Consider the following 56,557-nt stretch of genomic DNA (forward strand, 5'->3'; position numbering starts at 1 on the left):
GCGCTGGCGCTGGTCGCCCTCAACGTGGTGCTGCTCGTACTCGTCTTCACCGGAGCGTAACGGTCGGCCAACGTGTCGGCGCCTCCCGTTGCTCGAGTTCGCCGACCGCAATAAAACGGCCGCCACCCGCCCAATTGGCGAGGTGACGGCCGCAACAGGCGGATGCCCTACGCGGCGACCCGACGACGCCGAACGACGAGCGCGGCTCCGGCTACCAGCAGCAGCAGCGCGGCGACGCCGAGCGGCGCACCAGCGAAGCCAGTCGAAGCCAGGGAAGCCGCGGCAGCAGCCGTAACCGCGGAGGCAGCAGCCGCTTCAACGGATGACAGATAGGTCACAATGCCCCCGGCGCCAACAGTGAAGTACACGACGCTGCTGAGAGCGCTGCCGTCGGCAGCCGTTCCGCTGAACGTGACGGTGTGCGCGCCGGCTTCCATCCCGGCGGGCATGACGCCCGTGCCGGTGACAGTACCGTCGAGGCTGGCGGATCCAAACGCGATCGTGACCGGGGTCGAACGCACGACCACCGTGTAGGCGGACTCTGCCAGCAACCCCACTGCCGAGACGGTGACCGTGGAGCCGGCCACGACATCGCCGATAGCCAGGTCGAGGTCAAGGGTCAGCGCGGCGGCAACAGGGGTGTCGGTCGGGGTGTCGGTCGGGGTGTCGGTCGGGGTGTCGGTCGGGGCATCGACCACTGCCGTCCATTTCGCATACGCGGTCACATCGACGGTCACTGGCGTACCGAAGTCGAACGGAACCTGGAGAACTTCTGCATCGCTGTACCAGCCGCTGAACAACCAGCCCGATTCCGACGGATCATCTGGACGAACTGCTGAATCCCCAGCACTCACCGACTGGGCGTTCACGGCGGTGCCGTGCCCGTTCAGCTCAAACGTCACGGTCGGGTCAAGCACTTCGGCCACGTAGAGCGCGGTGTTGTGGCCCTTCCAAGTCGGGTGGGTGAACCCGCCGTCTCCGACGATTTCGAAGCCCCACTCAGCCAGGTAGCTAACGACCAACGCGTTGGATTCGCCCAGCGACGCGCTGCTTCCGGGAGCTGCCCAAGACGTCGGCGCGCGGCCGGCAAACGTCACCGACGCCAGCGACGTGTTGTTATAGAAGACACCCTGCCCCAGGCTCGTAACCGTCGAAGGAATGACGACTGACGGGATATTGGCGTGGGCAAAGACCCAGTTGCCGAGCGTCTCCAGCCCCTCATTCAGGGTCACCTCGGTCAGGAATAGGTTGTGGTCGAATGCATCGTTGCCAATTTCGGTCACGGACCCCGGAATGCTAACGGAAGTGAATTCGTTATAGGAAAAAGCACCGGTGCCGATAGTGGCGAGAGCCCCCTCCTCCTGAAAGGTGACGCCGGTCATATTGTTGCCGGAGAAAGCGTAGTTTCCGATACTGGTCACCGACGCCGGAATGGCAACAGACGCACCCAAGATTGTGCCGTAAAACGCGCTTTCACCAATGGTGCGCAGCCCCTCGGGCAGGGTTACCGAGGTCAACGAGGCATATTGGAAGGCTGCCGCACCAATGGTGAGCAGCCCCTCGGGGAGGGTCACCGAGGTCAACGAGGCGAATTGAAAGGCGTTCGCGCCAATGGCAGTGAGGGTATAGGGCGCGTACGCACCCGGGAAACTCTCGGGAAACGCGAGCGTCGTTGCGGAGCCTTCGTAGTACGTCGCTGTTGCACTCATCGTTGTATCGTCGAATGCGTAAACGACGTCATCTATGGTCAGGTCGGTCATCGCTGCCTGCGCGGGAACCGCGACCAGTACCGAGCCCAGAATCAGCGCTGCCGCAACGGATGCCGCCACCACCCGCGACGAATTACCTCGCGGAACCGAAAAAAACCTGCGCACTGCGACCTCCATTAGCTAACCCATCCCCTGTCACTCCGGCAGAGCCCGTCGTGCACAGCAATTTCTCGGCGAGACGCCGAATTCTGATCGTATGGTGTGCATTGCCCCTTCACCCCCCTCTGTGTCAATTTGTGCAGAAAACCAGTGCCGAAATCCCAGTGCAGAGATCCCAGTGCCGAGATCGCCCGGATTCCAGCCCACAACGTGCCCACCGGCAGCTTCGGTAGCTCTCGCGTGTTGGCCGACGGCACCGACTCGCCTGGCACTGGCTTCCCCGTCAGCCAACTTGCTACCCTGAAGAGAAATGACCTACACGACCGGCGCCGCCGAGGACTACCTCAAGACCATCTACTCCCACACCGAGTGGCAGAGCGACCTGATCACCCCGTCGGCGCTGGCCGTGCGACTGGGAGTGGCGCCGTCATCCGTTACCGAAATGGTGAAGAAGCTCGCCGCGAGCGGGCTGATCACCCACGTTCCCTACGGGCCGCTGGCGCTGACGGATGCCGGCCGGCTACGAGCAACGGCGGTCGTGCGCCGGCATCGCCTGATCGAAACCTGGCTGGTCGGCGAAATGGGCTACGACTGGGACCAGGTACACGACGAAGCCGAAATTCTCGAGCACTCCATCTCGGATCGCCTGCTCGAAGCGATCAACGCCCGGCTCGGGTTTCCAGCGCACGATCCGCACGGCGATCCCATTCCGGCCGCCGACGGCTCCGTCGTGCGGGAGCCGTCGGCGCTGCTGGCCGAGGCCGCGGTCGGGCACGCCGGAGTCGTGCTGCGCATCAGCGACCGCGACCCCGCAGTGCTGCGCGAACTCGCAGCTGACCTGATCGGACCAGGCACCGCATTCACCCTCGCGGCGCCACTGACCATCGTGTTAGCGGATGGCCAGAGCCGGCTGATCACGCCAGCTGCTGCCGCGTCCATCTGGGTCACCGCCTGAGGCACTAGCCAGCTTTCGGCAGTTTCGGCCGTCGTGCCGGCACGGGCGATTTCGGGTGGGGCCGCAGCATCCGCTTTATTGCCTGAGATGTAACCGAGGCGAAACCTCGCGCAGCTAGGCTGAGAGTCGACATGAAGGAGCGCCCGATGGCACGACGCGACGAAATCGAATGCTGGCTCACCGACATGGACGGTGTGCTCGTGCACGAGAATGAGGCCCTCCCCGGAGCCTCCGAACTGCTGCAGCAGTGGACGGATTCTGGCACCCCGTTTCTGGTGCTCACCAATAACTCCATTTTCACGCCGCGTGACCTGAGCGCCCGGCTGCGTTCGAGCGGGCTGAACGTGCCGGAGGACCGCATCTGGACCTCGGCGCTCGCGACGGCAGACTTTCTTCAATCGCAGATGCCTGGTGGCACGGCGTTCGTGATCGGCGAGGCCGGAATCACCACTGCCCTGCACGAGGCCGGCTTTATAATGACCGAAACCGCTCCCGACTATGTCGTGGTTGGTGAGACGCGCAACTATTCGTTCGAGGCCATCACCAAGGCGATTCGGCTAATTCTGGGCGGCGCACGGTTCATCGCGACGAATCCGGATGCCACCGGACCGAGCAAAGACGGCCCGATGCCAGCGACCGGGGCAATTGCGGCGCTGATCACCAAGGCCACCGGCATGGAACCCTATGTCGTCGGTAAGCCCAACCCCATGATGTTCCGTTCCGCGATGAACAAGATCGGCGCGCACTCCGAGAACACCGGCATGATCGGCGACCGGATGGACACCGACATTGTCGCCGGCATCGAGGCTGGTCTGCACACGATTCTCGTGATGACCGGCATAAGCGACGAGGCCGAGATCAACCGGTACCCGTTCCGGCCAGACGAGATCGTGGCTGGTGTGCACGAGCTGCTCGTGACCGAACTGATCGAGAGCGACGAGCTCTAGGCCGCTCAGACTCCGGGTCCGGCTCCCATGATGCTCATGCTGATCGGCTCAGCCGAGGCCCGGCTGGCGAAGCAGTAGAAGTTGCGTGGCTCGTCGGTCCACTGGTCTTCGGTGATCGGATAGCTGCCCTGCATCTGCAGGTTCGGGTAGGCGCCGGCGGCGTTCAGGTCCAGAATTCCGGGGCTCGTGCACAGTAGGTTGATCTGCGCGGCCAGTGCGGCTTCGCCTGGAAAGGCCGTGGTCGCGTCGCCGCCGAAGTCGCCGCGGAACACCAGCTGAGCCGTATGCGAGGCCGCGCAATCGACGACCGTGAAGTCTTCTTCCCACGGCGAGCCGTAGGGTTCGAGGCATTCCCCGCCGAACAGGGTATTCCACTCGTGCACGCCGGCCAGCTGTACCGCGGTAATCTCCGGCGTCGGAGTCGGCGTGGGAGTTGGTGTCGGTGTGGGCGAAGCGGATTGGGTGGGCGCGGCTACCGGAACCGGGCTCGCGACGAGCCGTTGGCCTAGATAGAACAGTCCAGCGAGAACGATGGCCGCGAGCAGTCCGACGGCGGTCCAGACCAGGCTGGCCTGGCGGGCACCGCCGGTACCCCGCCGGGAGCGGTGGCGGCTCGGCGGCTCGGCAGCTGTCGGCGCCGCGATCGGGGTCGCGGCGCCGACGATGACGGTCGTGGCGGCCGCAGCACCGCTGGCCTCAGACTCGGTGGCACCGCACGTGCCCGGCGCAGTCAGCAGCTCGGTCGGCTGATCGCCGAAGTCCTCACCGGACTGAGAGCGGATGCTCCCCGCCGGGCCCTGCGGACCAGCATCCGTTTCAGAACTGGGCAGGTCGACGGTCGCTGCCGGGACTTCGGGGGCGACGGGCGCCAGCTCGACGGCGGCAACCGGTTCGGCCTGTGCCTCAGCGGCGCGGTGGCCTCTTCGCCCGAGCTCGTCCGAAACGGGCGCGACCGGAACAATGGGAGCGGCGGCATCCGCATCGTCAGCACCGGACGCCACCAGCGAGTCGGCACCGGATTCCGCACCCGACTCGCCGACGGGCTTGCCGAGCTGCGACGCGAGCCAGGCGATTCCGAGCTCGTCGTCGTCTGGCGCCACTAGTTCAGCCCCAGGTCCTCAAGGGAGATCGCGGCAAAATAGGGGTAACCGGCGGCTTCGATCACTTCACGGGCACCGGTGTTGCGATCGACCACGACGGCGACGCCGGCGATCTCAGCGCCGATCTTGAGCAGGGCTTCGATGGCGGCGAGGGGCGACCCCCCGGTCGTCGAAGTGTCTTCGAGCACGATCACGCGCTTGCCGGCGAGTTCGGGGCCCTCGACCTGGCGGCCCCGTCCGTGGTCCTTCGGTTCCTTGCGCACGACGAACGCGTCGTAGCTCGCGCCGCGGGCCACGCCCTGGTGCATGACGGCGGCGGCGATCGGGTCAGCGCCCATGGTCATGCCGCCGACGGCGACGACGTCGGGAACGTCCTGAATCAGGTCGAGCATGACCTGCCCGATGAGCGGGGCGACCCGATGGTCAAGGCTCACCCGGCGCATGTCCACGTAGTACGTGGCCTTCTTGCCGCTCGTGAGAACGAAGTCGCCGTGAAAAACGGCCTCGGCCGAGATGAAGTCGATGAGTTTCTGCCGCGTATCAGTCACGCTCGCCAGTTTAGAGCATGGCTCACAGCCCCCAGGAGACAAGGCGGGGCGGGTTTCCTGCGGGGTTGCGAATTTTTGCTCGAGGAGCAGGTGACCCTGCCCCGCCGATCCCCATGAAGGAGTGCACAAACGCAGCCAGTGAGGACGCAGATGGCTCGGTTTCACAAACGGCCCTACGAGGGGCGGATGCGAGAGCGGGAAGTGAAGTGAAGAGGCGGTGGGAGTTAGAAGGCGCGAACGAGATTGCGACGCTCGATCTGACGGTAGCCATCGCGGCGAACCTCAACGACGAGGGCGGCGATGGAGACAACGGCAACGGACAGGAGTGAGATGAGGATGAACACGAGGTGCCTTTCAGAGGAGATGGAGTGGCCCGGCACGGAGGCGACATTGCTCGTGTATGACTCTTTTAGTAGAACACCAACAACCGTGCAGCACAATCGCTTTATGTTGCATGAACTGTTTAGGCTAACTACATGGACGTGCAACGACTCGAACTACTCCGCGAACTCGCCGACCGCGGCAGCGTCACAGCGGTCGCCCTGGCCACCCACCGCACCCCCTCGGCGGTCTCCCAACAGCTCAAGGTGCTCGAACGCGAAGCCGGTCTGCCGCTCACCCAGCGTCAGGGTCGCGGCCTCGTGCTCACCGACGCCGGCCGTGCGCTCGCCCGCAGCGCAACGGATGTCGCGGTGTCACTCGCGAAGGCGACCGCCCTCTGGGACGAATTTCGGAACCTCGCCACCGGCGAAGTCAGCCTCGTCACCTTTCCCACCGCCGGCCAGATGCTGCTGCCCGGCGTGATCAAGCACCTGAGGCCCGGCCTCGTGCTCAATTGCGCCGACGAAGACCCCGAACTGAGCGACTTTCCCGCGTTCACAGCAGAGTACGACATCGTGCTGGCCCACTCGATGAGTGGGCAGCTTTCCTGGGCCGGCCGCGGCCTGAAAGTGGTGCCGCTGATGACCGAGCCGTTGGATGTGGGGCTGCCGGTGGGGCATCCGCTTGAAGATCGCGCCTGGGTGCGTCCGAGCGACCTGATCGGCGAGACCTGGATCGGCGTGACCGACGGGTATCCGTTCGAGCGCATTCTGCACGCGATCGAGCAGGAGGCGGGCGCGCGGCTGTCGATGTCGCAGCGGTTCGCCGACCTCGCCCTGATCGAATCGTTCGTGATCGCCGGGCTCGGCATCGCGCTGGTGCCGCGTTACACCTCCGGCGGCGGCCAGCCCGGCCGCCTCGTGCTGAAGCCCCTGCGCGGAATCGAATCCGAGCGCCAAATCGTGGCCCTCATGCGCCCCGACCGAGCCGAGCGCCTGGCCGTGCGCACCGTAATAGAAGCCCTGCAATCCGAGGCCGCGAGGGTGCAGCAGTCCCACACCGCCCACTAGGCCGCCGAGAGCGCAAAAAGTGCCCGATTGGAGGTTCCAATCGGGCACTTTTTGCGCTCTCGCGGGGAGGAACTAGTGGTTCTGGGGGAAGCCCAGGTTGATTCCTCCATGGCTCGGGTCGAGCCAACGGCTCGTGACCGCCTTCTCTCTCGTGAAGAAGTTGACGCCGGCGGGGCCGTAGGCCTTCGCGTCGCCGAACAGCGAGTTCTTCCAGCCGCCGAAGGAGTGGTACGCCACCGGAACCGGAATCGGTACGTTGATGCCGACCATGCCGACCTGCACCTCGTTCTGGAACCGACGAGCGGCCCCGCCGTCGTTGGTGAAGATCGCGGTGCCGTTGCCGTACTGGCTCGCGTTGATGAGGTCGAGGCCCTCCTGGTAGCTGGCGACGCGCACGATCGACAGCACCGGTCCGAAGATTTCGTCGAGGTACACGGCGGAGTCCACGCTGACCTTGTCGAACAGGGTCGGGCCGAGCCAGAAGCCGTCGGCGTCTCCATCAACCTCGATGTCACGACCGTCGATGACGACGTCGGCACCGTCCGCCGTGGCGATGTCAATGTAGCCGGCGACCTTGTCGCGGTGCACCTTGGTGATCAGCGGGCCCATGTCGCAGCCGCGCGTGCCGTCACCGACCGTGAGGCCCTTGACGCGCTCGGCGATCTTCGCGATGAGCTCGTCGGCGACGGGCTCGACGGCCACGATGACGCTGATGGCCATGCAGCGCTCACCGGCGGATCCGAACCCGGCGTTGACGCCGGCATCCGCTGCCAGGTCGAGGTCGGCATCGGGCAGCACGAGCATGTGGTTCTTGGCGCCACCGAGGGACTGCACGCGCTTGCCGTGCTTGGCCGCGGTCTCATAGATGTAGCGGGCGATCGGCGTGGAGCCGACGAACGAGATCGCCTGCACGTCGGGGTGCACGAGCAGCGCGTCGACGGCTTCCTTGTCGCCGTGCACCACGTTGAGCACACCGGCGGGCAGGCCGGCCTCGGTGAACAGCTCGGCGAGCCAGTTCGACGCTGACGGGTCCTTTTCGCTCGGCTTGAGCACGACGGTGTTGCCGGCCGCGATGGCGATCGGGAAGTACCAGAGCGGCACCATCGCCGGAAAGTTGAACGGGCTGATGATACCGACCACGCCGAGCGGCTGGCGCAGCGTGTAGACGTCGACGCCGGTCGAGACGTTCTCGGAGTACTCGCCCTTGGAGAGGTGCGGCATGCCGAGCGCGAATTCTACGACCTCGAGGCCGCGAATGATCTCACCGAGCGCATCGGAGGTGACCTTGCCGTGTTCGGCCGTGAGAATTTCGGCCAGGTCGCCCTTGCGCGCGTTGAGCAGTTCGCGGAAATTGAACATGATGGTCTGGCGGCGAGCCTGGCTCATGTCGCGCCAGGCCGGGTAGGCGGCCTGGGCGACCGCGACGGCAGCGTCGAGATCGGCCGTGCTCGCGAGCAATACGTTCTTGGCGACTTTGCCGGTGGCCGGGTTGTAAACCGGCGCGGTGCGGGTGGAGGTGCCGGCGGCAGCTGCGCCGTCGATGTAGTGCTGAATGGTGGGGGTGTCGGTCATGGTGAAACGTCCTTCAGGGTTGACTGCGGTTAGGAAAGCAGGTCGAGGCTGAGCACCTCGTCGTAGATGGCGAGCGCCTCGGCAACTTCGACGTCGGTCACGACGCACGGCGGAACGACGTGGATGCGGTTCTCCATGAGGAAAGGCAGCAGGCCGCGCCCGAGCAGCTCGGCCTTGACGCGGGCCATGACGGCGCCGCTCACCGGCTCGCGAGTTGCCGGGTCGGCGACGAGTTCGAGCGCCCAGAACACGCCGACCCCGCGCACCTCGCCGATAATCGGGTGCTTGACCTGCAGGGCTTTCAGCCCAGGCTCGAGCACGTCCCGCCCGATGCGGGCCGCGTTCTCCACGATGCCCTCGTCGGCCATCGCATCCAGCGCACCGACGATCGACGCCATGGCGAGCGGATGCCCGCTGTAGGTGAGTCCGCCGGGAAAGACCGTCTCGTTGAAGGTTGCCGCGATGGCATCGGAGATGATCACGCCTCCGGTCGGTACATAGCCGGAGTTGACGCCCTTGGCGAAGGTGATCAGGTCGGGCACGACGTCATAGGCCTGAAAAGCGAACCAGTTGCCCGTGCGCCCGAAGCCGCACATGACCTCGTCGAGGATCAGCATGATGCCGTACTTGTCGCAGAGCGCGCGTACCCCGGGCAGGTAGCCGACCGGCGGCATCATGATTCCGGCGGTGCCGGGAATCGACTCGAGCAGAATAGCGGCAACCGAGGCCACACCCTCACCCTGGATGACACGTTCGAGGTGGTGCAGCGCGCGGGCGCATTCCTCCTCTTCGCTGCTCGCCCAGAATTCGCTGCGGTAGAGGAACGGCCCGAAGAAGTGCACGTGGCCGCGCGCGTACTCGTTGGGAATGCGGCGCCAGTCGCCGGTGGCGACCACGGCCGCCCCGGTGTTGCCGTGATACGACTTATAAAGGGAGAGCACCTTGTCGCGGCCGGTGTGCAGGCGGGCCATGCGCATGGCGTTTTCATTCGCATCCGCTCCCCCGTTGGTGAAGAAGACCTTGTTGAACCCGGCGGGGGCGCGATCGGTGATGCGCTGGGCTGCTTCGCCGCGGGCCAGGTTCGCCGTCGACGGCGCAATGGTGGTCAGCAGAGCGGCCTGCTCGGTGATGGCTTTCAGTACCGACGGATGCTGGTGGCCGATATTCACGTTCACCAACTGACTCGAAAAGTCAAGATACCTGCGACCATCGTGGTCCCAGACGCGACAGCCCAGCCCGCCAGCGATGACGAGCGGCTTCAGCGCCGCCTGCGCCGACCAGGAATGGAAGACGTGCGCCCGGTCGAGTTCGCTCGTGCGCGCATTGAGGCTCGGCGCCTCGCCGGTGGCTGCGGGAGGGACGGTGTGTGTGCTGGTGTCAGTCACGTATATCGCTGGCTTTCTGGGTCGGTGATGGTGGAGATGAAAATGCTATTTTGTGGCCATGATGGAATCGGTCATGGCCGGAATCACGGTTTCGCCGTAGACGCGCATCGTTTCTTCCTTGTTGTCGTGCTGCAGATAGCTGGCGAACTGGTCGACGCCGAGGTCTCTGAGTGCCTCGAGCTTCTCGATGTGGTCTTTCGCGGTGCCGAGCAGGCAGAATCGGTCGACGATCTCGTCGGGCACGAACGCGGCGTGCTCGTTGCCCGCCTTGCCGTGCTGGTTGTAGTCGTAGCCCTCACGGTTTTTGATGTAGTCGGTGAGGGCCGCGGGAACGATGGAATCGGTGCCGTACTTGGCCACGATGTCGGCCACGTGGTTGCCGACCATTCCGCCGAACCAGCGGCACTGGTTGCGCATGTGTTCCCAGTCCGAACCGACATAGGCGGGGGCGGCGACGCAGAATTTGATCGCCATCGGGTCGCGCCCGGCGTTGGAGGCTGCGGTGCGCACGCTCTCGATCATCCACTTGGCGACGTCGAGGTCGGCCATCTGCAGAATGAAGCCGTCGCCGACCTCGCCGGTGAGTTTGAGCGCGAGCGGACCGTAGGCGGCGACCCAGACCTCGAGGCTCGATCCGCGGCTCCACGGAAACTGCACCGTGGCCCCGTTGTATTCGACCGGGCGGGAGTTGGCAAGCTCCCGAATGACATGGATCGACTCGCGCAGGGTCTTCAGCGTGGTCGGCGCGCCATTCGTGGTGCGCACGGCCGAGTCGCCGCGCCCGATGCCGCAGATGGTGCGGTTGCCGTACATCTCGTTGAGAGTTGCATAAGTGGATGCCGTCACCGTCCAGTCGCGGGTCGCCGGGTTGGTGACCATGGGGCCGACGATGATCTTGCTGGTCTCGGCCAGGATACGGCTGTAGATCACATAGGGTTCCTGCCAGAGCAGATGCGAGTCGAAGGTCCAGACGTGACTGAATCCGTGGGCCTCGGCTAGTTTGGCCAGTTGCACGGTGCGCGCCGACGGCGGGTTGGTCTGCAGTACTGCTCCGAAATCCATGTCTTCCCCCCTAAATCAGATACTGGCTCAGGCCGCGCTTGATATACCGGCCGTCACCCTTGGTGCCGAGATAGGCGAAGCCGTCGACGACGACCTTGCCGCGGGAGATGACGGTGTCGACGTGGCCGTCGATCTCGTAGCCCTCCCAGGCGGAGTAGTCCATGTTCATGTGGTGAGTCTTATCGACACCAATCGAGGTGTGCCCGTTCGGGTCGTAGATGACCACATCGCCGTCGGCGCCCGGCTGAATCACGCCCTTCTGGCCGTACATGCCGAACATGCGCGCCGGGGTGGTCGAGCAGACCTCGACCCAGCGTTCGAGCGAGATTTTGCCGTCGACCACGCCCTGGTAGAGCAGGTCCATGCGGTGTTCGACCGACCCGATGCCGTTGGGAATTTTAGAGAAGTCGGTCAGGCCCATCTCCTTCTGACCCTTCATGCAGAACGGGCAGTGGTCGGTGGAGACCATCTGGATGTCGTTCGTGGCGAGGCTCTGCCACATGTGGTGCTGGTGGCCCTCGGCCTTGGCGCGCAGCGGCGTCGAGCACACCCATTTCGCGCCCTCAAACCCGGGAGCACCGAGATTGTCCTCGAGCGAGAGGTACAGGTATTGCGGGCAGGTCTCGCCGAAGACATTCTGGCCGTTGTCCCTGGCCTGAGCGATCTGGTCCACGGACTGCTTGGCAGACACGTGAACTATATAGAGAGGAGCACCGGTGAGGTTGGCGAGCATGATCGCCCGGTGCGTGGCTTCTTCTTCGGCCTGCCAGGGCCGGGTGAGGCCGTGGTACAGCGGGCTGATATTGCCGGCGGCGACGGCCTGCTGTACGAGCAGGTCGATAACGCTGCCGTTCTCGGCGTGCATCATGATCATGCTGCCGTTGGTGGCCGCGCGCTGCATGGCCTTGACGATCTGGCCGTCGTCGCTGAGAAAGACACCCTTGTAGGCCATGAACAGCTTGAAACTCGAGACGCCCTCGGCGACGAGTTCGTCCATGGCGGTCAGTGAGCTGTCCTGCACGTCACTGAGAATCTGATGAAAGCCGTAGTCGATGGCGCACTGGCCGGCAGCCTTCTGCTGCCAGGCGGCGTAGCGCTCGAGCACGTTTTCGCCGGCGTACTGCACGACGAAGTCGACGATGCTCGTGGTGCCGCCCCAGGCGGCGGCGCGGGTTCCGGTTTCGAAGGTGTCGCTGGCCTGGGTGCCGCCAAACGGCATCTCCATGTGGGTGTGGGCGTCGATGCCGCCGGGAATGACGTACTTGCCGCCGGCGTCGATGACGCGGTCGACATTGCCCGCCACATCGAAGCCGAGCAGGTTCGAGCCGGGCGCGAGCACGGCAGCGATTTTCTCCCCGTCGATCAGCACATCGGCGAGTCCTCGGCCCGTGGCATTGACCACGGTGCCGTTCTTGATCAAAGTCTTCATGGCATCCTCTTCGCTGAAAAGTGTCAGGGATAGCGGATCCTGCCGACCGGGTCGGTCGGCAGCCTCCGCAGTGCTGATTTAACTGCGCCGTGCGCTTTAAGGGGCGACGAGGGGCGCGTACGAGTCGGGGCGACGGTCGCGGTAGAACTGCCAGTCGCGGCGCACCTCGCGAATGACGCCGAGGTCGAGGTCACGCACGACGATCTCCTCGGTGTCGGTCGAGGCCCGCTCGCCCACGTAGTTGCCCTTGGGATCAACGAAGTAGGAGCTGCCGTAAAACGTCACGGCCTCGTCGCCAAACTCTGCCTCTTCGTTGCCGATGCGGTTGTTCGCGCCGACGTAGTACTGGTTGGCGACCGCGGCGGCTGGCTGCTCGAGCTCCCACAGCCGGTTGGACAGCCCGGGCTTGGTCGCCGAGGGATTGAACACGATTTCCGCGCCGTTCAGGCCGAGCGCCCGCCAGCCCTCCGGGAAGTGGCGGTCGTAGCAAATATAGACGCCGATCTTGCCGTACTTGGTGTCGAACACCGGGTAGTCGGTGTTGCCGGGGCGAAAGTAGAACTTTTCCCAGAACTGGGGCAGGTGCGGAATGTGGTGCTTGCGGTACTTGCCGAGATAGGTTCCGTCGGCATCGATGACCGCGGCGGTGTTGTAGAGCACGCCGGGCTGTTCTTCTTCGTACATCGGAACGACGATGACCATGTTGTACTCGCTCGCAAGCTTTTGAAACCGTTCGACGATGGGGCCGGGAACGGGCTGCGCGTAGTCGTAGTACTTGGCGTCCTGCACGATGCCGAAGTAGGGGCCGTGAAAGAGTTCCTGAAAGCAGATCACCTGAACGCCCTGGGCGGCCGCGGTGCGCACGAATCCCTCGTGCTTCTGAATCATGGATTCTTCATCACCGGTCCAGGTGGCCTGAGTGATCGCCGTTCGAACGATGTTTCTGGTGTCGGAGGTGGTGCCGTTGCTCATGCTGTGCCTTCCACTTGCTTCGTTAGTCAATGACCGTAACGAACCGCGCTGTTCGTATTGTTATTATTTGACGTAAACATTTCAAATGTGTTTCTCTGTGTATCGCACGCATTAATCATCCTGTCGGCCAACGCACCCAGGGGCAAGGGCAATGCAGAACTTTATCGACGAAATTGAGCAGCGCACCCCCGCGGGGATCGCCGCGGCCATCGGGCGGCTGATCGCCTCCGGTCGCCTCGCACCGGGCGACCGCCTGCCCACCGTGCGCCTGCTGGCCGGCGAGCTCGGCGTGAGCCCCGCGACCGTCAGCCACGCTTGGCAGGCGCTCTCCGCGGTCGGCCTGATCGTGTCGCGTGGTCGCGGCGGCACCTTCGTTCAGGATGCCGCGCCCAGGTGGTTGCCGGCCCGCAGCCAGTCCATGATCGGCGCGGTCGGTCCGGCCCGCCTCGACCTCTCCCACGGCACGCCAGACCCGCGGTTGTTGCCGGCGCTGGGGCCGGCGCTCTCCCGGGTAGCGCAGCGCGCGGAAACGCCGAGCTATCAGGATCTGCCCATTATTCCGGAGCTGCTCGAGGTACTGCGGACTTCGTGGCCGTACCCGGTGGAGACGATCACCATCGTCGACGGTGCCCTCGACGCCATCTCGCGCAGCCTCGATGCGGTCGCTCGCTTCGGCGACCGGGTGATCGTGGAGAACCCGTCGTTCCCACCGTTCTTCGACCTGCTCGACCAGCTCGGGCTGGAGCGGCTGCCGGTGGCCGTCGACGAGCACGGCATCATTCCGGCCGACTTCGCCGAAGCCCTCAAACTCGGTCCGGCCGTCGTGCTCCTGCAGCCGCGCGCGCACAATCCCACCGGCGCGTCGATGACCGTGCAGCGGGCCGAGGAACTCGCCCACCTGTTGCGCACAACGGCGGCCAGCGCCGACACCATCGTGATCGAAGACGACCACTCCGCCGAGATCAGCATCGCCCCCGATGTGAGTCTCGGCGTCTGGCTGCCCGAACGAACCCTGCACGTGCGCAGCTTTTCGAAGTCGCACGGCCCCGACCTCCGCATGGCCGCCCTCGGCGGTTCGGCCGCTTTGATCGACCCGATCGTGTCCCGCAGGATGCTCGGCCCGGGGTGGACCAGCCGCATGCTGCAGACAATTTTGCACGACCTGCTCACCAACGGCGAGAGCATGGCGCAGATCAGCGAGGCCCGGCGCATCTACTTCGCCCGGCAGCGTGCCCTCGCCGATGCCCTGGGCGAGTTCGGCCTCGACGTGGTGCAGGCCGACGGTATCAACACCTGGCTGCCGGTGCAAAACGAACGGGACGCCATGGTGCGCCTGGCCGCCTCCGGCATTCGGGTGGCCGGCGGCTCGCCGTTTCTCGCAACCCCGTACCTTTCCAGCACCGGCGGTCCCGCGTTCATTCGCGTGACCGCCGGTGCCCTGCCCGACGATATTCGGCCGGTGGCCGAGGCCCTGGCCGCAGCGGCGCATCCGCCTGATTCCGCGCTGCACGAGGTCGGGGCGCGCTGGGCGTAGCGGGCTTCGGCCAGCGCGCGGATCAGCCCAGCTGACGCAGCCGGGGGGCCAGGTCGCGCTCGAACAGGTCGAGGAAGCGCTTCTGGTCATGGCCGGGGGCATGGAAGACCAGGTGGTCGAGGCCCGCGTCGAGGTAGGGCTTGATCAAGGCGACGGCCTCGTCGGGGTCGGACGCCACGATCCAGCGCTTGGCGACCTGTTCGATCGGCAGGGCGTCGGCAGCGGCCTCCATCTCGAGCGGGTCTTGGATGGAGTGCTTCTGTTCGGGGGTGAGGGACAGTGGCGCCCAGAACCTGGTGTTCTCGAGCGCGGTGTCCCGGTCGGTGTCGTAGGAGATCTTGATCTCGATCATGCGATCGATGTCGTCCTGCGGGCGCCCGACCTTCTCGAGGCCCTCAGCCACGGCCGGCAGCAGCTTGTCGGTGTAGAGCTCCATGCCCTTGCCCGAGGTGCAGATGAAGCCGTCACCCGCCCGGCCGGCGTAACGGGCCACGACGGGGCCGCCGGCCGCGATGTAGACCGGCACCGGGGCATCCGGAACGTCGTACAGGGTGGCACCGACCGCGCTGTAGTACTCACCGTCGAAGTCGGTTCGTTCGCCGGTCCAGAGCTGGCGCATGAGGTCGACGGCCTCGCGCAGGCGGGCGAAGCGTTCCTTGAACTCGGGCCACTCACCCCGGTAACCGGTGGCGATCTCGTTGAGGGCTTCGCCGGTTCCGACGCCGAGCATGATGCGCCCGGGGTACAGGCAGCCCATGGTGGCGAAGGCCTGGGCGATCACGGCCGGGTTGTAGCGAAAGGTGGGGGTCATCACCGACGTGCCGATCTGCACCCGCTTCGTGCGCTCGCCGACCGCGGCCATCCAGGCCATGGCGTACGGCGCGTGCCCGCCCTCGTGCCGCCAGGGCTGAAAGTGGTCGCTCACCGTCACGCTGTCGAGCCCGTGTTCCTCGGCCATGACACCGAGTTCGACCAATTCTCGCGGTGCGAACTGCTCCGCCGACGCCTTCAGCCCCAGCTTCAACATGCGCTCTCCCTCGTCGAGTTACTCAGCCTGTTCAGCCTATGCCCTGTTTTTTCTGCGCCCCTGATACGGTGTTCACGACCACCGATTAGATTTTATTGGTTGAGCTTGCCTCGATTTGGGCAGCAGGTCGCTGGACAGTCCAGTTTACCGCGCCCAAATTTTGTGAGGTCCCACATGCTCCGTCGTTCCCGTTTTCTGTTCATCGGCGTCGGCATCAACGCCGCCCTGCTGCTCAGCGGATGCGCCGCCACGACAACGCCCGCCGCCACTTTGGCCTCGTCCCCCGCTTCGTCAACAGCTGCCCGCGCGGGCTACCCCATCACGGCTGACAACTGCGGCACCAGCGTCACCGTCGCAGCCGCCCCCGAACGGATCGTGTCGATCAAGTCCTCGGCCACCGAACTGCTGCTCGCCCTTGGACTCGGCGACCGCATCGTCGGCTCAGCCTTTCTCGACGGGCCCCTACCTGAGTCGCTCGCGGCAGCCGGCGCCGACCTCACCGTGATCAGCGACTTTCTGCCCGGACAGGAGGCGGTGCTTGGCCTGAACCCCGACTTCATCTACGGCGGGTGGGAATCCAACTTCAGCGCCGACGGCGTGGGCGAGCGCCCCGCCCTCGAGGCTCTCGGCGTGGGAACCTACGTCTCGCCGGCCGCCTGCAAGGGCGACTCCATGCCGAACCCGCTCACCTTCGACACGGTTTTCGCCGAAATCGACGAGGCCGGTGCCATCTTCGGCGCAACGGATGCCGCAGCCAAGCTGGTCAGCGGCCTGCAGTCCGACCTCGCCGCCCTCAAGCCGACCGCGACCGACACCACGGCCCTGTGGTACTCGAGCGGCACCACGACCCCCTATGTCGGTGCTGGTATCGGCTCACCCGAGATGATCATGGACGCCGCCGGGCTCACCAACATCTTCGCCGACGTGAGCGACACCTGGACCTCGGCGGGCTGGGAATCGATCATCGAGGCCAACCCGAGCGTCATCGTGCTCGTCGACGCCACCTGGAACACCGCCGCGTCGAAGATCGCCCACCTGGAGTCCGACCCGGCCACGCAGGTGCTCGACGCCGTCAAGAACCAGCGCTACATCATCCTGCCGTTCGCCGCGACCGAGGCCGGCATCCGCAACGTCGAAGCGACGGCGTCCACGATCTCGCAGCTAGCCGCGCTCGACGAGTGACCCGCAGTAAGTACCTCGGGTGGCTGGTCGCGGCAGCCGCTCTACTCGTGCTCGGGTGCGCGGTTGCCGTGACCATCGGGCCGGCAGCGGTGAGCCTTGCCCAGGTGGCGGGCAGCATCGGCGCGCACCTCGGCCTGCCCGTCGAGCCGGTACCGCTACTCATCGACTCGATCGTCTGGCAGCTCCGGCTACCGCGCGTGCTCACGGCCGCCCTGGTCGGCGCGGGCCTCGCCCTGAGCGGCGCCGTGATGCAGAGCGTGACGCGCAATCCCCTCGCCGACCCGTACCTGCTCGGGCTGTCGAGCGGGGCATCCGTTGGTGCGGTGTGCGTGGTCATTCTCGGCATCGGATTTGCCTTGCCGGCCGCAGCGTTTGCCGGGGCATTGCTGGCCCTAATGGCGACGCTCAGCATCGCCAAGGTCGGGGGAACGATCACCCCGGTGCGGGCCGTGCTCGCCGGCCTGGCCATCGCCCAGCTCGCCGGTGCCCTCACCTCGTTCATCATCTTCTGGGCGGCCAAGGGCGACTCCTACCGCGAGATCCTCAACTGGCTGCTCGGCTCGCTGGCCGGTGCCACCTGGCAGAGCGTAATGATCGCGGCGACAGCCGTTTTGGTCGTGGGCACCGGCATTGTCCTGTCGGCGACCCGGCTCGACGCGTTCGCCTTCGGTGACACGTCGGCGACCAGCCTCGGCATCAATGTGAATCGCACCCGCTGGGCCCTGCTCGGTTCGGTCGCTCTGCTCACCGGGGCCATGGTGGCCGTGAGCGGGTCCATCGGGTTCGTCGGGCTCATTCTGCCGCACCTGGTGCGCGGCATCAGCGGCCCGGGCCACCGCCGCCTGCTCCCGCTCGTCGCGGTCTGCGGGGCGCTGTTCCTGGTGATCGCCGATACCCTCGCGCGCACCGTGTTCGATCCGCGCGAGCTGCCGGTGGGCATCATCACCGCGTTCATCGGCGTGCCGGTGTTCATTTTGCTGATCAAGAGAAAGAAGTCGAAGCTGTGGGCGTAGAACTCGATCGGTTGTCGTTCAGCGTCGACGGCACCAGCATTTTGCGGGACGTTTCGGCGTCACTGCCCACCGGCAGCGTTACCGGCCTGCTCGGGCCGAACGGCGCCGGCAAGTCCACCCTGCTTCGCCTGATCGCGGGTATCGACACAGCGGATGCCGGCACCGCCTCCCTCGACGACGTCGCCATCGGCTCCCTTCCGCGGCGCGAGGCGGCCCGGCGGATCGCGCTGCTCGAGCAGAACGCCGCCCCGAGTGTGGAACTGACCGTGCTTGAGGTTGTGCTGCTGGGGCGCATTCCACACCGCACCAAACTCATGGGCTCGTTCAGCGGCGCGGAGGATCGCACGGTCGCTCTGGACGCCCTCGAACTGGTCGGTGCGGGAACTCTGGCCGATCGGTCGTGGCCCACTCTGAGCGGTGGGCAGCAGCAGCGCGTGCAGATCGCCCGGGCCATGGCGCAGCAACCGAGCCTGCTTCTGCTCGACGAACCGACCAACCACCTCGACGTGAGTGCCCAGCTCTCGTTGCTCGGGCAGGTGCGCGAGCTGGGCGTGACGGCGATCATGGCCCTGCACGATCTCAACCTCGCCGCGGCCTACTGCGACCACATCCTGCTGCTCGATGGTGGCCTGCTGGTAGCCTCCGGCACGCCCGCTGCGGTGCTCACCCCCGAGATCATCGGCGCCGTCTACGGCGTGGACTGCTACATTCTCGAGCATCCGCGCGGCGGTCATCCGGTCATCGTCTATGCGGCTGCTTCGGTGTCGGCATGAGCGGCGTCGGCATGACGAGCCTGAAGCGCGTGACCGTTCTGGCCGGCGGTGTCGGCGGTGCCCGTTTCACCCGCGGTGTGTTGGCGCAGCTCGCGGTGGAAGCTCCAGACGCCACCGTGACGGTGATTGTGAACACGGGCGACGACATGTGGCTGGACGGGCTGCGCATCTGCCCCGACCTTGACACGGTCATGTATACGCTCGGTGACGGTATCAACGAGGAGCAGGGCTGGGGCCGCCCCGACGAGACCCGGAGGACCTCCGCTGAGATCGCGGCTTACGGTCGCGGCTGGTCCTGGTTCACCCTCGGCGATCTCGATCTGGCCACCCACATCGTGCGCACCGATCTACTGCGCAGCGGTTCGACGCTCTCTGAAGCGACGGAATTTCTCTGCCGCCGCTGGCAGCCCGGGGTGCGGCTGCTGCCGATGAGTGATCAGCCCGTGGAAACCCACGTATGCCTCGCCGAGAATATAGATGAGCACTCCGTGGGCGACTATATCCACTTCGAAGAATGGTGGGTTCGCTACCGGGCGAAGGTGCCGATCACCGGGTTCGAGCAGCGGGGACTCGCCGACGCGGTCGCCGCGCCGGGGGTGCTCGAAGCCATCACCGAGGCCGACCTCGTCGTGCTGCCGCCGTCGAATCCGGTCGTGTCGGTCGGCACGATCCTGGCCGTTCCGGGCATACGTGATGCGCTGCGGTCGACCGCGGCCCGCGTGGTCGGCGTCTCTCCGATTGTCGGCGGCGCGGCGGTGCGCGGAATGGCCGACGCCTGCCTCCGCACGATCGGGGTCGAGACCAGTGCACTCGCGGTCGCGCTGCACTACGGTGCCCGCAGCCGGGGCGGCATCCTCGACGGCTGGCTCATCGACGAATCGGATGCCGTGGCCCTGCCCGCTCTCGCGGCCGCCGGCATCCGCTCGGCCGCTGTGCCACTGTGGATGACCGACCTGCCCGCCACGACCGCGATGGCGGCCGCCGCCCTGGCGCTGTGGCCCGGAGCCAGGAGCTAGACCAGTTCGCTCGTGTGCGGCCCGAGCCCCAGCGCCCGGGCGGTGTCGAGGTCGGCTGCGGTGTCGACGTCGCGTCGCAGCGACGAGCTCAGCGGCAAGTCCAGCACGACGTGCCCGTCGCCCTCGTGCGCGGCGCGGGAGCCGAGACCGAACCGCGGAGTGAACCTGTAGCCGGCCTGCGCGAGCAGCGTCGTTGTTCCCACGCCCTCCGCATCGGCCACCATCGAGAGCGGGTGCGTGGCCGCGAGCGCGAACGCCGTTTCTACATCGGCCACGTGCAGGGCCGGCAGATCTCCGGTCACAACGGCCAGATTCGCGTCGGGGCACGCGAACCGGGCCGCCTCGGCACCCTGCTCGATCGCGGCGTTCAATCGGTCCTGCCCCGCGTCCGGGCCCGGCACCTCCGGCACGATGACGGCGCCGAGTGCGGCGAGAAGCACGCCGAGCCGTGCACTCGCGGTCACCACGAACACGCGCTCCACAGCGGATGCCGCCACCAGCGCCGCTACCGTGTCCAACGCGAACGCATCGGCGAGGCCCGCCCGCCCGGCTCCGGCCCCGAGGCGGCTCTTCGCCCCGGCGGTTCCCTTCACCGGGACGACCACCACCCACCGAGTCTGATCCACGGTAAATACGCTATCAGCGCTCCGCCGGCAAACCCGCGCAACCCGGCAAGCGGTAGCCTCAGGGGTCGAGTAGCCAACATCCGTACGTTCGAATGAACGGCCCAGGAGGTCCCATGTCACAGTCACTCACCGCACAGGCTCGCGCGCTTCCCATGGCGATCGTCACCTATCTGGAGCGCAGCGCGAGCGCCAAGCCCACCTCCGCTCAAGCGACCTTTGTCGAAAACGCTGTCGTCGTCGACGACGACGGCAAGACGTACACCGGCGAGCCGGCCATCACGGCCTGGCTGGCCGGCAGCGCCGCCGAGTTCGAATACACGACCACCCTCCTGCGCACCGAGAAGGACGAGGCGGCAACGACCGTCATCAACCGCATCGAGGGCAACTTTCCCGGCCGCAGCGTCGACCTCAGCTACCGCTTCGAGCTCGCCGCCGAGACCGGCCTGATCCAGAACCTCACGATCTCGATCTAGCTTTTCTCGGCTGCTGCAGCCAACCCGGCGGCGAACCCCTCGCGATACCCTTCGGCGCGGGCCTCGGTGGTACCGAGCCTAAACATGTCGGTGTCGCTCGGGCGCTGTAACGCCCGGGCGCCGACGGCATCGAGGTCGCCGACCAGTCGTCCGAGTCCGCGCAGCACGGCGACCGGGTTGCAGCTGGTCTTGCCCTTGACCAGATCGGCGGCTCCGGCGATCTCGTCGGCGACCGCCGCGACGGTGACGTCGAGGCGGCGACCCGAGACATCCGTTGTGCCGCGCAGGTCGTCGAGTACCACAAGCCCCGCCGCACCGATGGCGATGTCGGTCTGGCCCTCGCGCCACGGGCGCCCGGCAGTATCGGTGATCAGCACGCCGAGCCGCAGGCCGGTGCGCTCGCGAAGGGCTGTGCAGAGCGCGCGAGCGGAGGCATCCGGATCCACCGGCAGCAGCAGCACGACGCCCGCGGGCGCGTTGCTGGTGTCGACGCCGGCCGCCGCCATCACGAGTCCCTGCCGGTTCTCGACGATGCGGGTGACTCCACCCGGGTAGGCGCGTGAGGCCACGATCCGCACGGTCTCTTCGGTGATCGCCTGTTCGCGGTCGGCCGCTGGCACAGCCCGCCCCTCGGCCTTCGAAACGATCTTGCTGGTCACCGCCACAATATCGCCGTCAATCAGGCGGGACCGAGCGGCCTCCGCGATTAGGGCGGCGAGGTCGTCACCGGCCGTGATCTCACCGAACCCACCGAGGGTGAACACCTTGAGGCCGAACAGTTCCATTGCCCCCACTTCCGCCGCGGCCGCGTCGGGCCGGGCGTCGTGCGGCATCAGCGCACCAGCTTCGGCAGAACGGATGCGCCGAAGACGTCGATCCACTGCTTCTGGTTGCGGCCGACGTTGTGCAGGTAGATGCGATCGAAGCCGAGGTCGACGAATTTCTGGATGTATTTGCGGTGCTCGTCGGGGTCGGCCGAGATGACCATGCGGCCCTCGAAGTCCTCCGGACGCACCATTTTGGCCAGCTGCTCGAACTCGAACGGCGATCGAATATCGCTCTTCGGAAACTTCATGCCGCCGTTCGGCCACTCGTGCAGGGCATTGGTCATGGCCTCTTCGTCGGTTTCGGCCCAGCTCATGTGTAGCTGCAACACCTTGGGCATCGTCGACGGGTCTTTTCCGGCCTCGCGGGCGCCGCCGTCGAATTTTGCGAACAGCATCGCGATCTTCTCCAGCGGGGCGCCGACCGTGATCAGGCCGTCCGCCAGCCGACCGGCGCGTTTGGCCGTGACCGGGCCGGCCGTGGCTACCAGAATCTCCGGGGCAACGTCCGGCATGGTCCACAGCCGGGTGGATTCAAGCTTGAAGAATTGCCCGGAGTGCTTGACGTCCTTGTCGGCCAGGGACCCGGCGAACAGCTTGGAGATGATCTCGATGGCCTCGAACATGCGATTGATGCGCTCCGGGGCTTCGGGCCAGTAGCCGCCCACAATGTGCTCGTTCAGCGCTTCACCGCTGCCGAGTCCCAGCCAATGCCGCCCCGGGTGCATCGAGGCCAGCGTCGCGGAAGCCTGCGCGACCATGGCCGGGTGCCAGCGAAAGGTGGGCGCCGTCACGCCGGGACCGAAGTCGCCGGTGGTGCGCTCGGCGATCGAGGCGAGCACGCTCCAGACGAAGCTCGACTGACCCTGCGCTGGAACCCAGGGCTGAAAGTGGTCGGCCGCCATCACGCCGGTGAAACCGTGCTGCTCCGCGTAGGCCGACAGTGCGACCGCCTCGGCCGGTGCAAACTGCTCCAGCATGGCCGCGTAGCCAATCCGCAACTCCGTCAAAATACCCTTTCCGCCCATAACCGTGTATCTATGTCCATTCAATCGCAACACGGTCGGGGCTGCGTTCGATACCGCGGAAGGCGGCATCCGCTTGGCCGGGCGGCACGCTGGCCCTTATAGGCTGGAGTCATGCGCATCGCCACCTGGAACGTCAATTCCGTTCGTGCCCGCTCCGGACGAATCGTCGACTGGATGGAACGCGAAGACATCGACGTTCTCGCCATGCAGGAGATCAAGTGCAAGCCCGAGCAGTTTCCCTCGCAGGTGTTCGAGGACGCCGGCTACGACCTCGCCATTCACGGTTTGAGCCAGTGGAATGGCGTGGCGTTTGCCAGCCGCGAGCCAATGACGGATGTCGTCACCAGTTTTCCGAATATGCCCGGCTTCCTGAAGGGTGCGGTCGGTCCAGACCAGCCGCTCGAGGCGCGCGCGCTCGGCGTGACCGTGAACGACCTGCGCCTGTGGAGCCTGTACGTGCCGAACGGGCGTGCGCTCGGCGACCCGCACTACGACTACAAGCTGGCCTGGCTGAAGGCCCTCGAGGCCCACGCGGTCGCGGAGCTCGAGGCCCATCCCACGCTCGCGCTGGCCATGATGGGCGACTGGAACGTCGCGCCCCGCGACGAAGACGCCGGTGACCCGACGCTGGTTCCCGGTCTCTCCACGCACATTTCGCCGCCGGAACGCGCGGCGTTCGAGGCCTTCCAGGCAGCCGGCCTGACCGACGTCGTGCGCCCGATCGTGCCGGAGGGCTTCACCTACTGGGACTACAAGCAGCTGCGGTTTCCGCGCAACGAGGGCATGCGCATCGACTTCATCCTCGGCTCGCCCGCCTTCGCCGATCTGGTAACGGATGCCAGCATCCATCGCAATGAACGCAAGGGCGACGCCCCGAGCGACCACGTTCCGGTGCTCGTCGACCTCGATCTGGGCGGCGACGATGACGACCGCCCGATGATCTTCTAATAGAAAGATGCGTTAACGACAGCTGCCCCCGGCTTTTCGGCCGGGGGCAGCTGTCGTTGCAGTAAAACGTACAGTGCGAGGTGCCGGTGGTTAGACCGAGACCTTCTTGGGAGCCTGGTACTTCGGGTGTGCCTGTTCTGCGGCCAGTTCGAATTCGGCATCGATCTCGGCGTTCGGCTTGTACGTGGCGAGGGAGACCACGACGGCCACGATCATGCTGGCAGCGAAGCCGGGCACGATCTCATACAGGGTGTCGCCGAGGGCGGAGTTACCCCAGACGAACACGACGACGGCACCGGTGACCATGGAGGCCAGGGTGCCCCAGGTGGAGAGCTTCTTCCAGTACAGCGAGAGGATGACCACCGGACCGAAGGCGGCACCGAAGCCGGCCCAGGCGAAACCGACCAGGTCGAGAATGGTCGAGTTCTGCTGCAGCGCGATCAGTGCGGCGATGACGGCCACGACGAGCACACCGATACGGCCGAGCATGACCAGCTGCTTGGGCGCGGCATCCTTGCCCACAATCTTGTAGAGGTCTTCAACGAGCGCCGACGACGAGACGATGAGCTGCGAGGAGATGGTGCTCATGATCGCGGCAAGCACGGCGGCGAGCACGAGGCCCGCGATGAAGGGGTGGAACAGGGTCTGCGAGAGAATGAGGAACACAGTCTCCGGGTTTGCGAGATCCAAGTCGGGGTTCTGCTGGAAGTACGCGATACCGATCAGGGCGGTCGCAATAGCACCGAGGGCGGTGAGGATCATCCAGCCGATGCCGATGCGGCGACCAGCCTTGGCGTCCTGCGGGGTGCGCATGGCCATGAAACGCACGATGATGTGCGGCTGGCCGACGTAACCGAGGCCCCAGGCGGCAGCCGAGATGACACCGAGCACGGATCCGCCGGCGGTCAAAGACAGCAGGTCGGGGTTGACTTCGCGGATGGAGTCGAGGGTTGCGACGACTCCGCCGGTGGCGTTCAGCGCTACGAGGGGAACAGCGATCAGCGCGGCGAGCATGAGGAGGCCCTGGGCAACGTCGGTGAGGGTAGCACCGAGAAAGCCGCCGAACAGGGTGTACAGCAGGGTGACGCCGCCGACGATCAGCATGCCGGTGACGAACGTGGAGCCGAAAGACTCCTCGAAGAACACACCTCCGGCAACCATGCCGGAGGAGACGTAGAACGTGAAGAACACCAGGATGATCACACCGGAGACCACGCGCAGCAGGCGCGACGTGTCTTTCAGTCGGTTCTCGAAGAAGCTCGGGATGGTGATCGAGTTCTTCGATACGAAGGTGTAGGAGCGCAGCCGCGGTGCCACGAACTTCCAGTTCAGCCAGGCACCGATGGTGAGGCCGATGGCGATCCAGGCCTCAACGAGGCCGGACACGTAGATGGCTCCGGGGAGACCGAGCAACAGCCAGCCGGACATGTCCGAAGCACCCGCGCTCAGGGCCGCTGTGCCCGGCTTGAGTCCTCGGCCGGCGAGCATGTAGTCGTCAAGGTCTTTGGTCTGACGAAAGGCGAAGTAGCCGATGGCAACCATGCCTGAGAGATATAAAACGATTGCAATGAGTTGAAATGTTTGATCCGTCAATGGGATTCCTTTGTTGGGATGCCCGACGTACTGGACGTGATTACTCGAGGTGCGAGCAAGCTCAAAGCTCCAGTCTCGCAGAAATATGGGCATGGCGCCATCTTTAACCGCCCATTCGCCCCCGTAACCGTTTAATAACGGAGGGCTTACCCCCTGCCCGCGGTCGCCCTGAACGTGCCCACAATGACCGCACGAGGCGTCCACTCCTTCCCCTCCTCGGCCAAATTGGATACAGTATCCAAATGACCGGGATTATTGATGAGGCGCGCACGACGGGTCCGCTGGACGGCATCCGTATTGCGGATTTTTCTCGCGTGCTCGCCGGGCCATTTGCCACCATGATGCTGGCCGATTTCGGCGCCGATGTGATCAAAATCGAGCACCCGCTCGGCGATGACACCCGCGCCTGGGTGCCGCCGGTCGACCTGAACGGTATTGGTAGCTATTTCGCGAGCGTCAACCGCAATAAACGCTCTGTGGTCTGCGATTTACGTACCGAGAACGGCCTGGCTGAAGCGCGCGCCCTCGCGCTGAGCGCCGACGTCGTGATCGAAAACTTTCGCCCGGGCGTCATGGAGCAGTACGGCCTCGACTACGCCAGTTTGACCGCGGAGCGCCCCGAGCTCGTCTACTGCTCGGTCACCGGATTCGGCCGCGCCGGCGGCGCGGCGCTCCCCGGTTACGACCTGCTCGTGCAAGCGGTCGGCGGGCTGATGAGCGTGACCGGCTCGGCCGCCGAAGAACCGAGCAAGGTCGGGGTCGCCCTCGTCGATGTACTGACCGGGCAGAACGCGGTCGTCGGCATTCTGGCCGCACTGCGCTCGCGCGAGCAGACCGGTCTGGGCCAGCGAGTCGAGGTGAATCTGCTCTCGTCCTTACTCGCCGGGCTGGTCAACCAGGCCTCGAGCACCCTCGCCACCGGGGTCGCCCCCCAGCGCCTTGGCAACGCTCACCCGAGCATCGCACCCTATGAAACGTTTCGAACCCTGGACGACCCGATCGCGATCGCGGTCGGCACCGACAAGCAGTTCAGCGCACTCGTACAGGTGCTCGACCGCCCCGAGCTGGCACGCGATCACCGGTTCGGCTGCAACGCCGACCGCCTCGCCCATCGCGCGGCGCTCAAAGAGCTGCTCGAAGCGCGGCTCGCCACCCGTCCGGCCACGGAATGGACCGCACTGCTGGCGACCGCGCGCGTGCCGGCCGGCAAGGTGAATTCGATCGCCGAGGCGCTCGAACTGGCCACCGAACTCGGCCTCGCCCCGATCGTGCCGGTGACCGATTCGAACCGGTCGCGGGTGAGCCAGCAGATCGCCAACCCGATCAGCCTCTCCGCGACCCCCGCACGATACCGGCGCCCGCCGCCACTGCTCGGGGAACACAATGGTGCGACTTTTTTCTGACCATAAGCATCCGCTCTACTGAAGGAAGACGACTCATGACTACCCTCATTGACACCGATCTGACCGACGCCGCCGACCTCGTGGGCATCGATTCCCTGCTGACCGAGACCGAGATCACCCTGCGCATTGCGGTGCGGGCCTTCGTCAACACCACGATCAAACCGAACATCGCCGGGTGGTACGAGAACGCGTTCTTTCCGCTCGAGATCATTCCGCAGCTGGCCAGGCTCGGCCTGCTCGGCATGCACCTCACGGGCTACGGCTGCCCCGGGCGCAGCTCGGTCGAGTACGGCCTCGCTGCGCTCGAGCTCGAGGCCGGCGACTCTGGGCTGCGCACCTTCGTGAGCGTGCAGGGGTCGCTCGCGATGAGCGCGATCCACAAGCACGGCTCCGAGGAGCAGAAAAATGAGTGGCTGCCGCGCATGGCCGCCGGTTCGGTGATCGGCTGCTTCGGGCTGACCGAGCCTTCGGCCGGCTCCGACCCGGCGAGCATGACCACTTTCGCGCGCCGCGACGGCACCGACTGGGTTCTCAACGGCACCAAGCGTTGGATTGGCCTGGCCTCGATCGCACAGGTCGCCATCATCTGGGCGATGACGGATGACGGAATCCGCGGCTTCGTCGTCCCCACCGATACCCCCGGATTCGTCGCCACGCCGATCGAGCAAAAGCTCTCGATGCGAGCCTCGATTCAGTGCGAGATTGAATTGACCGAGCTGCGCCTGCCCGACTCGGCGATGCTGCCCAAGGCGCGCGGTCTGCGCGGCCCGTTCGAGTGCCTGAACGAGGCCCGCTACGGCATCGTCTGGGGCGTCATGGGTGCGGCCCGCGACAGCTACCTTGCGGCGCTGGCCTTCTCGCAGGAGCGGATGCAGTTCGGTAAGCCGCTCGCCGGCTACCAGCTGACCCAGCAGAAGCTCGTCAACATGGCGCTCGAAATCAACAAGGGCACGCTGCTCGCCCTGCAGCTCGGCCGGCTCAAGGACGCCGGCTCGCTCGCTCCGCACCAGATCTCGGTCGGCAAGCTCAACAACTGCCGCGAAGCCATCGCCATTTGCCGGGAGGCCCGCGCCATGCTCGGCGGCAACGGCATCACCCTGGACTATTCCCCGATGCGCCACGCCAACAACCTCGAAAGCGTGCGCACCTACGAGGGCACCGACGAGGTGCACACCCTCATTCTCGGCCAGCACATCACCGGCATCCCGGCCTTTCGCTAGAGTTTTGACAGTGTCTTCTCCCAATCCGACCCAGCGCCCGCCGACAGTTCCGGCATTCGTGCTCGCTGAGTTGCGGCGCCTGATCGCCGTCGGCGAGTTTGTTCCCGGGCAGCCACTGCGACAGGAGGATCTGGCCGAACGCCTCGGCGTCAGCCGGGTTCCGGTGCGGGAGGCCCTCAACACGCTCGAAACCGAGGGGCACGTCGTGCACGAGCCGCATCGCGGCTACCGGGTGACCGAGCTCTCGCTTGCCGACCTGCTCGAAGTGTACCGACTGCGGCAGCTGCTCGAGGCGGAGGCGGTGCGCGCCACGATCGCGCGCGGCGGCGAACACGTGCTCACCGCGCTGCGCGCCACCGCCGTCGAGGTGGAGCGGGCTAATGCGGCCGGCGACATGCTCGCCATGAACGAGGCCAACCGGCGGTTTCACTTCGTACTCGTGACGTCATCCGGGCTCCCCCGGCTGGAACGCATTCTGCGTGCGCTCTGGGATTCGACCGAAGCCTACCGCCGGCTCTACTACGAGCAGGCGGGCAACCGGGCCTTGGTCGAGCACGAGCATGCCGCCATCGTCGACGCCTTCGCCGCCGGGGACACCGAGCTCGTCATCGGCCTACTCGATGAGCATCGCGGCCACGCCACGACCGCCCTCGGCGCGCTGCTGGCCTGAGCTGCCAGGCAAGCGGATACCGGTCAGACGACGCGGAACGCGAGCTCGCCGATCCCGTTGATTCCGGCGGTGACGTCGTCACCGGGCTCAATGCGGCCGACACCGGCGGGAGTCCCAGTGAAAATCAGGTCACCCGGACGCAGCGTGACGAAGCGGGACAGCGCGGCAATCACGTCGGGAACGGGCCAGATTTGGTCGGCGAGGTCCCCGTCCTGGCGGGTGTCACCGTCGACGTCGAGCCAAATGCGGGCCGCGGCCGGATGACCGATCGTGGCCGCGGCGACGAGCGGCGAGCACGGTCCGGAAAAGTCGAAGCCCTTGGAGAGGTCCCACGGGCGACGCACGGCCTTGGCTGCATCCTGCAGGTCGCGGCGGGTGAGGTCGACGCCGGCGGCGTAGCCGAAGACGTGACCGAGGGCATCCACTGCCGCGATGTCGGCGCCGCCAACGCCGATCGCGACAACGAGTTCCATCTCGAAGTGCAGGTTGTCGGTCTCGGGCGGGTAGGGCACCTCGTGGACAGAAACGCCGCGAGCGGGAACGCCCTCGGTCACGGCGAACACGGCGTCGGCCGGTTTGGCGAAGAAGAAGGGCGGCTCCCGATCGGGGTCATTGCCCATTTCTCGCGCATGGTCGGCGTAGTTGCGGCCGACGCAGTAGACCCGGTTCAGGTAGAACCGGTCGGCCGAGTCACTGATCGGCAGGCTGGTGGGTTTCGGCGGGGAGAACGGGGCCGGCAAACCGGTCTCGGGGGTGCTGAGCGACATTTTCATCCTTTCGAGGGCAAAATCACTTGGTGCCCCTGCATACCTGCGGAGAACTTCACGGTCACGCGAACGCACCGTGCGGTGACCCAGTGATTTCGGGGAATGTGAGTAAAATCTCCGCAGTTCTGCCGGCACTCAGGCAAGGAGGGCCGCGATCACGAGCAGGGCGGGCATGGACAGGATCGTGGTGAGCAACACGGTGTCGCGGGTGACGACCACGGCCCGGTCGTAGCGCGAGGCGAAGTTGAAGATGTTCTGCGCGGTCGGCAGCGCCGACACGGCGACGACGGCGAACAATTCGGCACCGGCGAGGTCGAACACGAAGTGCCCGAACAGGTACGCGACGATCGGCATGAGCGCGACCTTGATCGCGGTCGCGGCGACGACCTGTTTGCGCCCGGTTCGGGCTTTCAGCAGGCGCTGGCCGTGCAGCGACATGCCAAACGACAGCAGCACCAGGGGAATGGCGGCGCCGCCGATCAGCTCGAACGGGGCGAGCACGGGTTTGGGCAGCGTGATGCCCAGCATCGCCACGAGCACACCGGCGAGCGAGGCGATAATCATCGGGTTGCGAATGGGCTGAGTCACGATCGACCGAAACGACGCTCGGCCCTGGGTGGCGAGGTCGAGAATGGCCAGAATGGTCGGGGCCAGAATGACCAGCTGCAGCAGCAGCACGGGAGCCACGTACTGCGCGCTGCCGAGCACGTAGATGGCTACCGGAAGCCCGATATTGTTTGCGTTGACGTACGTCGCGGTCGATGCGCCGAGCACCGTCTCGGCCAGCGGTCGACGAAAAAACAAGCGGGCGGCGATGACATAGACGACGACACCGACCACGATGGTGCAGACAATGGCGAGCAGAAATTCAGAGAACAGCACGGTGACATCCGCGTGCGAGAGCACCGTGAACAGCAGCGCCGGAGTCGCCACGAAGAAGGCCATCCGATTGAGCACCCGGCCGGTGCCGACACCGACGATGCCGAACCGTTCGACAAAGTACCCGATCAGGATTACAAATCCGATAATCGAAAACCCGACCAGTACACCGCCCATTATGTTGAGCCTAGGGGTTTCGGACCGCTCACCAGGTCAAAACAGCCTCTGCCGATTCCAGCCATCGCAGAGCCTGGTCTTTCGGGCGCACCGGACGTGGCGCTACGCTCGGGGCATGCCCAGACTCGATGTTCCCGGCGCTTCGCTCTACTACGAAACACTGGGCGACCCCGAATCTCCCGCCCTGCTGTTGCTGCACGCCGGCATTGCGACCCTGCGCATGTGGGATCCGCAGGTCGCGGCTCTCGCGGCGCACCACTTCGTCATTCGCTTTGATGCCCGCGGTTTCGGCCAGACGACGACCGAGAATGTGGAATTCTCCAATCGAGCGGATGCCGCGGCGCTGCTCGATCATTTCGGCGTCGCTCGGGCCACCCTCATCGGCTGCTCACGCGGTGGCACGATTGCGATCGACCTGGCCGTCGCCAGTCCCGAGCGGGTGGCGGGCCTGGTCACGATCGGCTCCGGCCCCAGCGGATTTCCCGAGGTGGAGCTCACCGAGCGGGAAGACGCCCTGTTCGACAAGCTCGATGCGGCTTTCACCGCCCGCCAGTGGCCCCGGCTGGCCCGGCTTGAGGTCACCCTGTGGGCGGTCGGGCCGACCCGTAAGCCGGCCGACGTCGACCCGGCCTTTCTCGCCCTGGCGCAAGAACTCAACCTGCGCAACGTCATCCACGCTACGGAGGCGCCGATCTCGATTCCGCTTGAGCCGCCCGCGCTCGACCGGGTCAGCGACATCGATGTTCCGGCGCTCGTCACCGTGGGCGAGCTCGACGTCACCTCAGCGCTGGCCCATTATGAATTTCTGCTGGAGATGCTGCCGCAATCAAGCGGATGCACGTTCCGCGGCACCGCGCACCTGCCGAGCGTGGAGCATCCGCTGGAATTTCAGCGTGTGCTGATCAGCTGGCTCGCTACGAACAACCTCTGATCGGCAGCGCTCCTCCCCCGCACGGAGTGGGGAGAGGGTCAGGTTCCGCAGACAGCTCGCGCAGGGCGACGGAGGTCTCGACAGGGTCGACCGACGGAGAGGCAGTTCAGGAGACCTCAAGGCACAGGCACAGGCACAGAAAGGCTGGGGCCCCGGTCCGTCAAGGTGGTCACCTTCCTGCTGGAAGAGTTCCAACTATGGGAGTACGAGTGCCCCAGCCACAAAAACAGCACTCATCTTCGCGGGAAATGCAAGATTAATTTCGCATTATTTTCGGCGCTGACGCGACCGGTTCCGGGCGCTAGGAGCGACGCGATCCGAGGCTCTCCAGCAGGCGTTCCTCGGCGTCGTGGCCCGGCGCGATTCCAGCCGGAATGCGCAGGTAGAAGAACACGCCGCCGACCCACCAGAGGGCGAACAACACCCAGGGTTCGAACGACAACGCGGCCGGCATGCCGGGCATATACAGGCTGAGCAGGGCCAGGCAGAGCGCGACTGCGGCAACGCCGATCACGACTCCGCCGTTGCCCTTGCCGCCCACGCGCAGCGGGCGGTCCATCTTCGGTTCGCGGCGGCGCAGCACCACAAAGGCCACGGCAACCAGAATGTAGGCGATGACGATGCTCGGGGCTCCGGAATCCACGAGCCATCCGAGCATCTGCGTTCCGAAGAACGGCGCCATGAACGACAGAACGCCGACGAAGATGAGCGAGTTGGTCGGCGTGCGAAATTTCGGGTGCAGCTTGCCGAACCAGGCCGGCAGCATGCCGGAGCGCGCCATCGAGAACATCAGGCGTGATGCCCCGAGCAGCAGCGAGTTCCACGAGGTGAGGATTCCGGCGATTCCGCCGGCGATGAGCACCCTGGCCATGACGTCGCTGCCGAAGAGCGCGCCCATGGCATCCGCTGTGGCGATATCGGTTTGGCCAATGGCCGCCGCCGACATGGACGATGACGTGGTGAGCACGATCATGACGTACCAAATGGTCGCGAGAATAACGGCAACCACAACGAGCCGGCCGATCTGGCGCGGCGCAACGTTGACCTCTTCGGCCGATTGCGGAATGACGTCGAAGCCGACGAACAGGAAGGGCACGACGACGAGCACGGCGAAGAATCCGCCCATGCCGCCGGTGAAGAACGGTTCCATGTTCACCGTGGAGCCGCCGGTGAACGAGCCCAGCACGAGCATCGCACCGACTATCAGCAGAAACAGCACCACAAAGGTCTGCACGACCCCGGCCAGTTTCACACCCCGGATGTTGATCCCCGTGATCACGACGGCCGCCACGGCTCCGACCAGCGCCCAGGTCAGATAGACCTGCTCGCCAGCTATCTGCCAGAGCGGGATCTGGCTCAGGTTAGGAAAGAGATACCCGGCCGTGCGCGGTAGGGCGACGGCCTCGAAGGCGACGATGGTGACGTAGCCGCCGGTGATCGCCCACGATCCGACGAACGACCAGCGCGGCCCCATGGCCCGCAGTAGAAAGTTGTGTTCGCCGCCGGCCTTGGGCATTGCCGCGGTGAGTTCGGCGTAGGTGAGGCCGACGATGCTCATGATGATGCCGCCGGCGATCATGGCCGTGACGGCGCCCATCGTGCCGGCGTCGTTGATCCAGCCGCCGGTCAGCACGACCCAGCCGAAACCGATCATGGCACCGAAGCCGAGGGCGAGTGCGTCTCTGTTGCCGAGCACTCTGAGCAAAGACGGTGCGTGGTGGTGCGTGGTAGCGATGGTGTCCCCGTTTGTTTCGGCTCGTACTCAACATTGAGTGACGCCGGATGGTGCGCCGCCGGCGCTGGTCTACCTTAAGTCTGCCACTTTCCCGGCGGTCGGGGGCCGCTACCCGCGACCGACCCACCGATCCATCGAGCGGTACACGCCGAAGACGCGACCGGCGACGGTGTCCCAGGCTGCCAGCGGCAGCACGCCGCGCAGCACCTTCGACAGGCTGACCGTCCAGGGCAACAGCAGCTGCGGCTTGCCGGCGAGCATGGCCCGCCAGACCCGATCGACGACATATTCCGGGGTCATCAGTGGGGTGAGCAGCGGCCCGCGCGCGCCCTCGAACATGCCGGTATCGATGTAGCTCGGGCAGACCGTGGTGACCTTGACCTGGCCGTGACCCTGCTGCACGAGCTCGAGCCGCAGCGAATCGCTCCATCCGATCAGGGCGGCCTTCGAAGCGGCATAAACGCTCATGCGCGGGTTACTGAGGGTGCCGGCGGCCGACGCGATATTTACGATGCGTGACTCACGCCATCCGCTCGCAATCATGGCCGGGAGAAACTCTCGGGTGATGTACATCGGGGCGAGCGCGTTGATCTGCATGGTAGGGCGGGTGTCTGCGCCGTTGTCGTGCTCCCAGAAATATTTGCCACGCACGATTCCGGCGTTGTTGATGACGACGTCGGGGTTGCCGATCTCGGTGCGCACGCGCTGTGCGGTCTGCGCGATGGCGCCGAGATCGGCGATATCCACGACGTACGGCGCGATCCGGGTGAGCCCGTTAGAGCGTTCCGTCAGGATGGCAGCAGTTTGGGCGAGCGCAGCACCGTCGCGGTCCCAGAGGATGACGGCTTTGGCCCCCTCGGCAACGCAGCGTTCGGCATACAGGCGGCCCATGCCGCTGGCTGCTCCGGTTATCAGCACGTGGGCTCCGGCGACGGTTCGACTCATACCCCCATCATGCCGTCTGCAGCAGTACTACGCTCGATCTAGCAATAGGAGGAGGCGCGGATGGACTTTCAAACCCTCGCGATCATCTCCGTGGTCGCGTTGCTCGGGCCACTCCTGGCAATGCCGCGCCGCTGGAATATCCCGGTCGTCATTGGCCAGCTCGCCGCCGGCGTCATCGTCGGTCGAACCGGCTTCGGCCTCATCGAGGCCGCCGACCCCACGCTGACCCTGTTAGCGGATGTCGGATTCGCGTTGATCATGTTCGTGGCCGGCACGCACGTGCCGGTTCGTACCGGCGCGATTCGCGCGGCGCTCTCGGCGGGCCTGGTGCGGGCGATTCTCGTCACGGTCTCGGCGAGCGCCCTCGGCGTGGCCATCGCGATAATGTTCGGAACGAATCATGCACCTCTCTATATAGTGCTGCTGGCTTCCTCGTCGGCCGCGCTCGTGCTGCCGCTCATCCACTCCCTGGGGCTGCGCGGGCGCTCGATGCTCGAACTCACGGCACAGGTTGCGATCGCGGACGTCGCGGCCATCGTGGCGCTGCCCCTGGCCATCGACCCGCCGAATGCGGGCCGCGCGGCGCTCGGCGCCGCCCTGATCGCGGCGTTGGCCGTGGCCTTGTACGTCTTGTTGTCCCGTTTGGAACGAAACGGCTCCCGCGCACGGCTGCACAAGCTCTCGGCGAACCGCAAGTTCGCCCTCGAGCTGCGCATCCAACTGGCCATTCTGTTTGCCCTCTCGGCGGTGGCCGTGTTCAGCTATGTCTCGGTCATGCTCGCCGGTTTCGCGTTCGGGCTCGCCGTCGCAGCGGTCGGCGAACCGCGCCGCCTCGCCCGACAGCTCTTCGCCCTCGCCGACGGATTCTTCGGCCCGCTGTTCTTCGTCTGGCTCGGCGCTTCGCTCGCGCTGCGCGACCTGACCGACCACCCGCAGATGATCGCCCTCGGCCTGACACTGGGCCTGGCGACCTTGCTGACCCACGCGACCACCCGGGTGCTGGGCCTGCCCCTGTCATTCGGGCTGCTGTCGGCGGCCCAGCTCGGTATACCGATCGCGGCCGCGACGATCGGTACCCAGCTGCACGTGCTCGCCCCCGGGGAGGCGGCGGCGCTGCTGCTCGGCGCACTCGTTACCATCGCGGTGACCGCGGCGGCAAGCGGATGGGCGCGGCCGCGCGCAGCATCCGCTGCCGAAAAGACGGTCGGTTAGACGAACATCAGCACGATGCCGGTCACGCCGGCGAGCACGCCGATGCCGAGCAAGACCAGGCCGATCAGGCGCAGGCCCTTGCCGTCGAGTTCGGGGTCGTGTGTGCGGCAACGCTCGGGATGGCGGTTGCGAAACCACACGCGCACATCGTCGCCGGGCACCAGGTGGTGCGTCTCGTGGGTGTCGGCCGGGCATTCGTGGACATCGCCGTCGCCATCAAACCAGCGGATGACCGTGGCCGGCCCCGACGCGGCGATCACCGCGGTCGTGCGGGTCCAGCGGCCACTGATGCCGCGCACGGACAAGCCGACAATGTAGAGCAGCGCTCCGATGATGAGGCCGACGAGGGTGAGGATCTCGCTCATGATGCCGGCGAAGTCGAGAGCGTGCACTGTCACCGCCGTCCGTTTATTGTTGTCGTCCTGGCTCCAGAGTAACGTTTGACGCCCCGACCAGGCGGCAGTCTAGGCATGAAACCATGCGATTCGGACTGTTGGTACCCCAGGGCTGGCGACACGATCTGGTCGGAATCGAACCCGCCGAGCAGTGGGCAACCATGAGCGGCCTGGCCACCCACGCCGATGCCGGTGCCTGGGAATCCATTTGGGTCTAAGACCACTTTCATACCGTGCCGGTGCCAAGTACGCAGGCCATGCACGAGGCGTGGTCGCTGATCTCCGCGTTCGCTGCCACCACGACACGAGTGCACCTCGGCCAGATGTGCACCTGCATGAGCTACCGCAACCCCGGTTACCTGGCCAAAGTGGCCACGACCGCCGATATCATCTCGGGTGGACGCATCGAGCCGATCGTAGCCCTGGGCCATACCAATTCCATGCCGCTTTCGGCCATGCCGTCGCGGGCATCCTGGCTGGGAAAAATCGGCCTGCTGCGCGCTCTTGACAAGGTTGCGCCGACTAGTGGGGAAGGCCGGCGCCGTCTACCGTGTCTTGGTGATCACGGATCGTCGCGGCGGTCTGCATGACGTGAGCCATCATGCACACCGCTGCCCGGTCGCCGTCGTGGTCGCGCAGCGCCTCGTAAATCTGGCGGTGCTGATCCCACGAGCCGGCGGCCCGGGTCACGACGACCTGGTAGAAATACCAGCGAATTCGTCGTTGCAGCACCCCCAGCATTCGGGCAATCACCGAGTTGTCGGCGGCCTCCACGACAATATTATGAAACCGGTCGTTGAGCTCTAGCAGGTGCTTAGCGTCCTGGGCCGCGATCGCCGCATCACCATGCCCCAGCAGTTCCTGGAGCCGAGCTAAATCGACGTCTGAAATATTTCCGGCGGCCAACCGTGCGCAGTCGCTTTCCAACAGTGAGCGGGCGTGGAAAACCTCCTGCACTTCCTTGTCACTGGGAGCGTGCACGAAGGCACCCTTCTTGCCCGGCCGATGTTCGACGAAGCCGTCGTGCACGAGCCGTTGAATGGCCTCACGCACCGGGTTTCGGCTCACCCCCAGCTGCTTGGCGACTTCGTCTTCGCGCAGGTGGGAACCCGGTGCGATGACACCGTCGACAATGGATTCTTCCAACACCTCGTAAACCCGTTCGCCCAGGGTTTGCGCAGCTTTCAGTAGGCCGAGAGTGCGCAACTCATCCCCTTTCGACTCCAAGACGTCCCACACTTCAGCTATTCCTCTTCGACCATTCCTGCGTGGCGGACCGCCATCTGCCGCCGTCCGGCGCGCACAACATTTGTTGATTATGCCGCAGTTCTCGGGGCGCCTCGTTCAGTGCCCCGTGCGACTAGCGCCCGACGGCGTAGCCCTGGTTGCCCCGAGGGTTGGCCGCAGCCTTGAGCCAGCCGCCATCGCGCGCCACGGCGCTCACTCGCCCTTCGGACCACGGCTCACCGACCACGACGACGTGACCGCGATCCCGCAGCTCGTCAAGCACGGCCGAAGCAAACCGACTCTCCAGATAGACCTCGGCTGGATGCGCATCCCGCGGGAAGAAAGAGTTGGGCATGTGCGTGGAGTGAAAACCGGGGGCATCGATACCCTCCTGCAGATTCATATCGCCGTGCACGAGGTTCAGGAAGTAGTTCAACGACCATTGATCCTGCGCGTCGCCGCCCGGGGTTCCGAACGCGAGCCAGGGCCTGCCGTCGCGCAGGGCGAAGGACGGCGTCAGCGTGGTTCGTGGGCGAGCGCTCGGGCGCAGGGAGTTCGGCAGACCCTCCTGGAGCCAGAACATTTGAGCGCGGGTGCTGAGGCAGAAGCCCAAGGCGGGGATCGTTGGGGACGATTGCATCCAGCCGCCACTGGGCGTGGCCGAGATCATCATTCCGTTGGCATCGACCACGTCGACGTGGCAGGTATCCCCCAGGGTCTCCCCCGATTTGGAGATCGTCGGCTCGCCGGATCCGATCAAATTCTCATATCCGGCTGGAGATGCCGGGTAATGCGGCAGTCGTGCCTGGGCGCCGCCGGGGTTGCCGGGGCGGAGTTCCACGGAGGCCGTGTCGGTGATCAGCAGGCGACGCTGCGCGTTGTATTCCGGGCTGAGCAGAGCCGCCATGGGCACGTCGGTGAAATTCGGGTCGCCGTACCAGGCCTCGCGATCGGCAAAGGCGAGTTTGCAACTCTCCAGGATGGTGTGCACCCAGTCAGCTGAGCCGGGTCCCATCGCGGTCAGATCAAAGCCTTCGAGCAGCGCCAGTTGCTGCAGAAAGACGGGTCCCTGCCCCCAGGGGCCCGTCTTGCAGACGGTGTAGTTGTGATACTCGTAGGTGAGCGGCTGTTCCACCGTGGGCTCCCACCGGGCCAGGTCCTCGGCTGTCAACAGCCCCCGATGACGCTCCCCCGAGGTATCCATCACCTCGTTGTCTGCGCAGAATTCACCGATGGCTTCGGCGACAAAACCTCGGTACCAGCAGTCCCTGGCCGCGCGGATTTGCGCTTCTCGCGACCCGCCGGCAGCTTCGGACTCCGCGACTATCCGGCGCAGGGTCGCGGCCAGCACAGGATTTCGGAAACAGCTTCCGGTTGCGGGCACCTGTCCGCCCGGCAGCCAGGTCGCAGCTGAGCTGGGCCACTCGGTCGTGAACAGTTCCTGCATCGTTTCGATGGCAACGGATACCCGTTTGAGCAGCGGATGCCCCTCCTCGGCATAGTGGATGGCCGGTTCCAGCACCTGGCGCAGCGTCATGGTGCCGTGCAGTTCCAAGAGGAGCGTCCACGCCCCAAAGGCACCCGGCACGACCGCGGGCAGCAGGCCCGTCCCTGGCATCACGTCCAGGCCCAACCCGGTCACGGCCTCGATCGTTGCCGCAGCCGGCGACACGCCCTGACCGCAAATGGTGGATACCTGCTGGTCGATTTCCGACCAGACCAAAATCGGAACCTCGCCACCGGGTCCGTTGAGGTGAGGCTCAATAATTTGCAGCACGAAGCCGGTGGCTACCGCGGCATCGGCGGCATTGCCGCCGCGCTCGAGGATGCTCATTCCGGTGGCCGAGGCGATCCAGTGGGTGGAGGCCACCATACCGACGTTTCCGACGAGTTCAGGACGGGTGGTAAACAAAATTCGTGTCTCCTTGGCTGATGCGCGGTGCGCCATTTTCTGCGGTGACGAGGTGGCAGGCGCTCTGGTGTTCGGGGCTTGTTCCGCCGAGCAGACGCGGCACCTCGGTTCGGCAGTGATCAATCGCAACCGGGCAACGGGCGTGGAACGGGCATCCACTTATTGCTTCGGTTGGACTCGGCAGGTGAAAGGAGTGAAATAGTTCGTCCGTTGTCTGGATACTGTATACGGTATAGAAACAGATCGTCTATGAATAGGACAATAACCATGGAAATTGAGATAGGGCTACTCAATGGCACGATTATCTTCGTGGCGGGGATCGTGGCCGGAATCATCAACGTGGTGGCCGGCGCGGGAACGCTGATCACCTTTCCGACCCTGCTCGCCCTCGGCATCCCGCCGATCACCGCCAATGTGTCGAACACCGTTGGTCTGGTACCAGCCTCCGTCACCGGCGCCTACGGCTACCGTCGAGAACTCCAGGGGCAGTGGCGCGCCGTGGGGCTCATGGCCATCTTCTCCGCCATCGGCGGGATCGTCGGCGGCGTCCTGCTGCTGGTTCTGCCGGCATCCGCATTTTCCATGGTCGTTCCGTACCTGCTGATCCTTGCAGGTGTGCTCTCCGCAATTCAGCCGCGCATCGCGCGATTCGTGCGGCGCAAATCTGCAGCAACCCATGCCGACACCCGCCCGGTGACGATTGGTCTCAGCCTCGGCGTGCTGGCGACGGGCGTGTACGGCGGCTATTTCGGTGCAGCCCAGGGCGTTGTACTTCTCGCCCTCCTCGGGATTCTCTGGTCGACCGACATGCACCGCGCCAACGGGGCCAAGAACGTTTTGGCCGGTGTCGCCAACGTCGTGTCGTCGGTGATCTTTATCTCCAGCGGCACGGTCGACTGGATGATTGTCCTCCTGATCGGCGTGGGCTCAGCCCTCGGCGGCTGGCTCGGTGCCAGAATCGGGCGGCGCCTGCCCGCTCCAGTGCTGCGCACGATTCTCGTGATCGTCGCGCTGACGGCCGCGGCCGTGTTGCTGGTCACGTAGTTACTCCGGTCAGGCAATCTGACACACTGGATGCAATGAGTCTCAGTGACAACGCGGTACCAACCTGGTGGCGGGGGCTCGGCCTGCCCGGGCTGGTCGACCTGCACACCCATTTTCTTCCCGAGCGGATGCTGCGGCGCGTCTGGGCTCACTTCGACGAGATCGAGCCGCTCATCGGTCACCCGTGGCCGATTCACTATCGCGACGACCAGGAGTCGCGACTCGCGACGATTCGCCGACTCGGCGTGCGGCGCTTCACCGCGCTGTCCTATGCGCATCGCCCCGGAATGGCGGCGTCCCTGACCGATTTCTCACTGGACCTCGCGGACGAGCATGCCGACTGCGTTCCGAGTGCCACGTTTTACCCGGAGGATGGCGTGCTCGATCAGGTTCAGTCCGCCCTCGACCGCGGCGCTCGAGTATTCAAAATTCATGTGCAGATCGGGGCTTTTGACCTGCGCGAACCGATCCTCGACCCGGTCTGGGGGCTACTGGCCGACGCAGCGATTCCGGTCGTGATCCATGTCGGCAGCGGGCCGGTTCCTCGACCGGGCATCACCGGGCCGCACACGCTTGCAGGAGTGCTGGTGCGGCATCCGCTGTTGACGGTCGTCGTTGCACACATGGGCGCCCCGGAATACGGCGAGTTTCTCGACCTGGCCGAGCGGTATCCCTGGGTGCACCTCGATACGACGATGGTGTTCACCGACTTTTTCGAGCAGCTCGCGCCCTTCGACCCCGCCCTGCTGTCCCGGCTGGCGGACCTGCCCGACCGTGTGGTGCTCGGCAGCGATTTTCCCAACATTCCGTACCCGTATGCGCACCAGTTGGAGGTGCTCGAACGCCTGCGCGCCCGAGAGCCGCGACTCGACGACGACTGGCTACGCGCGGTCTGCTGGTACAACGGCCTGCGCCTGATCGGCGAGTAGTTCGGTAACGAACTCAGGACGTCAAAATTGGATTCCGCGGGTGAGCGCGCCATCGATCAGCAGGTTCGCGCCCGTTGTTCGGCTCGACACCGGGCTGGATAGAAACACGACGCTCGCTGCAATCTCCTGCGGCGTGCCCATGCGACCGGTCGGGTTGAGCCCTACCGCCTCGGTGAAGAAGTCGGTATCACTGGTCTCGAGGCTCTCCCAGACTCCACCCGCATGGTACGTATTGCCCGGTGAAACCGTATTTGCACGGATTCCTTTCGCTGCAAGCTGGTAGGCGACACCGGCAATGTAACCGATGATGGCCGTCTTCACCGTGCCATACGGGCCGCTCGCGAAGTCCACCTCGCGGCCGGATACGCTCGACAACGCCACTATCGACGGCGCGGTGCTCTGCTCCAGAAATGGGATCGATGCCTTCACGAGGTTGACCGTTCCCATTAGATCGACCTCGATTGAGTCCGTCCAGTTGGCCGCCGTATCTGGAATGGCCAGGGCGCTCACGTTACTCACCACCATGTCGATGCCGCCGAAGCGCTTGGCGGAGTCGGCAACCCATCGCCCCAGAGCCTCGCTGTCGCGTACGTCGAGCACCGTGCCGACGACAGTGGCTGGGCCATTGGCGAATTCGGATTCGGTAGCGGCGACTTCCGCTGCACTGCGGGCACAGAAGGCGACGTTGGCGCCCTCGGCAACGAAGGCATCGACGATCGCGCGCCCGATGCCCTTCGTGCCGCCGGTGACGAGTGCGGTTTTTTGGGCGATGCGCAGATCCAAGGTGGGTCCTTTCGGTGATGCGGGTTCGGAGCGAGTGAGAAAGTCTCGGAACAGGTCAGCGGATGGCGGCCCGCTCGCGCAGGTCGCGGTGCATCCCGTCGAAAGCGTGAACGGTGGGGAATAGCGATTTGCGCACCTTCACGACGACGCTGTAATTGGGGTCGACCACGTTGGCAATGGGTGCCTCGGCGGTCTGGCTAAGCAGTTGGTAGGCATCCATTTCGTGCAGATCGAAGAGCTCGCTGAGCCAGCGGATCATCTCGAGCTGAGCGATCCGCCAGGAATCTTCCATGGGTCGGGACGAGCCGACGATCATCCAGTAGTCGTCGGTTTCCAGGCGCGGCCATAGCGGAGCGCGGCCCTTGATCAGGTCGACCAGAATGACGGAGTTCATTGCACCCTCGACGGCGGTGCCGCAGCTCTCACCCTCGCCCTGCCGGTAGTGACCGTCGCCGATAGAGAATAGAGCGCCCTCAACGTTTACACCTAGAAAGACGGTGGTGCCGGGCTTGATCTCGGGGGTATCCATGTTGCCGCCAAAACGCTCGGGCACGAGGGAGGAGCGCACCTCGCCCCCTGATGGGGCTACTCCCACCGTGCCGAGCATGGGTGCGAGTGGCAGTGCTACCTCAAAATCGCTAAAGCGGGATTGGAAGCCGACGGTGCCAGCCAGCGTATCAACCTCGTAGATCCAAGTAGCTTCAGGCAGCGCCTGTTGCAGCATGGCGGTGCGATCGGTGCTCGTCATGCCGCCAAAGAAGGGGATGGCAGCCGAGGCTCCCCAGCTGCGCGCCGGGGTGAGATCAATGATGTGAATGGCCAGAGTGTCGTCCGGTTCGGCCCCTTCCACGTAGAAGGGGCCGGTCTGCGGGTTGAGGTAGCGAAAGTCGAGCACGTGGCTGGCGACGTCGCTGACGCGCGTCAGTGCGTGGTTGAACGCGTCCTCCGACCAGAGGTTGAGCAGGGTCCCTGGCCGCACCCGGTGGCTGGGCGCCGCGCCGCCGAAGGTGTACACGAACTGGCTGCGATCCGGGCGAAAGTCGAGGGAGTCCATAATGCAGCATATCGCGGCGATATATGCCCACGTCGTCACCATATGCCGATACCTGCATGGCTTGCGTTGGCGGCGGTCAACCTACTTCAATCCGCGGCGGGGAGTAGAAAATCGCTCAGACCGGATGCCCCGCCCACGACGTAATACCCGTCGCCAGCGTCGGTCCCACCCATGAGCACGCCCCGCGCGGCGCGGTAGGCGGCGCACCGCTCGAGGGTGGTCGGTTGAGTACGTCAATATGATCGAGTGCGTCCCGCACGAGCTCGACATCGGACCGGCTCACAGCGGCACGGCCTCTTTCACTACTCGTTCAGAGAGGTGTTCGCGAAGGCCACTGGCCACGACGTCAACTTTGGTTCCGAGCTGGTCGCCCAGCTCGCGTTCCAATCGAGCCAGCGCGAGCAGTCCCGTTCTTGGCGCAATGTCGGCCTTCAGGTCGATATCGGACTCCGAGGTATCGATGCCGCGGGCAGCACTCCCGAAGACGCGGAGGTTCGTAGCCCCGTGAGCGGCGGCCAGAGCGATTATCTTGCTGCGATGCTGCCATCGCTTTGGCCGACGGCTTAAACCTCGACGCCGTTCTCACCATGCACCGTGCTCTGTTGGAGAAGTCGAATCCCCTGATTGTCGGACGCTGGCGGAACGAGCAAGTGTGGATCGGCGGTGATTCAATTTCTCCGCACAACGCCTCGTTCATTCCCCCGCACCAGGACCGAGTCCCCGAATTCATGGATGACGTAATGAAGTTCGTACGTCGCAGCGATCTCCCTGTGATCGCGCAGGTCGCGATAGCGCATGCTCAGTTCGAAACCATCCATCCCTTCCCCGACGGCAACGGTCGCACCGGGCGCGCCCTAGTGCAGGGGATGCTGCGCGCAGGCGGCGTCACCAAAAACGTGACCGTCCCAGTCTCCGCCGGTCTCCTCGGCGACACCAAGGGCTACTTCAATGCACTTAATGCTTATCGCAATGGGGATGTGCGTCCGATTATCGAGACGATGGCGGAAGCCGCGTTCGCTGCCGTCACAAACGGTCGCAGGCTGGAGAAGGAAATCACGTCGATCACCGCCGGATGGGACGCAACGGTACAAGCGCGCTCGTCGATGCCGGCATCCTGTCTCAGCCGACAGCAGGCCGACGCAATCGCCACTGGCAGGCGACAGAACTACTGAACGCGCTGGACGATTTCGGTGCCCGCGCACGTCGTCAACGCTTGGGAAACTGAGGGCCCTCAGATTTCGCATTACGTGTCGCGCGCGGAACTCACGACTCCCCTCTGGCTTGCTCCGCGCGATAGGACGGGACCTCGAAGGGGTTCTGGGGAAGGGGTGACTCCGGTGAGCTACACAGTAGAAGTCACACGCGAGGGAGGCCGAAACTCGGGCGGTGGTCACCGACACGTCCGAACGCGCCGTCGAACTGGCCGACGCAGGTTATTCGGTTCGCGATATCGGACACCTCCTCGGCATCACAAAGGGCCGCGATTCCCGAATCGTCCCCGGCAGGCGTATCAGAGCCTGAGTATGCACGCTCCACTCCGGTGCACGGTCACGTCGGTATGAAGTGCGCGCACGCGAGCGGAACGTCGATTCTCGGCGTCCAAACCCAGCACGAGCGACGATTTGTTGCGAAAAATAGCAAGAAAACGCCGCTCCGTGACCGATATTCTGAAAGAGCAGCCTTTTCGGTGCGCACGCCCGTCGCGACCGCGGCACTCACGAGAACGGGAGGTTCCCATGTCGATATCTGTTGAAAAAACACACGTAGCTAACGCTCTGGTCGGAGAGCCCGAGGTTCTCGAAGACGGCGTCAATCTCGCGCAGCATCCGTCCTGGCTCGACCTCAAGGCCGCGGCGACCTCGCTGCAGGGCCTGCAGTCGCAGGACGGCTCGATTGCCGACGCCTCGCGGCATGCGGATGCTGACGTCTCCGTTTCGCGCATCACCGCCGCGGTCACCGACCTCGCGCCGCGCTTCACACACGATGCCGCCTATCTTGAAGCCCTGATCGTGGACTTTGACCGTTGGGCCTCCGACGGATTCGGCGTGCCCGACTTCTACGATTCCCTGATGGCTTTTCAGCCGCAGCAGCACCGCATCAACGGGCTGCGCCACCTCGTGGTATTCCCGATGTACACGCAGAACGGCAGCGCCAACCGGCTCGTCGAGGCCGTGCTGATCGAGGTCATCTGGCCGGAATTCATCGGCGAACTTGAGGCCGGCTATACGAACAAACTGTTCGTGCCAATTCGTTTTCTCGATTTCACGCCTGGCTACGACACCAACTCGGCCGTACTCTTTCCCGAGACGGTCGCGATGCGCGAGATTCCGACGTTTACCTGGGGGGCGATTTTCGCCGACCGTGAAGCCGCCCGTTTTCGCCGGGTCGTGCGCGCGGCCGCCGAGATCACGCGGCTCGAGCTGCCGTCCGAGGCTACCGCGCTGCTCGACGACCAGCACCTCACCGAAGAGACCTTCGTGATGTGGGATCTCATCCACGACCGCACGCACATGCGCGGCGACCTGCCGTTCGACCCGTTCATGATCAAGCAGCGCATGCCGTTCTTCCTGTATTCACTCGAAGAACTGCGCTGCGACCTGACCGCCTTTCGCGAGTCGGTCACGATCGAGCGCAGCGAGCTGGCCAGCCCGGAGGCGCGTCGGCACGCGAAACTGGTGCAGTACGCGGTCATCTTCGACCGCATCTTTCGGTTCGCCATCACCGGCAACCGGGTGCGCAACTATGACGGCCTCGGCGGCCAGCTATTGTTCGCCTGGATGCACCAGCACGGTGTTCTGCACTGGACCGACACCCGCCTCACCTTCGATTGGGACGCCGTTCCCGAGGTGGTCATCGCACTCGGAGCGCAGGTCGACGAGCTGTACTGGGCGTCGATCGACCGACCGAAGAAGGCGCACTGGCTCGCGGCCTACGAGATGATCTCGAAGACCCTCACTCCGAATCCGGCGTCGACCTGGGCCCGCGGCCTGCCGCTCGAGGTGCTCGCCGGCGCCCCGAAGGGCTACACCGACCAGGTTCTCGACGACGAATTTCCGCTGTCGATGTTCTTCGAAGCGCTGGAAAAGAAGATGCGCACGGTCATCGACTCGACGGCCGGTATCACCGCCAGCGCGGTCGACTGATGGGTGCCAGTCTGGCCGTCGCTGGCCGAACCGTGCTCATCGCCGGGGCGACCAGCACGGCCGGCCTGGCCGTCGCCTCGTCACTAGCGGATGCCGGCGCGCGCGTCGTCGCCGTCGGCTCCAATCTCGCCCGCCTCCAGTCCGTGCTCGCGGTCGCGCCCGAGGCCGCGCTCTACGAGTGCGACCTCACTGACTTTGCCGCCGTGACTGCCCTAGCCGGCGCGATCGGCCCGATCGACGGGCTCATTCACCTCGTGGGCGGCTGGCGCGGCGGCGGCGGTTTGGCCGGTCAGACCGACGAGGATTGGGAATTTCTGCACTCGCACGTGGTCACCACGCTGCGCAACACCACCCGGGCGTTCAACGCCGACCTGCTGGCCGCGTCGGCCGGGCGGCTCGCCATTGTGTCGAGCGTGTCGGTAGACCGACCGACCGCTGGCGGCGCAAATTATGCGGCCGCGAAGTCCGCGGCCGAAACCTGGGTGCGCGCGGTCGGAGCGGGGTTTGCGAAAGCGGGTGACACCGCCGCGGCTGCGATCTTCGTCGTGCGCTCGCTCGACGGGCTCGAAACAGATCTGGCTACCCGGGTGACGGGTTTGTGGGAGGAGGCGGCGGCATCCGTCAATAACAGTCGGGTCCTGCTCAAGGCCGACACCGAAACCTAATGCTGTGAAACACAAGCCGCGCTGCCGAAACCGGCGCACGCGCCGGCCGGTGGATGTGTCGGCCGGTGGATGTGTCGCGCCGGCCGCCCGCGCTACCGTGAAGTCACGCACAACGAAGGGGCGGGCATGCTCGACATTCGGGGAGTCACCAAGAGCTACGGAACCCGGCAGGTGCTCAGCGACGTGAGTTTCACCGTCGGGGACGGCCGCATGACCGGCTTCGTCGGCGCGAACGGGGCCGGCAAGACCACGACGATGCGCATCATTCTCGGTGTGTTGTCGCCCGACTCGGGCACCGTGCTCATCGACGGGGTTCCGGTTACCGCGAGTGATCGCCGCCGGTTCGGCTACATGCCCGAGGAGCGTGGCCTCTACCCGAAAATGAAGGTCGCCGAGCAACTCGTCTACCTGGCCCGCCTGCACGGGCTGTCACCGGCATCCGCTCGCCGCAACACGACCAATCTGCTGGAGCAGCTCGGCCTCGGCGAACGGGCCGGCGATACCGTCGAGTCACTGTCGCTCGGCAACCAGCAGCGCGCCCAGATCGCCGCCGCGCTCGTGCACGACCCCGAGTTTCTCGTGCTCGACGAGCCGTTTTCCGGCCTTGACCCACTCGCCGTCGAGGTGGTCATGAGCGTTCTCGCGGGTTACGCGGCGCAGGGCGCGCCCGTGCTGTTCTCGTCGCACCAGCTTGACATCGTCGAACGGCTCTGCAACGACCTCGTCATCATCGCCGAGGGTGAAATTCGCGCCAATGGCTCCGGCGAGGCCTTGCGCGACCAACACGGTCGCCCCCGGTATGAGATTCGTACCGCGGGCAACATCAGCTGGATCCGTTCGCAGCCCGGCATCACCGTCGTCGACTTCGACGGCGATTACGCCGAATTCGACGCAGAAACGGATGCCGCCAGCCAGGCCGTCCTGCAGCACGCGATCACGCTCGGCGCGGTTCACACCTTCAGCCAGCAGAGACCCAGTCTCGCCACCATCTTCAAGGAGGTCATCGCATGAGCAACGCCACCCGCCCGCTGCACACCGCGCCCACCTTCGCCCAGGGTGTCTGGCTGGTTTCCAACCGCGAGATCGCGGCGCGGTTGCGCAGCAAATCGTTTCTGATCGCGACCGGCATTTTGCTGTTCATCTCGATGGGCTCCGTCATCGTCGGCAGCATTATGAGCCAGAACACCAGCCTGACCAAGGTCGCCGTGGTCGGCACCGCGATCAGCGTCGTCGAGCAGACGCAAGCCTTCGACATCGTGGAAGCATCCAGTGCCGAAGACGCCGAGGCGCTCGTGCGCGATGGCACGGTCGATGCGGCCGTTGTGCCGTCGACGAATCCCGCTTCCTTGCTTGGCATCACCGTGATCGCGCTCGATTCGGCGCCGGGCGAGGTTCTCGGCGCGCTCAGCGTGAACCCCGAACTTGCGATTCTCGAACCGGCCGAGCAGGACGGTTTTCTTGCGTACCTCGTGGCGATCGGCTTTGGAATCATCTTTCTCATGTCCGCGACAACCTTTGGCGCCACGATCGCGCAGAGCGTCGTCGAAGAGAAGCAGACCCGCATCGTGGAGATTCTCCTGTCAACGATTTCGGTGCGGGCCCTGCTCGCCGGAAAGGTGCTCGGCAACAGCCTGATGGCGTTCGCGCAGATCGTCTCGATCGGCTTGTTGGTCTCGATCGGTCTGGCGGTGACCGGGCAGCGGGTGCTGCTGGCCGACGTCGGCCCGGCGATCGTGTGGTTCGCCGTGTTCTTCGCCTTCGGCTTCGTGCTGCTCGCCGCCCTCTACGCGGCCACGGCATCAATGGTGTCCCGGCAGGAAGACGTGGGATCAGCGACCTCGCCGGTGTTGTTCCTCGTCATGATCCCGTATTTCATGGTGGTTTTCTTCAACGACAACCCACTCGTGCTGGCAATCATGTCGTACGTGCCGTTCTCAGCGCCGGTCGGGATGCCGGTGCGCATCTTCCTGGGCCAGGCCGAATGGTGGGAGCCGGTGCTCTCGCTCGTCGTGCTCGCCCTGTCGACGATGGTGGTGATTCTGATCGGGTCGCGCATCTACTCGAACGCGCTGCTGCGTATGGGCTCCCGCGTCTCCCTGCGCGAGGCTCTGCACAAGTAGCGGCATCCACTTCGTGCAGACGGCCAGACGAATGCGGGAGGATGGAGGGGTGACCCAACTCCATGATCTTTCGTCCCGCGGTTTCGCCTCCGACAATTACTCCGGCATTCATCCGGAGATTCTGGAGGCGATGACCCGGGCCAATGGCGCCCACCAGGTCGCCTACGGTGAAGACGTCTACACGGCCCGGCTACAGGAGGTCTTCGTCGAACAGTTCGGCGCTGGCGTTGAAGCGTTCCCCGTTTTCAATGGCACCGGCGCCAACGTCACCGGGCTGCAGTCAATGCTGCCACGCTGGGGCGCCGTGATCTGCTCGGCCACCGCGCACATTCACACTGACGAGGGCGGCGCCCCCGAACATGTCGGCGGCTTCAAGCTGCTGCCGGTCGTGACCCCCGACGGCAAGCTGACCCCGGAGCTGATCGACCAGGAGGCCTGGGGCTGGGGCGATGAGCACCGCGCCCAGCCGCTCGTCGTCGCGATCACCCAGACCACCGAGCTCGGCACCGCGTACACCGTCGACGAGGTGCGCGCCATCGCCGATCACGCCCACTCCAAGGGCATGACGCTGCACATGGACGGCGCCCGCATCTCCAACGCCGCCGCCAGCCTGGGTGTGCCGCTGCGCGCGTTCACCCGCGACGCCGGCGTCGACGTGCTCAGCTTCGGCGGCACCAAGAACGGCATGATGCTCGGTGAGTGCATCGTGGTATTGAACCCATCGGCATCCACTGGTCTGAAATTTCTGCGCAAGTCGAACATGCAGCTCTCCAGCAAGATGCGGTTCGTCTCGGCGCAGCTCATCGCGCTGCTCGACGGCGACCTGTGGCTGCGCAACGCCAGCCATGCCAATGCCATGGCGGCTCGGCTGCGCGGCGCGCTCGAGACCGAACTCGCCCAGGGAACCATCACCGGCCTCAACTTCAGTCAGGCCACCCAGGCCAACGCCATCTTCGCCACCCTGCCCGACGGTGTCGCCGACCGGCTGCGCGAATCCTTTCGCTTCTACGACTGGGATGCGTCCAAGAACGAGGTGCGCTGGATGTGCGGCTTCGACACGACCGAAGACGACATCGACCAGTTCATCGCCGCCATCACCCGAGAACTGTCATGACCTTCAAGGATCAGCCCTGGCTCGCCTCTTACGCGCCCGGCGTGCCCGGCACCATCGACGAGACCACCGAAACCCTCACCGAGATGATCGAGGCCTCGGTCGAGACCTTCGCGTCGAACATTGCCTTGGATTTCTTCGGCGCCACGACCACCTTTGAGCAGCTCGGTGAGCAGATCTCCCGAGCCGCCAACGGCCTGCGCAAGCTCGGCGTGAGCCCGGGTGACCGAGTGGCCCTCGTGCTGCCTAACTGCCCTCAACACGTCGTGGCGTTCTACGCGGTGCTGCGCCTCGGCGCCATCGTGGTTGAGCACAATCCGCTCTACACCGACCGCGAGCTGCGCCACCAGTTTGAAGACCACGGCGCCAAGGTCGCGATCGTCTGGGACAAGGCCTACGACGCCGTCCGTGCTTTTCCCAGAGATATGGGCATAACGGATGTCGTCACCATCGATCTCACGCGCGCCATGCCGTTCTCGAAACGGCTGGCCCTCAAGCTGCCGATCAGGAAGGCCCGGGACGCTCGCGCCTCCCTCACCGCCGGGCCTGGAAAGGGCGCGATCAGCTGGGACTCCCTCGTCGGAACCCGCAAGTTGCATGCCTCGCATCAGCGCCCACTGCTCGGGGACACCGCCGTTTTGCAGTACACGAGCGGCACGACCGGCACCCCCAAGGGCGCCATTCTGAGTCACTACAACCTGCGCGCCAACGCCGCCCAGGGCTCCGCCTGGGTGGCGGGCCTGCGGCCCGGCGAGGAAACCGTGTACGGCGTGCTGCCCATGTTCCACGCCTACGGCCTCACGCTGTGCCTCACCTTTGCGATGAGCATCGGTGCCCGCCTCGTGCTGTTTCCCAAATTCGACGAGAAGCTCGTGCTCGACGCCACCAAGCACGCACCGCCCACCTTCCTGCCGGCAGTGCCGCCGATCTACGACCGCCTGGTCACGGCCGCTGCGAAGAAGAACGTGAGTCTCGCCGGCATCCGTTTTGCTATTTCTGGTGCCATGAACCTGCCGGTGTCGATCGTGGAGCGCTGGGAGAGCGCGACCGGCGGGCTGTTGGTCGAGGGCTACGGCATGACCGAGGCGTCCCCGATCGTGGCCGGCAACCCGATCGGCCCGAGCCGCCGCCCCGGAACGGTCGGCGTGCCGTTTCCGAGCACCGACATTCGCGTGGTCGACCCGGAGGACCCGACGGTTGAGCGCGGCTTCGAGGAGGAGGGCGAGCTGCTCGTGCGCGGTCCGCAGGTGTTCTCGGGCTATTGGGACCGCCCGAGCGAGACCGCCCAGGTGCTGCTGCCCGGCGGCTGGCTGCGCACCGGCGATATCGTGCGGGTCTCCGCCGACGGCTTCATCACCGTCGTCGACCGGATGAAGGAACTCATCATTACCGGCGGATTCAACGTGTCGCCGTCTGAGGTCGAAGAAGCTCTGCTCTCGCACCCCGACATCGTTGATGCTGCCGCGGTGGGTCTGCCGAGCGCGAACGGCGGCGAAGACGTCGTGGCCGTGGTCGTATTGGCTACCGGCGCCGAACTCGACGTGGCCGCGGTGCGCGAGTACTGCCGCACCCGGCTCTCGGCATACAAGGTGCCGCGCCGCATCGTCGAGGTCGACGACCTGCCGCGCAGCCTCCTCGGAAAGGTGCTGCGCCGCGAGGTGCGGGGCCGGCTGCAGGGCAAGTAGACCGGTCGGGCTCCGTCGGAGAGCAACATGCAGCCGGCTCGGTTCATTGTTGCCCGCCGCGGCTAGGCGAGCTTTGCGAAGATCAACGATGCTCTCATGGGCTTCAACAAGGCGTGGGCCGACACGGCATCCGTTCTGATCGCCAGCGTGGCGAAGCTGTCGATCGATGAGACCCGCGAGAACCCGTGGGCACGCTACGACCTCGGTCAGGCCGTTGCCCACCTGTCGATCCAGGCCCAGCACGACGGACTGCACACCCACCAGATGGGCGGATTCGATGGTGCAGCCATCGCCGCAGCGTTCAACCTCACCGAGGATCAGACCGTCGTCACCGTCACGGCGCTGGGAGTGCTGGGCAATGCCGACGATCTCACCGCCGAGCTGCGCGAACGCGAAGTTGCCCCGCGCAGCTGCAAGCCGCTCACCGAGCTGCTGCTCGTCAACGACTAGCTCGCAGCGCGTGGCCCACGGAGTAACAGCGTCGGAATCAACGAACCGACAATGATCAGGGCCGTGAGCCACGCGAGGTGTACGTCGAGCGGGAACGGCCAATACATGGTCACCCCCACGCCGGCAAGGGTGACAATGAGTGCACCCAGGGCCGGCCCCCACACTCTGCGCCACGCCACTACCAGGGCCGCGGCGGGAAGCCAGTAGGCGACTTGGCTGCCCGCACCCATGTCCCGAACCATGTCGGCCGGTGCCAGCAGAAACGACACGGCGTCGACCCAGGGCCCGAAGAACATCGCGGCGCAGTGAAAAACCAGGGCAAGCCCGCTGACGAACGCCACCACAGCCCCCAGCCATCCCACGCGCACCGAACGTTCTCGCAGCAGCGGGTGACCCACCACGAGCCGCAGAATCGCGGAGGCGATGGCGAAGGCCAGTAGCCCTCCCCAGAGGAACGGTTGGTTCACAATTGTCCCTCCAGAGCGGGCCAGACGGTGGGTCAGGGGCGGAGCAGCACCTTAATAGCGCGGCGCTCGTCCATCGCGGCGTAGGCCTCGGCCACCTCGGCCAGCGGCAGCTGCAGGTCGAAGACCCGGCCCGGGTTGATCTGGCCGGAGAGAACCTCGGGCAGCAACTCCTCGACATAGCTGCGAACGGATGCGACACCACCGTTCACGCCCACGTTTGTTCCAAACAGGGTGCGGATCGGCAGTTCGGCGCCGCCGTTGGGCACGCCGACGTAGCCGACCATTCCGCCGGGGCGAGCCGATCGGATGGCCTGGTCCATGGATTCCTGGGTTCCGACGCACTCGAGCACGTAGTCAGCGCCGACGCCATCGAACAGGGCCTGCACGGCGGCAACGCCCTCATCGCCGCGCGCCTCGATGATGTCGGTCGCACCGAATTCGCGGGCGACGGCCTGGCGGTCGGCGTGGCGGGACATGGCCACGATGCGGCTCGCGCCGAGGCGCTTGCTCGCGAGAATGGCGCAGAGTCCAACAGCTCCGTCACCGACGACGACCACGGTGCTGCCCGGTTCCACGCCGGCCGAGACGGCCGCGTGGTGTCCGGTGCCCATGACGTCGGCGAGGGTGAGCAGGCTCGGAACGAGGTCATCGCTCGGAACTGTCGGCGTGGCAACGAGCGAACCGTCGGCGTGGGGAACACGCACGCGCTCGCCCTGGGCTCCGTCGGCGAATCCGCCGAGCTGGTCGTCCGCGCCCCACCAGCCGCCGTTGAGGCAGGAGGTGCTCACACCGTTCTGACAGTTGATGCAGGTGCCGTCGCAGTCGTAGAAAGGCGCAATGACGAAGTCACCGACCTTGATGGTCGAGACGTCGGGACCGATGGCTTCGACGATGCCGACGAATTCATGGCCGATCCGGTGCGGTTCCTTGGTGGGGGCGATACCCCGGTACGGCCACAGGTCTGACCCGCAGACGCAGGCCGCAGTCACGCGAACAATGGCGTCGCCACCGGTCGAGAGTACGGGTTCGGGAACTTCTTCGAGGCGAACATCCCGTTCGCCATAAATCACAGTTGCGAGCATGAATTAAGCGTAACCCGTGACTCTGGACATCTCCCTTTTACACGCGAGAGCGGGAATCGGCTAGAGCAGGTCCTCCTCGAGGGGAACGTCCAACAGCGCGGGGGCGGATTCGACGGTGAGCGAGTCCCCGTCGGCTTCCAGACTCACGAGCACCGTGTCGCCGTCGCGAATCTCCCCGGAAAGCAGCGCCCGCGCCAGGCGGTCGTCGATCTCGCGCTGCATGAGGCGTCGCAACGGACGCGCACCGTAGATCGGGTCATAGCCGCGTTCGGCCAGCCAGCGGCGGGCATCCGGTGTCACGGCGAGCTCGAGGCGACGTTCGGCCAGGCGCTTCTGCAGCCGGTCGACGTCGAGTTCGACGATTTCGCCAAGCTCCTCGGTGGTGAGCGAGGAGAACACCACGATGTCGTCGAGCCGGTTGACGAACTCGGGCTTGAAGGCCTGCCGCACGAGCGACTGCACGGCTTGTTCCTTCTGCTCCACCGACAGGGTCGGATCGACCAGAAACTGCGAACCAAGGTTCGAGGTGAGCACGAGGATGGTATTGCGAAAGTCCACCGTGCGGCCCTGGCCATCGGTGAGGCGGCCGTCGTCGAGCACCTGCAGCAGCACGTCGAATACCTCGGGGTGCGCCTTCTCGACCTCGTCGAACAAAATCACCGAATACGGGCGACGCCGCACGGCCTCGGTCAGCTGCCCACCCTGCTCGTAGCCGACGTAGCCCGGAGGCGCTCCGACCAGGCGCGACACCGAGAACTTCTCGCCGTACTCGCTCATGTCGATGCGCACCATTGCTTTTTCATCATCGAATAGAAACTCGGCGAGCGCCTTGGCGAGCTCGGTCTTGCCGACGCCGGTCGGGCCGAGAAAGAGGAAGGATCCGGTCGGCCGGTCGGGGTCGGAGATCCCGGCGCGTGAACGCCGCACGGCGTCGGCGACCGAGCGAACTGCCCGCTTCTGCCCGATCAGGCGGTGGCCGAGCTCATTTTCGAGGTTCAACAGTTTTTCGGTTTCGCCCTGCAGCAGCCGGCCGACCGGAATGCCGGTCCAGGCGGCGACGACAGCGGCGATGTCCTCGCTCGTGACCTGGTCGTTGACCATGCGGGGTCCGACTGATTCTTCTTTTTCGGCGTCGGCGAGCGCGCGTTCCATCACCGGAATATCCCCATAGAGCAGCCGGGAGGCCTTTTCGAGGTCGCCTTCCCGCTGAGCCCGGTCCGATTCGATGCGCGCGGTGTCCAGCCGCTCGCGCAGTTCGCCGACCCGGTTGAGCGAGGCCCGCTCGGCGTCCCAGCGGGCCTGTAGTTCCCCCAGGTTCGCTTGGCGCTCCGTGAGGTCGCTGCGCAGTTTTACCAAACGTGCTTTCGACGCGTCGTCTTTCTCCTTCTTCAAGGCGAGTTCTTCGAGTTTGAGCCGGTCGACGCTGCGCCGCAGCTCGTCGATCTCCACCGGAGAGGAGTCGATCTCCATGCGCAGCCGGCTCGCGGCCTCATCGATCAAGTCGATGGCTTTGTCGGGCAGCTGGCGGGCGGTGATATACCGATTCGAGAGGGATGCCGCGGCCACGAGGGCAGAATCGGCGATTGTCACCTTGTGGTGGGCTTCGTAGCGTTCCTTGAGCCCGCGCAGAATAGCGACGGTGTCTTCGACCGAGGGTTCGCCGACGAGCACCGGCTGAAAACGGCGCTCGAGCGCGGCATCCTTTTCAATGAATTCGCGGTACTCGTTGAGGGTCGTGGCGCCGATCAGGCGCAGTTCGCCGCGGGCGAGCATGGGCTTGAGCATGTTGCTGGCCGCGACGGAGCCCTCGCCGCCGCCCGCGCCCATGAGCGTGTGCAGTTCGTCGACGAAGGTGATGATCGCTCCGTCGGCGTCATTGATCTCCTTGAGCACGGCCTTGAGCCGTTCCTCGAACTCGCCGCGATACTTGGCGCCAGCCACGAGGGCGGCCAGGTCGAGCGAGACCAGCTGTTTGTCCTTGAGCGAGTCGGCAACGTCACCGGCCACGATGCGCTGGGCCAGTCCCTCGACCACGGCGGTCTTACCGACGCCGGGTTCGCCGATCAAGACCGGGTTGTTCTTGGTGCGCCGGGTGAGCACCTGGCTGATCCGGCGAATCTCGGCGTCGCGCCCGATCACCGGGTCGAGCTTGCCGCTGCGGGCGATGTCGGTGAGGTTCACCCCGTAGAGCTCGAGGGCCGTCTTGGCGTCTTGCTGCGGTGGTCGCTGACCGGCTTGCATGAGCTGTCTCCTCTAAAGTTGAGCCTTGCTGGCTCAAGTTTAGTCCCCCCAGGCTAACCGCCGAAATAGGTCGCCGAAAATTACAAAACTGAACAACTTGTTCGGCCAAGCCCGCTGAACACCAGTCAGATAGTGCAGTTTGTGACGTGCTGATTGGTCGAATTGTCAAACTTCTGCTGCATCACTACGCTCTGAACCAGACCCGTCATTGCCGACGCTTTACTCGACGCGCATGTCTGGCACACCCGTCCCGAGTTGAGGTTGAAAAGTTATGGTGCAGCAACGCGAAGCCATCAGCAGACTGCCCGCGTACAAGCAGGGCGCCGCAGCGGGCGATTCCGGAGCGTTCAAGCTCTCCTCGAACGAGAACCCGTTTGCGCCGCTCGCCTCGGTGACCGAGGCAATCGCATCCGCTCTCGGGGAGATTCATCTGTACCCGAGCATGGCCGTCGCCGAAGTCACCGACCGTATTGCGGCCCGGTTCGGAGTCTCGAGCGACAACGTGGCCTTCGGTGCCGGGTCGGTCGAGGTGCTATCCCAGATCATCCACGCGAGCGCCGGGGCCGGTGACGAGGTCATCTTCGCCTGGCGGTCATTCGAGGCTTACCCGATTCTGGTGCAGGTCGCCGGTGCGACGCCGGTGCCGGTCGCGCTCACGAGCGATGAGTGCCACGATCTGAACGCTATGGCCGATGCCATCACCGCGCAGACGCGACTGATTTTGGTCTGCAACCCCAACAACCCGACCGGCGCCTTCGTCACCAGCGAGGAACTGCACGCGTTCCTGGCCCGGGTCCCCGAGAACGTGCTGGTCGTCGTCGACGAGGCCTACGTGCACTTCAACCGTGACGCCTCCTCCGCTGTTGGCATTGATTTCTTTCGCCGTTACCCCAACGTGGCCGTGCTGCACACCTTCTCCAAGGCGTACGGCCTGGCCGGCCTGCGCATCGGCTACGCGATCGCACCGACCGCTATCGCGGCCAACCTGCGCCGGGTGGCCCTGCCGTTCGGCGTAACCGCGCTCGCCCAGCGCGCGGCCCTCGC

General features: G+C 65.4%; 53 protein-coding genes and 1 pseudogene (2 of these 54 cut by a window edge). 28 read left to right on the top strand and 26 right to left on the bottom strand.

Annotation, left to right across the window (positions count from 1 at the left end; translation table 11 throughout):
* On the top strand, positions 1–60 hold the 3' end of the coding sequence (locus E3O11_RS07555; RefSeq protein WP_092447901.1) for an Nramp family divalent metal transporter. 1,212 nt of this gene lie to the left of the window's left edge; only the last 60 of its 1,272 coding nucleotides appear in the window; the start codon falls outside the window, past its left edge; it ends in the stop codon at positions 58–60.
* Positions 61–167: 107 nt separating this feature from the next.
* Here E3O11_RS07555 and E3O11_RS07560 read toward each other — a convergent pair whose 3' ends face one another.
* A complete protein-coding gene (locus tag E3O11_RS07560; protein WP_166787524.1) occupies positions 168–1,874 on the bottom strand; it encodes a leucine-rich repeat protein in 1,707 nt (568 codons plus the stop codon).
* A gap of 304 nt (positions 1,875–2,178) precedes the next feature.
* Here E3O11_RS07560 and E3O11_RS07565 point away from each other — a divergent pair, with 304 nt between their 5' ends.
* Positions 2,179–2,823 carry a metal-dependent transcriptional regulator gene (locus E3O11_RS07565; protein ID WP_092447903.1) on the top strand — a complete coding sequence of 215 codons (645 nt, stop codon included), beginning with the start codon at positions 2,179–2,181 and terminating at the stop codon, positions 2,821–2,823.
* 146 nt (positions 2,824–2,969) lie between these two features.
* On the top strand, positions 2,970–3,770 hold the full coding sequence (locus E3O11_RS07570; RefSeq protein ID WP_092447904.1) for an HAD-IIA family hydrolase: 801 nt from the start codon (positions 2,970–2,972) through the stop codon (positions 3,768–3,770).
* Positions 3,771–3,775: 5 nt separating this feature from the next.
* Here E3O11_RS07570 and E3O11_RS07575 read toward each other — a convergent pair whose 3' ends face one another.
* The gene (locus E3O11_RS07575) at positions 3,776–4,870 is read right to left on the bottom strand and encodes a hypothetical protein (protein ID WP_092447905.1); all 1,095 of its coding nucleotides are present in this window, start codon (positions 4,868–4,870) and stop codon (positions 3,776–3,778) included.
* Positions 4,870–5,418 carry an orotate phosphoribosyltransferase gene (pyrE, locus tag E3O11_RS07580; protein ID WP_092447906.1) on the bottom strand — a complete coding sequence of 183 codons (549 nt, stop codon included), beginning with the start codon at positions 5,416–5,418 and terminating at the stop codon, positions 4,870–4,872. Before pyrE ends, E3O11_RS07575 begins: the two co-directional genes overlap by 1 nt.
* A 476-nt stretch (positions 5,419–5,894) precedes the next feature.
* Between pyrE and E3O11_RS07585 the strand changes: the two genes are divergently transcribed.
* Positions 5,895–6,809: a LysR family transcriptional regulator gene (locus E3O11_RS07585; RefSeq protein WP_092447907.1), complete on the top strand. Its 915-nt coding sequence runs from the start codon at positions 5,895–5,897 to the stop codon at positions 6,807–6,809.
* A gap of 72 nt (positions 6,810–6,881) precedes the next feature.
* Here E3O11_RS07585 and E3O11_RS07590 read toward each other — a convergent pair whose 3' ends face one another.
* The 5 genes from E3O11_RS07590 to E3O11_RS07610 all read right to left on the bottom strand — a co-directional run bounded on the left by E3O11_RS07590 (position 6,882) and on the right by E3O11_RS07610 (position 13,229).
* The gene (locus E3O11_RS07590) at positions 6,882–8,381 is read right to left on the bottom strand and encodes a CoA-acylating methylmalonate-semialdehyde dehydrogenase (RefSeq protein ID WP_092447908.1); all 1,500 of its coding nucleotides are present in this window, start codon (positions 8,379–8,381) and stop codon (positions 6,882–6,884) included.
* A 29-nt stretch (positions 8,382–8,410) separates the two neighbouring features.
* The gene (locus E3O11_RS07595; protein WP_092447909.1) at positions 8,411–9,766 is read right to left on the bottom strand and encodes an aspartate aminotransferase family protein; all 1,356 of its coding nucleotides are present in this window, start codon (positions 9,764–9,766) and stop codon (positions 8,411–8,413) included.
* Between the two features lie 45 nt (positions 9,767–9,811).
* Positions 9,812–10,828: a TIGR03842 family LLM class F420-dependent oxidoreductase gene (locus tag E3O11_RS07600; RefSeq protein ID WP_092447910.1), complete on the bottom strand. Its 1,017-nt coding sequence runs from the start codon at positions 10,826–10,828 to the stop codon at positions 9,812–9,814.
* A gap of 10 nt (positions 10,829–10,838) precedes the next feature.
* Positions 10,839–12,257: a dihydropyrimidinase gene (hydA, locus tag E3O11_RS07605; protein WP_092447911.1), complete on the bottom strand. Its 1,419-nt coding sequence runs from the start codon at positions 12,255–12,257 to the stop codon at positions 10,839–10,841.
* A 96-nt stretch (positions 12,258–12,353) separates the two neighbouring features.
* On the bottom strand, positions 12,354–13,229 hold the full coding sequence (locus tag E3O11_RS07610) for a nitrilase-related carbon-nitrogen hydrolase (protein ID WP_092447912.1): 876 nt from the start codon (positions 13,227–13,229) through the stop codon (positions 12,354–12,356).
* 151 nt (positions 13,230–13,380) lie between these two features.
* On the opposite strand from E3O11_RS07610, the gene E3O11_RS07615 reads away from it, so the two are divergent.
* A complete protein-coding gene (locus tag E3O11_RS07615; RefSeq protein ID WP_092447913.1) occupies positions 13,381–14,763 on the top strand; it encodes an aminotransferase-like domain-containing protein in 1,383 nt (460 codons plus the stop codon).
* A gap of 22 nt (positions 14,764–14,785) precedes the next feature.
* Here E3O11_RS07615 and fgd read toward each other — a convergent pair whose 3' ends face one another.
* Positions 14,786–15,790: a glucose-6-phosphate dehydrogenase (coenzyme-F420) gene (gene fgd / locus E3O11_RS07620; protein WP_092447914.1), complete on the bottom strand. Its 1,005-nt coding sequence runs from the start codon at positions 15,788–15,790 to the stop codon at positions 14,786–14,788.
* A 174-nt stretch (positions 15,791–15,964) separates the two neighbouring features.
* Here fgd and E3O11_RS07625 point away from each other — a divergent pair, with 174 nt between their 5' ends.
* Genes E3O11_RS07625 through cofD form a run of 4 tightly spaced genes read left to right on the top strand, consistent with a single transcriptional unit; the run spans position 15,965 to position 19,774 of the window.
* Positions 15,965–16,972, top strand: a complete 1,008-nt coding sequence (locus E3O11_RS07625; protein WP_092447915.1) for a putative F420-0 ABC transporter substrate-binding protein — start codon at positions 15,965–15,967, stop codon at positions 16,970–16,972.
* Positions 16,969–17,985 carry a putative F420-0 ABC transporter permease subunit gene (locus E3O11_RS07630; RefSeq protein ID WP_092447916.1) on the top strand — a complete coding sequence of 339 codons (1,017 nt, stop codon included), beginning with the start codon at positions 16,969–16,971 and terminating at the stop codon, positions 17,983–17,985. Before E3O11_RS07625 ends, E3O11_RS07630 begins: the two co-directional genes overlap by 4 nt.
* Positions 17,976–18,758 (top strand): ABC transporter ATP-binding protein, encoded by a 783-nt coding sequence (locus E3O11_RS07635; RefSeq protein ID WP_092447917.1) that lies wholly within the window; start codon positions 17,976–17,978, stop codon positions 18,756–18,758. The genes E3O11_RS07630 and E3O11_RS07635 overlap by 10 nt, the downstream gene beginning before the upstream one ends.
* Positions 18,755–19,774: a 2-phospho-L-lactate transferase gene (cofD, locus tag E3O11_RS07640; protein WP_233195008.1), complete on the top strand. Its 1,020-nt coding sequence runs from the start codon at positions 18,755–18,757 to the stop codon at positions 19,772–19,774. The genes E3O11_RS07635 and cofD overlap by 4 nt, the downstream gene beginning before the upstream one ends.
* On the opposite strand, the gene cofC is transcribed toward cofD, so the two are convergent.
* Positions 19,771–20,400 (bottom strand): 2-phospho-L-lactate guanylyltransferase, encoded by a 630-nt coding sequence (cofC, locus tag E3O11_RS07645; protein ID WP_092447918.1) that lies wholly within the window; start codon positions 20,398–20,400, stop codon positions 19,771–19,773. The genes cofD and cofC overlap by 4 nt on opposite strands.
* A gap of 113 nt (positions 20,401–20,513) precedes the next feature.
* Between cofC and E3O11_RS07650 the strand changes: the two genes are divergently transcribed.
* A complete protein-coding gene (locus E3O11_RS07650; protein WP_092447919.1) occupies positions 20,514–20,873 on the top strand; it encodes a DUF5110 domain-containing protein in 360 nt (119 codons plus the stop codon).
* On the opposite strand, the gene cofE is transcribed toward E3O11_RS07650, so the two are convergent.
* Both cofE and E3O11_RS07660 read right to left on the bottom strand, forming a co-directional pair.
* Positions 20,870–21,658 carry a coenzyme F420-0:L-glutamate ligase gene (cofE, locus tag E3O11_RS07655; RefSeq protein ID WP_092448181.1) on the bottom strand — a complete coding sequence of 263 codons (789 nt, stop codon included), beginning with the start codon at positions 21,656–21,658 and terminating at the stop codon, positions 20,870–20,872. The two genes, E3O11_RS07650 and cofE, sit on opposite strands and share 4 nt — an antisense overlap.
* Positions 21,659–21,705: 47 nt before the next feature.
* The gene (locus E3O11_RS07660) at positions 21,706–22,725 is read right to left on the bottom strand and encodes a TIGR03557 family F420-dependent LLM class oxidoreductase (RefSeq protein WP_092447920.1); all 1,020 of its coding nucleotides are present in this window, start codon (positions 22,723–22,725) and stop codon (positions 21,706–21,708) included.
* Between the two features lie 111 nt (positions 22,726–22,836).
* On the opposite strand from E3O11_RS07660, the gene E3O11_RS07665 reads away from it, so the two are divergent.
* Positions 22,837–23,673 (top strand): exodeoxyribonuclease III, encoded by an 837-nt coding sequence (locus E3O11_RS07665; protein WP_092447921.1) that lies wholly within the window; start codon positions 22,837–22,839, stop codon positions 23,671–23,673.
* Between the two features lie 90 nt (positions 23,674–23,763).
* Here the strand turns inward: E3O11_RS07665 and putP are convergent, their stop codons facing one another.
* Positions 23,764–25,266, bottom strand: a complete 1,503-nt coding sequence (putP, locus tag E3O11_RS07670) for a sodium/proline symporter PutP (protein ID WP_092447922.1) — start codon at positions 25,264–25,266, stop codon at positions 23,764–23,766.
* Between the two features lie 242 nt (positions 25,267–25,508).
* On the opposite strand from putP, the gene E3O11_RS07675 reads away from it, so the two are divergent.
* From E3O11_RS07675 to E3O11_RS07685, 3 genes are read left to right on the top strand one after another with little or no spacing between them, the layout of a single operon-like run.
* Entirely contained in the window at positions 25,509–26,669 is a 1,161-nt protein-coding gene (locus E3O11_RS07675; protein WP_092447923.1) for a CaiB/BaiF CoA transferase family protein, read from the top strand.
* Positions 26,670–26,704: 35 nt separating this feature from the next.
* Positions 26,705–27,889 (top strand): acyl-CoA dehydrogenase family protein, encoded by a 1,185-nt coding sequence (locus E3O11_RS07680; protein WP_092447924.1) that lies wholly within the window; start codon positions 26,705–26,707, stop codon positions 27,887–27,889.
* Between the two features lie 10 nt (positions 27,890–27,899).
* A complete protein-coding gene (locus E3O11_RS07685; RefSeq protein WP_092447925.1) occupies positions 27,900–28,559 on the top strand; it encodes a GntR family transcriptional regulator in 660 nt (219 codons plus the stop codon).
* A 23-nt stretch (positions 28,560–28,582) separates the two neighbouring features.
* Here the strand turns inward: E3O11_RS07685 and E3O11_RS07690 are convergent, their stop codons facing one another.
* Together E3O11_RS07690 and E3O11_RS07695 are read right to left on the bottom strand one after the other, a co-directional pair.
* Positions 28,583–29,326 (bottom strand): fumarylacetoacetate hydrolase family protein, encoded by a 744-nt coding sequence (locus E3O11_RS07690; RefSeq protein ID WP_092447926.1) that lies wholly within the window; start codon positions 29,324–29,326, stop codon positions 28,583–28,585.
* Between the two features lie 135 nt (positions 29,327–29,461).
* Positions 29,462–30,382 carry an AEC family transporter gene (locus E3O11_RS07695; protein WP_092447927.1) on the bottom strand — a complete coding sequence of 307 codons (921 nt, stop codon included), beginning with the start codon at positions 30,380–30,382 and terminating at the stop codon, positions 29,462–29,464.
* A gap of 115 nt (positions 30,383–30,497) precedes the next feature.
* Here E3O11_RS07695 and E3O11_RS07700 point away from each other — a divergent pair, with 115 nt between their 5' ends.
* Entirely contained in the window at positions 30,498–31,313 is an 816-nt protein-coding gene (locus E3O11_RS07700; RefSeq protein WP_166787526.1) for an alpha/beta fold hydrolase, read from the top strand.
* 301 nt (positions 31,314–31,614) lie between these two features.
* Here the strand turns inward: E3O11_RS07700 and E3O11_RS07705 are convergent, their stop codons facing one another.
* Both E3O11_RS07705 and E3O11_RS07710 read right to left on the bottom strand, forming a co-directional pair.
* Positions 31,615–33,009: an APC family permease gene (locus tag E3O11_RS07705; RefSeq protein ID WP_255411835.1), complete on the bottom strand. Its 1,395-nt coding sequence runs from the start codon at positions 33,007–33,009 to the stop codon at positions 31,615–31,617.
* 147 nt (positions 33,010–33,156) lie between these two features.
* Entirely contained in the window at positions 33,157–33,993 is an 837-nt protein-coding gene (locus E3O11_RS07710; protein ID WP_092447929.1) for an SDR family oxidoreductase, read from the bottom strand.
* 60 nt (positions 33,994–34,053) lie between these two features.
* On the opposite strand from E3O11_RS07710, the gene E3O11_RS07715 reads away from it, so the two are divergent.
* Positions 34,054–35,205, top strand: coding sequence for a cation:proton antiporter (locus E3O11_RS07715; RefSeq protein ID WP_092447930.1), 1,152 nt, complete (start codon positions 34,054–34,056; stop codon positions 35,203–35,205).
* Here E3O11_RS07715 and E3O11_RS07720 read toward each other — a convergent pair.
* A complete protein-coding gene (locus tag E3O11_RS07720) occupies positions 35,202–35,603 on the bottom strand; it encodes a DUF3592 domain-containing protein (RefSeq protein WP_233195416.1) in 402 nt (133 codons plus the stop codon). The two genes, E3O11_RS07715 and E3O11_RS07720, sit on opposite strands and share 4 nt — an antisense overlap.
* An 80-nt stretch (positions 35,604–35,683) precedes the next feature.
* Between E3O11_RS07720 and E3O11_RS18430 the strand changes: the two are divergent.
* Positions 35,684–36,028 (top strand): annotated as a pseudogene (locus E3O11_RS18430) (LLM class flavin-dependent oxidoreductase); the annotation flags it as partial.
* 94 nt (positions 36,029–36,122) lie between these two features.
* Here the strand turns inward: E3O11_RS18430 and E3O11_RS07730 are convergent.
* Both E3O11_RS07730 and E3O11_RS07735 read right to left on the bottom strand, forming a co-directional pair.
* Complete coding sequence (locus tag E3O11_RS07730; RefSeq protein ID WP_092447931.1) at positions 36,123–36,839, bottom strand: GntR family transcriptional regulator; 717 nt, start codon at positions 36,837–36,839, stop codon at positions 36,123–36,125.
* 121 nt (positions 36,840–36,960) lie between these two features.
* Entirely contained in the window at positions 36,961–38,739 is a 1,779-nt protein-coding gene (locus E3O11_RS07735) for a gamma-glutamyltransferase family protein (RefSeq protein WP_307725676.1), read from the bottom strand.
* Between the two features lie 267 nt (positions 38,740–39,006).
* Between E3O11_RS07735 and E3O11_RS07740 the strand changes: the two genes are divergently transcribed.
* Both E3O11_RS07740 and E3O11_RS07745 read left to right on the top strand, forming a co-directional pair.
* On the top strand, positions 39,007–39,783 hold the full coding sequence (locus tag E3O11_RS07740; protein ID WP_092447933.1) for a sulfite exporter TauE/SafE family protein: 777 nt from the start codon (positions 39,007–39,009) through the stop codon (positions 39,781–39,783).
* A gap of 35 nt (positions 39,784–39,818) precedes the next feature.
* On the top strand, positions 39,819–40,712 hold the full coding sequence (locus E3O11_RS07745; RefSeq protein ID WP_092447934.1) for an amidohydrolase family protein: 894 nt from the start codon (positions 39,819–39,821) through the stop codon (positions 40,710–40,712).
* Between the two features lie 21 nt (positions 40,713–40,733).
* Here the strand turns inward: E3O11_RS07745 and E3O11_RS07750 are convergent, their stop codons facing one another.
* The 3 genes from E3O11_RS07750 to E3O11_RS18695 form a co-directional block, all read right to left on the bottom strand.
* Positions 40,734–41,495, bottom strand: coding sequence for an SDR family NAD(P)-dependent oxidoreductase (locus E3O11_RS07750; RefSeq protein ID WP_092447935.1), 762 nt, complete (start codon positions 41,493–41,495; stop codon positions 40,734–40,736).
* 55 nt (positions 41,496–41,550) lie between these two features.
* The gene (locus tag E3O11_RS07755) at positions 41,551–42,549 is read right to left on the bottom strand and encodes an acetamidase/formamidase family protein (protein ID WP_092447936.1); all 999 of its coding nucleotides are present in this window, start codon (positions 42,547–42,549) and stop codon (positions 41,551–41,553) included.
* Between the two features lie 279 nt (positions 42,550–42,828).
* Positions 42,829–43,077 (bottom strand): nucleotidyltransferase family protein, encoded by a 249-nt coding sequence (locus tag E3O11_RS18695; RefSeq protein ID WP_092447937.1) that lies wholly within the window; start codon positions 43,075–43,077, stop codon positions 42,829–42,831.
* A 23-nt stretch (positions 43,078–43,100) separates the two neighbouring features.
* Here E3O11_RS18695 and E3O11_RS07765 point away from each other — a divergent pair, with 23 nt between their 5' ends.
* From E3O11_RS07765 to E3O11_RS07800, 8 genes are all read left to right on the top strand, one after another.
* The gene (locus E3O11_RS07765) at positions 43,101–43,721 is read left to right on the top strand and encodes a Fic family protein (protein ID WP_198415573.1); all 621 of its coding nucleotides are present in this window, start codon (positions 43,101–43,103) and stop codon (positions 43,719–43,721) included.
* 564 nt (positions 43,722–44,285) lie between these two features.
* On the top strand, positions 44,286–45,692 hold the full coding sequence (locus E3O11_RS07770; protein ID WP_092447938.1) for a DUF6421 family protein: 1,407 nt from the start codon (positions 44,286–44,288) through the stop codon (positions 45,690–45,692).
* On the top strand, positions 45,692–46,357 hold the full coding sequence (locus E3O11_RS07775; RefSeq protein WP_170851516.1) for an SDR family NAD(P)-dependent oxidoreductase: 666 nt from the start codon (positions 45,692–45,694) through the stop codon (positions 46,355–46,357). The genes E3O11_RS07770 and E3O11_RS07775 overlap by 1 nt, the downstream gene beginning before the upstream one ends.
* Before the next feature lie 126 nt (positions 46,358–46,483).
* Positions 46,484–47,368, top strand: a complete 885-nt coding sequence (locus tag E3O11_RS07780) for an ABC transporter ATP-binding protein (RefSeq protein WP_092447939.1) — start codon at positions 46,484–46,486, stop codon at positions 47,366–47,368.
* Entirely contained in the window at positions 47,365–48,477 is a 1,113-nt protein-coding gene (locus E3O11_RS07785; protein WP_092447940.1) for an ABC transporter permease, read from the top strand. Before E3O11_RS07780 ends, E3O11_RS07785 begins: the two co-directional genes overlap by 4 nt.
* A 31-nt stretch (positions 48,478–48,508) precedes the next feature.
* On the top strand, positions 48,509–49,591 hold the full coding sequence (locus E3O11_RS07790) for a threonine aldolase family protein (protein WP_092447941.1): 1,083 nt from the start codon (positions 48,509–48,511) through the stop codon (positions 49,589–49,591).
* Positions 49,588–51,273 carry a long-chain-fatty-acid--CoA ligase gene (locus E3O11_RS07795; protein WP_092447942.1) on the top strand — a complete coding sequence of 562 codons (1,686 nt, stop codon included), beginning with the start codon at positions 49,588–49,590 and terminating at the stop codon, positions 51,271–51,273. The genes E3O11_RS07790 and E3O11_RS07795 overlap by 4 nt, the downstream gene beginning before the upstream one ends.
* A 96-nt stretch (positions 51,274–51,369) precedes the next feature.
* A complete protein-coding gene (locus E3O11_RS07800) occupies positions 51,370–51,723 on the top strand; it encodes a nitroreductase family protein (RefSeq protein ID WP_092447943.1) in 354 nt (117 codons plus the stop codon).
* Here the strand turns inward: E3O11_RS07800 and E3O11_RS07805 are convergent.
* Genes E3O11_RS07805 through E3O11_RS07815 form a run of 3 tightly spaced genes read right to left on the bottom strand, consistent with a single transcriptional unit; the run spans position 51,720 to position 55,513 of the window.
* Positions 51,720–52,190, bottom strand: a complete 471-nt coding sequence (locus E3O11_RS07805) for a hypothetical protein (RefSeq protein WP_092447944.1) — start codon at positions 52,188–52,190, stop codon at positions 51,720–51,722. The two genes, E3O11_RS07800 and E3O11_RS07805, sit on opposite strands and share 4 nt — an antisense overlap.
* A 32-nt stretch (positions 52,191–52,222) precedes the next feature.
* Positions 52,223–53,272 (bottom strand): zinc-dependent alcohol dehydrogenase family protein, encoded by a 1,050-nt coding sequence (locus E3O11_RS07810; protein ID WP_092447945.1) that lies wholly within the window; start codon positions 53,270–53,272, stop codon positions 52,223–52,225.
* Between the two features lie 60 nt (positions 53,273–53,332).
* Positions 53,333–55,513 (bottom strand): ATP-dependent Clp protease ATP-binding subunit, encoded by a 2,181-nt coding sequence (locus E3O11_RS07815; RefSeq protein WP_092447946.1) that lies wholly within the window; start codon positions 55,511–55,513, stop codon positions 53,333–53,335.
* A 271-nt stretch (positions 55,514–55,784) separates the two neighbouring features.
* Here E3O11_RS07815 and hisC point away from each other — a divergent pair, with 271 nt between their 5' ends.
* On the top strand, positions 55,785–56,557 hold the 5' portion of the coding sequence (gene hisC / locus E3O11_RS07820; protein ID WP_092447947.1) for a histidinol-phosphate transaminase. 295 nt of this gene lie beyond the right edge of the window; 773 of the gene's 1,068 nt are visible here — the first part of the coding sequence; the start codon lies at positions 55,785–55,787; its stop codon lies off the right edge, out of view.

The organism is Cryobacterium levicorallinum (assembly GCF_004402405.1).
Classification (GTDB): Bacteria; Actinomycetota; Actinomycetes; order Actinomycetales; family Microbacteriaceae; genus Cryobacterium; species Cryobacterium levicorallinum.

Bases quoted from the DNA above. Each gene is read 5' to 3' on its own strand.
- E3O11_RS07565 (WP_092447903.1), top strand. From the start codon at position 2,179: ATGACCTACACGACCGGCGCCGCCGAGGACTACCTCAAGACCATCTAC.
- E3O11_RS07570 (WP_092447904.1), top strand. From the start codon at position 2,970: ATGGCACGACGCGACGAAATCGAATGCTGGCTCACCGACATGGACGGT.
- E3O11_RS07585 (WP_092447907.1), top strand. From the start codon at position 5,895: ATGGACGTGCAACGACTCGAACTACTCCGCGAACTCGCCGACCGCGGC.
- E3O11_RS07590 (WP_092447908.1), bottom strand. From the start codon at position 8,381: ATGACCGACACCCCCACCATTCAGCACTACATCGACGGCGCAGCTGCC.
- E3O11_RS07600 (WP_092447910.1), bottom strand. From the start codon at position 10,828: ATGGATTTCGGAGCAGTACTGCAGACCAACCCGCCGTCGGCGCGCACC.
- hydA (WP_092447911.1), bottom strand. From the start codon at position 12,257: ATGAAGACTTTGATCAAGAACGGCACCGTGGTCAATGCCACGGGCCGA.
- E3O11_RS07610 (WP_092447912.1), bottom strand. From the start codon at position 13,229: ATGAGCAACGGCACCACCTCCGACACCAGAAACATCGTTCGAACGGCG.
- E3O11_RS07615 (WP_092447913.1), top strand. From the start codon at position 13,381: ATGCAGAACTTTATCGACGAAATTGAGCAGCGCACCCCCGCGGGGATC.
- fgd (WP_092447914.1), bottom strand. From the start codon at position 15,790: ATGTTGAAGCTGGGGCTGAAGGCGTCGGCGGAGCAGTTCGCACCGCGA.
- E3O11_RS07625 (WP_092447915.1), top strand. From the start codon at position 15,965: ATGCTCCGTCGTTCCCGTTTTCTGTTCATCGGCGTCGGCATCAACGCC.
- cofD (WP_233195008.1), top strand. From the start codon at position 18,755: ATGAGCGGCGTCGGCATGACGAGCCTGAAGCGCGTGACCGTTCTGGCC.
- E3O11_RS07650 (WP_092447919.1), top strand. From the start codon at position 20,514: ATGTCACAGTCACTCACCGCACAGGCTCGCGCGCTTCCCATGGCGATC.
- cofE (WP_092448181.1), bottom strand. From the start codon at position 21,658: ATGGAACTGTTCGGCCTCAAGGTGTTCACCCTCGGTGGGTTCGGTGAG.
- E3O11_RS07660 (WP_092447920.1), bottom strand. From the start codon at position 22,725: ATGGGCGGAAAGGGTATTTTGACGGAGTTGCGGATTGGCTACGCGGCC.
- E3O11_RS07665 (WP_092447921.1), top strand. From the start codon at position 22,837: ATGCGCATCGCCACCTGGAACGTCAATTCCGTTCGTGCCCGCTCCGGA.
- E3O11_RS07675 (WP_092447923.1), top strand. From the start codon at position 25,509: ATGACCGGGATTATTGATGAGGCGCGCACGACGGGTCCGCTGGACGGC.
- E3O11_RS07680 (WP_092447924.1), top strand. From the start codon at position 26,705: ATGACTACCCTCATTGACACCGATCTGACCGACGCCGCCGACCTCGTG.
- E3O11_RS07690 (WP_092447926.1), bottom strand. From the start codon at position 29,326: ATGTCGCTCAGCACCCCCGAGACCGGTTTGCCGGCCCCGTTCTCCCCG.
- E3O11_RS07695 (WP_092447927.1), bottom strand. From the start codon at position 30,382: ATGGGCGGTGTACTGGTCGGGTTTTCGATTATCGGATTTGTAATCCTG.
- E3O11_RS07700 (WP_166787526.1), top strand. From the start codon at position 30,498: ATGCCCAGACTCGATGTTCCCGGCGCTTCGCTCTACTACGAAACACTG.
- E3O11_RS07710 (WP_092447929.1), bottom strand. From the start codon at position 33,993: ATGAGTCGAACCGTCGCCGGAGCCCACGTGCTGATAACCGGAGCAGCC.
- E3O11_RS07715 (WP_092447930.1), top strand. From the start codon at position 34,054: ATGGACTTTCAAACCCTCGCGATCATCTCCGTGGTCGCGTTGCTCGGG.
- E3O11_RS07740 (WP_092447933.1), top strand. From the start codon at position 39,007: ATGGAAATTGAGATAGGGCTACTCAATGGCACGATTATCTTCGTGGCG.
- E3O11_RS07745 (WP_092447934.1), top strand. From the start codon at position 39,819: ATGAGTCTCAGTGACAACGCGGTACCAACCTGGTGGCGGGGGCTCGGC.
- E3O11_RS07755 (WP_092447936.1), bottom strand. From the start codon at position 42,549: ATGGACTCCCTCGACTTTCGCCCGGATCGCAGCCAGTTCGTGTACACC.
- E3O11_RS07770 (WP_092447938.1), top strand. From the start codon at position 44,286: ATGTCGATATCTGTTGAAAAAACACACGTAGCTAACGCTCTGGTCGGA.
- E3O11_RS07775 (WP_170851516.1), top strand. From the start codon at position 45,692: ATGGGTGCCAGTCTGGCCGTCGCTGGCCGAACCGTGCTCATCGCCGGG.
- E3O11_RS07780 (WP_092447939.1), top strand. From the start codon at position 46,484: ATGCTCGACATTCGGGGAGTCACCAAGAGCTACGGAACCCGGCAGGTG.
- E3O11_RS07785 (WP_092447940.1), top strand. From the start codon at position 47,365: ATGAGCAACGCCACCCGCCCGCTGCACACCGCGCCCACCTTCGCCCAG.
- E3O11_RS07790 (WP_092447941.1), top strand. From the start codon at position 48,509: ATGCGGGAGGATGGAGGGGTGACCCAACTCCATGATCTTTCGTCCCGC.
- E3O11_RS07795 (WP_092447942.1), top strand. From the start codon at position 49,588: ATGACCTTCAAGGATCAGCCCTGGCTCGCCTCTTACGCGCCCGGCGTG.
- E3O11_RS07800 (WP_092447943.1), top strand. From the start codon at position 51,370: ATGGGCTTCAACAAGGCGTGGGCCGACACGGCATCCGTTCTGATCGCC.
- E3O11_RS07810 (WP_092447945.1), bottom strand. From the start codon at position 53,272: ATGCTCGCAACTGTGATTTATGGCGAACGGGATGTTCGCCTCGAAGAA.
- E3O11_RS07815 (WP_092447946.1), bottom strand. From the start codon at position 55,513: ATGCAAGCCGGTCAGCGACCACCGCAGCAAGACGCCAAGACGGCCCTC.